42 protein-coding genes are annotated in these 43,511 nt (G+C 60.6%); 16 read left to right on the top strand and 26 right to left on the bottom strand.

Features of this window, described 5'->3' with window-relative positions:
• Positions 1-219 precede the first annotated feature (219 nt).
• Genes RUH75_RS14175 through RUH75_RS14195 form a run of 5 tightly spaced genes read right to left on the bottom strand, consistent with a single transcriptional unit; the run spans position 220 to position 4,518 of the window.
• Complete coding sequence (locus tag RUH75_RS14175) at positions 220-1,041, bottom strand: fumarylacetoacetate hydrolase family protein (protein WP_313807036.1); 822 nt, start codon at positions 1,039-1,041, stop codon at positions 220-222.
• A gap of 51 nt (positions 1,042-1,092) precedes the next feature.
• Entirely contained in the window at positions 1,093-1,602 is a 510-nt protein-coding gene (locus RUH75_RS14180) for an aromatic-ring-hydroxylating dioxygenase subunit beta (protein WP_313807038.1), read from the bottom strand.
• Entirely contained in the window at positions 1,599-2,852 is a 1,254-nt protein-coding gene (locus tag RUH75_RS14185; protein WP_313807040.1) for an aromatic ring-hydroxylating dioxygenase subunit alpha, read from the bottom strand. The genes RUH75_RS14180 and RUH75_RS14185 overlap by 4 nt, the downstream gene beginning before the upstream one ends.
• On the bottom strand, positions 2,849-3,385 hold the full coding sequence (locus RUH75_RS14190) for a nuclear transport factor 2 family protein (RefSeq protein WP_313807042.1): 537 nt from the start codon (positions 3,383-3,385) through the stop codon (positions 2,849-2,851). Before RUH75_RS14190 ends, RUH75_RS14185 begins: the two co-directional genes overlap by 4 nt.
• Positions 3,382-4,518, bottom strand: a complete 1,137-nt coding sequence (locus RUH75_RS14195) for an amidase (RefSeq protein WP_313807044.1) — start codon at positions 4,516-4,518, stop codon at positions 3,382-3,384. Before RUH75_RS14195 ends, RUH75_RS14190 begins: the two co-directional genes overlap by 4 nt.
• 129 nt (positions 4,519-4,647) lie before the next feature.
• Here RUH75_RS14195 and RUH75_RS14200 point away from each other — a divergent pair, with 129 nt between their 5' ends.
• The 3 genes from RUH75_RS14200 to RUH75_RS14210 all read left to right on the top strand — a co-directional run bounded on the left by RUH75_RS14200 (position 4,648) and on the right by RUH75_RS14210 (position 7,652).
• A complete protein-coding gene (locus RUH75_RS14200; RefSeq protein ID WP_313807046.1) occupies positions 4,648-5,106 on the top strand; it encodes a MarR family transcriptional regulator in 459 nt (152 codons plus the stop codon).
• 228 nt (positions 5,107-5,334) lie between these two features.
• Entirely contained in the window at positions 5,335-5,952 is a 618-nt protein-coding gene (locus tag RUH75_RS14205) for a gluconate 2-dehydrogenase subunit 3 family protein (RefSeq protein WP_313807048.1), read from the top strand.
• On the top strand, positions 5,949-7,652 hold the full coding sequence (locus RUH75_RS14210; protein ID WP_313807050.1) for a GMC family oxidoreductase: 1,704 nt from the start codon (positions 5,949-5,951) through the stop codon (positions 7,650-7,652). The genes RUH75_RS14205 and RUH75_RS14210 overlap by 4 nt, the downstream gene beginning before the upstream one ends.
• Positions 7,653-7,768: 116 nt before the next feature.
• Here RUH75_RS14210 and RUH75_RS14215 read toward each other — a convergent pair whose 3' ends face one another.
• Together RUH75_RS14215 and RUH75_RS14220 are read right to left on the bottom strand one after the other, a co-directional pair.
• Entirely contained in the window at positions 7,769-8,380 is a 612-nt protein-coding gene (locus RUH75_RS14215; RefSeq protein WP_313807053.1) for a hypothetical protein, read from the bottom strand.
• Between the two features lie 83 nt (positions 8,381-8,463).
• A complete protein-coding gene (locus RUH75_RS14220; RefSeq protein WP_313807055.1) occupies positions 8,464-9,618 on the bottom strand; it encodes an acyl-CoA dehydrogenase family protein in 1,155 nt (384 codons plus the stop codon).
• A gap of 87 nt (positions 9,619-9,705) precedes the next feature.
• On the opposite strand from RUH75_RS14220, the gene RUH75_RS14225 reads away from it, so the two are divergent.
• On the top strand, positions 9,706-10,614 hold the full coding sequence (locus RUH75_RS14225) for a LysR family transcriptional regulator (RefSeq protein ID WP_313807057.1): 909 nt from the start codon (positions 9,706-9,708) through the stop codon (positions 10,612-10,614).
• A gap of 7 nt (positions 10,615-10,621) precedes the next feature.
• Here RUH75_RS14225 and RUH75_RS14230 read toward each other — a convergent pair whose 3' ends face one another.
• The 7 genes from RUH75_RS14230 to RUH75_RS14260 form a co-directional block, all read right to left on the bottom strand.
• Positions 10,622-11,686: a sugar phosphate isomerase/epimerase gene (locus RUH75_RS14230; protein ID WP_313807059.1), complete on the bottom strand. Its 1,065-nt coding sequence runs from the start codon at positions 11,684-11,686 to the stop codon at positions 10,622-10,624.
• On the bottom strand, positions 11,683-12,801 hold the full coding sequence (locus tag RUH75_RS14235; protein ID WP_313807061.1) for a Gfo/Idh/MocA family oxidoreductase: 1,119 nt from the start codon (positions 12,799-12,801) through the stop codon (positions 11,683-11,685). The genes RUH75_RS14230 and RUH75_RS14235 overlap by 4 nt, the downstream gene beginning before the upstream one ends.
• A complete protein-coding gene (locus tag RUH75_RS14240; RefSeq protein ID WP_313807063.1) occupies positions 12,798-14,312 on the bottom strand; it encodes an MFS transporter in 1,515 nt (504 codons plus the stop codon). The genes RUH75_RS14235 and RUH75_RS14240 overlap by 4 nt, the downstream gene beginning before the upstream one ends.
• 54 nt (positions 14,313-14,366) lie before the next feature.
• Positions 14,367-15,350 (bottom strand): sugar phosphate isomerase/epimerase family protein, encoded by a 984-nt coding sequence (locus RUH75_RS14245; RefSeq protein ID WP_313807065.1) that lies wholly within the window; start codon positions 15,348-15,350, stop codon positions 14,367-14,369.
• Positions 15,351-15,380: 30 nt separating this feature from the next.
• Entirely contained in the window at positions 15,381-16,709 is a 1,329-nt protein-coding gene (locus RUH75_RS14250; RefSeq protein WP_313807067.1) for an MFS transporter, read from the bottom strand.
• 36 nt (positions 16,710-16,745) lie between these two features.
• Positions 16,746-17,363 (bottom strand): flavin reductase family protein, encoded by a 618-nt coding sequence (locus tag RUH75_RS14255; RefSeq protein ID WP_313807069.1) that lies wholly within the window; start codon positions 17,361-17,363, stop codon positions 16,746-16,748.
• A gap of 99 nt (positions 17,364-17,462) precedes the next feature.
• Positions 17,463-19,742 (bottom strand): TonB-dependent receptor domain-containing protein, encoded by a 2,280-nt coding sequence (locus RUH75_RS14260; RefSeq protein WP_313807071.1) that lies wholly within the window; start codon positions 19,740-19,742, stop codon positions 17,463-17,465.
• On the opposite strand from RUH75_RS14260, the gene RUH75_RS14265 reads away from it, so the two are divergent.
• Both RUH75_RS14265 and RUH75_RS14270 read left to right on the top strand, forming a co-directional pair.
• Positions 19,741-19,899, top strand: a complete 159-nt coding sequence (locus RUH75_RS14265; RefSeq protein WP_313807073.1) for a hypothetical protein — start codon at positions 19,741-19,743, stop codon at positions 19,897-19,899. The genes RUH75_RS14260 and RUH75_RS14265 overlap by 2 nt on opposite strands.
• A gap of 168 nt (positions 19,900-20,067) precedes the next feature.
• Positions 20,068-20,832 (top strand): FadR/GntR family transcriptional regulator, encoded by a 765-nt coding sequence (locus RUH75_RS14270; RefSeq protein ID WP_313807075.1) that lies wholly within the window; start codon positions 20,068-20,070, stop codon positions 20,830-20,832.
• 109 nt (positions 20,833-20,941) lie between these two features.
• Here the strand turns inward: RUH75_RS14270 and manD are convergent, their stop codons facing one another.
• The gene (gene manD / locus RUH75_RS14275; protein WP_313807077.1) at positions 20,942-22,150 is read right to left on the bottom strand and encodes a D-mannonate dehydratase ManD; all 1,209 of its coding nucleotides are present in this window, start codon (positions 22,148-22,150) and stop codon (positions 20,942-20,944) included.
• Here manD and RUH75_RS14280 point away from each other — a divergent pair.
• The 10 genes from RUH75_RS14280 (at position 22,125) to RUH75_RS14325 (ending at position 32,364) form a co-directional block, all read left to right on the top strand.
• Complete coding sequence (locus RUH75_RS14280) at positions 22,125-22,364, top strand: hypothetical protein (RefSeq protein ID WP_313807121.1); 240 nt, start codon at positions 22,125-22,127, stop codon at positions 22,362-22,364. The two genes, manD and RUH75_RS14280, sit on opposite strands and share 26 nt — an antisense overlap.
• 48 nt (positions 22,365-22,412) lie before the next feature.
• Positions 22,413-23,777 (top strand): MFS transporter, encoded by a 1,365-nt coding sequence (locus RUH75_RS14285; protein WP_313807079.1) that lies wholly within the window; start codon positions 22,413-22,415, stop codon positions 23,775-23,777.
• A gap of 4 nt (positions 23,778-23,781) precedes the next feature.
• The gene (locus tag RUH75_RS14290; protein ID WP_313807081.1) at positions 23,782-25,023 is read left to right on the top strand and encodes a Gfo/Idh/MocA family oxidoreductase; all 1,242 of its coding nucleotides are present in this window, start codon (positions 23,782-23,784) and stop codon (positions 25,021-25,023) included.
• 105 nt (positions 25,024-25,128) lie between these two features.
• The gene (locus RUH75_RS14295; protein ID WP_313807083.1) at positions 25,129-26,814 is read left to right on the top strand and encodes a GMC family oxidoreductase; all 1,686 of its coding nucleotides are present in this window, start codon (positions 25,129-25,131) and stop codon (positions 26,812-26,814) included.
• Between the two features lie 53 nt (positions 26,815-26,867).
• A complete protein-coding gene (locus RUH75_RS14300; RefSeq protein ID WP_313807085.1) occupies positions 26,868-27,890 on the top strand; it encodes a sugar phosphate isomerase/epimerase in 1,023 nt (340 codons plus the stop codon).
• Positions 27,891-27,925: 35 nt separating this feature from the next.
• Positions 27,926-28,306 (top strand): c-type cytochrome, encoded by a 381-nt coding sequence (locus tag RUH75_RS14305; protein ID WP_313807087.1) that lies wholly within the window; start codon positions 27,926-27,928, stop codon positions 28,304-28,306.
• A gap of 42 nt (positions 28,307-28,348) precedes the next feature.
• Positions 28,349-28,915 (top strand): gluconate 2-dehydrogenase subunit 3 family protein, encoded by a 567-nt coding sequence (locus tag RUH75_RS14310; protein WP_313807089.1) that lies wholly within the window; start codon positions 28,349-28,351, stop codon positions 28,913-28,915.
• Positions 28,916-29,024: 109 nt separating this feature from the next.
• On the top strand, positions 29,025-29,954 hold the full coding sequence (locus RUH75_RS14315) for a LysR family transcriptional regulator (protein ID WP_313807091.1): 930 nt from the start codon (positions 29,025-29,027) through the stop codon (positions 29,952-29,954).
• A gap of 391 nt (positions 29,955-30,345) precedes the next feature.
• Positions 30,346-31,605: a nodulation protein NfeD gene (locus RUH75_RS14320; protein WP_313807093.1), complete on the top strand. Its 1,260-nt coding sequence runs from the start codon at positions 30,346-30,348 to the stop codon at positions 31,603-31,605.
• Positions 31,606-32,364 carry a slipin family protein gene (locus RUH75_RS14325; RefSeq protein ID WP_409592365.1) on the top strand — a complete coding sequence of 253 codons (759 nt, stop codon included), beginning with the start codon at positions 31,606-31,608 and terminating at the stop codon, positions 32,362-32,364.
• Positions 32,365-32,434: 70 nt separating this feature from the next.
• Here RUH75_RS14325 and arsB read toward each other — a convergent pair whose 3' ends face one another.
• From arsB to pcaD, 11 genes are all read right to left on the bottom strand, one after another.
• The gene (gene arsB / locus RUH75_RS14330) at positions 32,435-33,463 is read right to left on the bottom strand and encodes an ACR3 family arsenite efflux transporter (RefSeq protein WP_313807095.1); all 1,029 of its coding nucleotides are present in this window, start codon (positions 33,461-33,463) and stop codon (positions 32,435-32,437) included.
• Between the two features lie 13 nt (positions 33,464-33,476).
• On the bottom strand, positions 33,477-34,004 hold the full coding sequence (locus RUH75_RS14335) for an N-acetyltransferase family protein (RefSeq protein ID WP_313807097.1): 528 nt from the start codon (positions 34,002-34,004) through the stop codon (positions 33,477-33,479).
• A complete protein-coding gene (arsC, locus tag RUH75_RS14340; protein ID WP_313807099.1) occupies positions 34,001-34,414 on the bottom strand; it encodes an arsenate reductase (glutaredoxin) in 414 nt (137 codons plus the stop codon). Before arsC ends, RUH75_RS14335 begins: the two co-directional genes overlap by 4 nt.
• A gap of 13 nt (positions 34,415-34,427) precedes the next feature.
• Positions 34,428-34,757, bottom strand: coding sequence for a metalloregulator ArsR/SmtB family transcription factor (locus tag RUH75_RS14345; protein ID WP_313807101.1), 330 nt, complete (start codon positions 34,755-34,757; stop codon positions 34,428-34,430).
• Positions 34,758-34,970: 213 nt separating this feature from the next.
• Positions 34,971-35,330 carry a copper-binding protein gene (locus tag RUH75_RS14350; protein WP_313807102.1) on the bottom strand — a complete coding sequence of 120 codons (360 nt, stop codon included), beginning with the start codon at positions 35,328-35,330 and terminating at the stop codon, positions 34,971-34,973.
• 17 nt (positions 35,331-35,347) lie between these two features.
• Positions 35,348-38,485, bottom strand: a complete 3,138-nt coding sequence (locus RUH75_RS14355; protein ID WP_313807105.1) for an efflux RND transporter permease subunit — start codon at positions 38,483-38,485, stop codon at positions 35,348-35,350.
• Positions 38,482-39,960 carry an efflux RND transporter periplasmic adaptor subunit gene (locus RUH75_RS14360; RefSeq protein WP_313807107.1) on the bottom strand — a complete coding sequence of 493 codons (1,479 nt, stop codon included), beginning with the start codon at positions 39,958-39,960 and terminating at the stop codon, positions 38,482-38,484. The genes RUH75_RS14355 and RUH75_RS14360 overlap by 4 nt, the downstream gene beginning before the upstream one ends.
• Positions 39,957-41,186, bottom strand: a complete 1,230-nt coding sequence (locus RUH75_RS14365; protein WP_313807109.1) for a TolC family protein — start codon at positions 41,184-41,186, stop codon at positions 39,957-39,959. The genes RUH75_RS14360 and RUH75_RS14365 overlap by 4 nt, the downstream gene beginning before the upstream one ends.
• Before the next feature lie 133 nt (positions 41,187-41,319).
• Positions 41,320-41,532: a hypothetical protein gene (locus tag RUH75_RS14370; RefSeq protein WP_313807111.1), complete on the bottom strand. Its 213-nt coding sequence runs from the start codon at positions 41,530-41,532 to the stop codon at positions 41,320-41,322.
• A 91-nt stretch (positions 41,533-41,623) separates the two neighbouring features.
• Positions 41,624-42,214 (bottom strand): hypothetical protein, encoded by a 591-nt coding sequence (locus tag RUH75_RS14375; protein WP_313807115.1) that lies wholly within the window; start codon positions 42,212-42,214, stop codon positions 41,624-41,626.
• A 457-nt stretch (positions 42,215-42,671) separates the two neighbouring features.
• On the bottom strand, positions 42,672-43,457 hold the full coding sequence (gene pcaD, locus RUH75_RS14380) for a 3-oxoadipate enol-lactonase (RefSeq protein ID WP_313807119.1): 786 nt from the start codon (positions 43,455-43,457) through the stop codon (positions 42,672-42,674).
• Positions 43,458-43,511 lie beyond the last annotated feature (54 nt).

The following is a 43,511-nucleotide window of genomic DNA, read 5'->3' on the forward strand; positions in this document are numbered from 1 at the left end:
ACCCCCGCCAACAGACGTGCAAGCCATCAACAGCCCCACATCATCCATGCGATGGGAGATCCGCCGATGCTTGCAAGAACGAAATCCGGGCACCACCTGTTTGCATGCGAAATGCGTCATGATGTGGCGCGCGCCAGACTCTTCCAAACTTGGCGAGCCCGGCGGAGGGAGTCCCTGCCCCGCAATAACGGGCGGGACGGAGCCGATCGCAAGCCAATGTCAGGCGCGGCCGATCGGCACCGACAGGCATCTTATCCTGCCCCATGGACCGAAATCCGCGACGCAACGCTGCCCGATGCCGATCCAGTGCATCCCGGTGACAGCCCCGGTCGAAATAAATTGGCCGGCACGAAGCGGTCTTCCAAGCTTTGCTGCCTGCGACAGGGCGAAGGCAATCGCTTCCAGTGGCCCTCCAGGCAAATCCGCCGCGTTTCCAGCGCGGACCAGACTCCCATCGATGCTCGTGGCGCACGTCATCAAAGTGGGTTGGTCCAACAAATCCACTGGAACCGCGGGACCAATAATCTGACCATTATTGTTGCCGAGGTCGGCTATGGATGCCAGTGAATCCAGATCAGGCATCGCTGCAAGCGGGCTTCCGGCAATCTCTATGCCAATTCTCAGATCACCTATGATCATCCTTGCAGATTGAGGCGTGAATTCACGAGTAACTGCGGGTTGATCATCGCCCAGGATCGCGACATACTCTGCTTCAAAGGCGGCTGAACCGCCGGGATATACAGGGAAGTCATTTTCGACCCTGCCATCGACATTCTCGACAAGTGTACTGAAAACTGGACCTATGAACCGATCGGTGCCGAATCGGTCAGCCAACGCAGGCGTGAGGCGGCCAACTTTCCAGCCAGCGATATCGTATTGCATGAGTTCGATCGCCTGCGCCTGTATTGCATAGGCATCCTCCAGGCCGACGGGCAACAAGCCAGGGAACAGCCGCAAATTCCGACCTTGCGCCCGGGCGGCTACCAAGCTGTCAGCGATGCCGCGAAAGGATGAAGGACGATGCTTCGATAATTTCGTCATGTCAGGTCAACACTGATTGCTGCATCACGTGATCTTTGGAGACAGCGGAACTCACAGGAGATAACCAATGCCGAATTGAAAATCGTCGGCGTTGATGAGGGTGACTATCTTCTCTTCGAAGCGCAATGTGCCATCATCCGCCCGAACGATGCGATAACGCGTGTCGGCCGGCAAAAAGCGCATATGCTCATATTTATACTCCGCGAGCATTTGCGCACCGCGCAAAGTGACCCCTCTATCGTCTCGGGCCTCAACGATGAAACGCGAAACGGTTCGCACCGTGCGCGCTGGCGGCGCAGCGGACATGGAGAACCCAGACAGCAGCCGTTTCACGCGCGCATGGCGCATTTCCTGATCGTCATACACAATGTTGAGCGTATCGACATAATTCGATGTTCGTTCAACCGGTACGATATATTTGCCCGTTTCGGTCCAGAGTTCAAGCCAGCTTTTGTAATCAACCCGATCAAGCATATCGGCTTCGGCCCAGATAAAGGCGATCGCTTCGTCAAATGTCGGTGCTCCACTCACTTCGCTCTTCTCCTGAAGGCCAATGCTCATGCCGTCATCGTCCTCTTCCACATCTGATAGGCAGCACGCATGCCAGTTTCGGCGCTGACGTCACCGGCATTGTGTCCAGCCTCCGCCACGCCTTCCGGTGCTTCCACGCCACGATTGAGCATGATCCACAGATCATCGCCGGCCCGCGCACCACGCTGCACGCGTTCCCAGCCTTCCGCATCGTCCGGCGTACCAAAGCCCATCGGTCCCTGAAAATGCTCGTGGAGACGCAGGCGCATGCGGTTAGCCGCTACCGGACCACCGTCCATGCCGATCGCGACATGCGTTATTTCCGTTTCGTCGACGGATATCGGCCGCAGCACGCGAAAAAATGCCATGGAGCAAGCGACATTGGGGAAGAGGTTGAGGTTGAAGCCCGAACCGCCAACGGCGCGCACGATTCGACGGACCTGACCGTCCGGATAACCTTCCGCCGCCAGTTCCCGAGCCAAATCCGCGAACCGGTCCGGGATGGGCGCGTCGAGATTTTCCTCCAGATCGATCAGATCAGGGATCATGACCATCACGCTATGGCCATTGCCCAGGTCTTCGACCCAGCCCCCCTGCCCCAGCACGTCGAAGATATTTTCCGTTTCTTCGTCGAGAGAATCGAGAAATGTCTTGTGCACGATCGGGAAGTGATAGGCATCAGTAGTGTTTTCGAGCTGGATTTTCCAGTTTCCGGGAAACCGGAACTTGTGCTCGCCCAAGGTTTTTACACCAAAACCCGCCCCCTGCTTCATGAACAGGTCGATCCACTTTTTGGCGGGACCAAGGAACGTTTCGAGAGGTTCAATGTCTTTATTGAACGTAGCGAAGATCAGGCCATTATATTCCTCAGTCCGCAACGATATCAAGGGAAGTTCCGAAGTATCGAAGCCTTCTTCATAACCCTTGGCATGCGGCACCTTGCGCAAGCGGCCGTCCATATCATAGCTCCAGCCATGATAGGGGCAGACGAACACGCTGGTCTTGCCCTTTTTCTTTTCGCACACGCTGGCCGCACGGTGCCGACACCGATTCAGAAGAACGTGGACGGCGCCTTCCTTGTCACGGGTCACGATGACGGGCTGGCGACCCACATGACTGGTCTTGAATGTGTTCCTGGCGGGCACATCGCTGGCGTGGGCCACCCAGACCCATATATTATTGAAAATCCGCTCCATCTCTTCCTCGAAGATAGCCGGATCCTTGTAAAGCGCGGTGTGGACGCGGTCGTCCTTCACCAGGCTTGCAAAATTTGTGCTCATGCGCCCTCCTCGGCGGTTGATAGGGGAACGGAAATGTCGGCCTCGTCATTCCACGGGCCGACATCCCGGGAGAAAATATTCTCGGTCACGAAGCGGGACATGCGCCACATCCCGTCCTCGATCACGCAATCGATGGTGAGTTGCGCGCTGCGAAAGTCCGATCGGCCGTCGCGATAAGTCGACGCCTGCAACATCATCCAGCGGCCCGTGGCACGCTTCTCCTCGTGCACCTCTATGATTTCGGACGAAAGATAATGGCCGTTGAGGTCAAAATGGGCCGGTTGCGTGTAGCTGGCAAGCATGGAAGCGATGGCATTGCGTCCCACGTGCCGGCCAAAGGCTTCACGGTAACGCCCGCGGCCTTCCCATATGGCGTCACATGTGAACAACCCCGCCAATTCGTCCATGGGAGTTAACGGCCCCAGCGTATCGCACAGACGGAAATAACGCATGACAAGGCGGCGCACTTCGTCCTGGGCCTCAAGCACTGCAAGCCTGCGAGCCAGGTTTTCAAGCATAGTCTCGCTGCTCATTGGGCCAGCTTCCCGTGCATCCGCTCCTCGATGACACGACCGATCGAGCAGAGACGCTCATCATCTCCCATCCTGCCCACCAGCTGACAGGCAAATGGTCGCCCACCGATCGTCCCGACAGGGATCGTCAGGGCCGGGTGCCCCGTCAGATTGAACGGCCTTACCAGCGCGGTCAGTCGCAGGGTCATGGAGGGATCGGACAACTCTTCGATCGTGGGTGGAGCATTCGGAAGCGTGGGCATGACAAGTGCGTCAACCCCGGCGAGGGCAGAATCCACAACAGCCCGGAATGCCTTTCGGACTGCCTCGGCCTGGTTGACCTGCCCTTCAGTCACCTGACTTGCGCTCAGCAGGCGCTGGCGGACATCGTCGCCCATGCGCGGGTCCTCGACAAGCGAATGGTAAGCGGACCAGCTTTCCGCCGCGATAATGGCCATGCCGGCGCCAAACGCTTCTTCCATGCCCTCAAGCGTCACCGGGACAAGTTCTACGCCCGCTTTTTTCAGCTGTTGCTCCAGCGCGTTCAGGATCGCCGCATCCGCTTCGACGTCAACCGCCATGCCAAGGCGCAGCGTATCCGGTGCCTCGACCGGGAACCAGCCGGAGTCAATGAGAGCCATGCCCCGTTCCAGCATCTGCATGTCGCGGGCAAAAGGGCCCACACAGTCAAGACTGCTATGTTCCGGGTAGCAGCCTGTACGACTGATTCGCCCAAAGCTCGGCTTGAATCCGAAAACGCCGCAGCATGCCGCGGGCATGCGCACCGAACCGCCGGTATCGGTCCCCAGCGCCAGATCGACCAGACCCGCCGCGACGGCAGCCGCCGATCCGCTGGACGAACCGCCGCTGATCAGGTCAGGGAACAGCGGGTTTGGCGTTGTCCCGAACCACATATTGATCCCGGTGATACCATAGGCGAGTTCGTGCATGGCGGCCTTGCCCACAATGCGTGCCCCGCGCTCCAGCAGGTGGCGCACAACCTCGGCATGTGTCGTAGCGGGCGGCCTGTCGGCCAGGGCACCGCTGCCGCAGGCCGTGCGGTGGCCCGCGATGTCGATGCAGTCCTTGACCGCAACGGTCACATTTCCTTCGCCCAAAGAGAATTGCTCTGCGAAGATTCGGGTGCGTTTCATGGATACCGCGCATTTTTCAGGTTACGAGCTGGCTTTAAGTGATGTAGGTTGAATATTCAACATATAATTGTCCAAAGGGGGCGGTGGCGTTACAGCCGGGCTTCGGGGGACCCTAACTGAGGCATCGGGATGAAGACGAAGACCAAGCCTGCCAACTTCAGCTACCGCACCTGGCCGTTCTACTGGCTGTCACGGGCGAGCGGTCGGTACAAGGAACGCATGGAACAACTTTTGCGTCCCACCGGACTCGATATGCCCCGCTGGCGCGTGCTCATGACATTGCATCAGGACCGTGTCGCGATCGTCAGCGAGATCGCCGCCCATTCCGGCGCGAAATTACCGACCATGACCAAGATCATCCAGCGCATGGAGGCCGACGGGCTCGTCAAGCGTCAGCCGCGTGCCGGCAAGGAATGGATCATGGAAGTGGTCCTGACCGATCGGGGCGCGGCTGCCGGCAAGGAGGCCTGGCAACGGGCCGATCGATTGTATGGCGAGGCCTTTGCCGGGATGTCGGAAAAGGAGATAGAAACTCTCAGCGGCCTGCTTAACAAGGTGGCAGACAATCTGCACGCCGTGTCCGAATGAGCATGCGACCCTGAACTGTTGACGGGCAATCCGTGCCTGCGGGTGGACCAGCCCAGCCCTCCGATTTTGAACTTGAATTTTCAACCCATCATCGTGTAACCATGCTTCATGGTCCTGCGCCGTTTTGAAAAGCGATCAGGCCTGTGGTGATCCGCCGACAGTGAGACTGCCGGAGTTGCTATGTCGGCTCGTCACCGGACAGATCAATAAATGCGTACGGGACGCCGCTTGAAGCTGGTCATGACAGATATAATCGAAAATATGCCCATGGCCGGCACCCGGCTCGACCGCCGCGCCGCGCTGACGATGGGCCTGATGGTCAGCGGAGCGCTTGCGCTCGTGCCTGCCGCGTCCCTGCTGAGCGGCTGCGGTGCCAGGCCGCTGATTTCCGGTGACCACAGCACGCTTGTCCTCATCTTATTGGGTCTTGTGGTGCCGGACACCAACAGCCCGGGCGCGGGCACGATGGACAACATGGCCTTCGTGCTCAAGGCCGTGAACAGTGGCCTGATGAACGCGCCCGTCGACACGCTTGCACGGCTTGAAGAAGAACTGGATTGGCGTGCCGGCGCCCGATTTGTTGACCTGCCGCCTGATCGGCGGGAACAGATCGTCGTGGCCCACGACAAAGCCGTGTTCGACCGGCCAATTGCGTTTCCTTGCCCCTGGTTCACGACCAAGGCGCTCATCCTGATGAGCTATTATACATCGGAAGCCGGCGCCTCGCAGGAGCTTGCTTATGAATTGGCGCCAGGTCGCTATGATCCCGACGTGCCCGTCAACGCCAGCTGGAAACCACTGGTCAACGATTGGGCAGGAAACTCCATCAAGAAGGCGATTGCATGACGCAGCATGCTGATTCCGCCATGGCCGATTTTGACGCCATCGTCGTGGGCTCCGGCATCACCGGGGGCTGGGCGGCAAAGGAATTGACGGAGCGAGGCCTGAAGGTCCTTCTGGTTGAACGCGGTCCGCTGATTGAGCATCAATCGGGCTATACCAATGAGGTCACGCCCCCTTGGGACATGCCGTTCCGGGGATTTGGGGACCCGCGTCTCAATGCTTCGGACTATCCGGTGCAGAGCAAGGGCATGCACTTTACCGAATGGTCGCGGGATCATTTCGTCAATGACCGGGAAAATCCCTACCAGACCACGAAGGATAATCCTTTTCAGTGGCGACGCGGCTACCAGCTGGGCGGCAGGTCGCTCACCTGGGGACGTCAATGCTATCGCTGGAGCGACCTCGACTTCAGCGCCAATGCCAAAGACGGCCATGGGGTCGACTGGCCCATTCGCTACGCCGATCTGAAGCCATGGTATGATCATGTTGAAAACTTCATCGGTGTTTCGGGTTCTCTGGAAGGGCTGCCGCAGCTACCAGACGGAATCTTCCAGCCGGCCATGAAACTGAATGTCGTCGAACAGGCGTTCAAGGACAGGATCGCCGCAACCTATGACGATCGCCGGCTCATCATCGGCCGCAGCTCCAACATGACGCAGGACAAGCCGGGCCGGACCAAATGCCAGTACCGGAACATTTGCGCGCGCGGCTGTTCTTTCGGCGGCTATTTCAGTACGCAAAGCTCCACGCTGCCCGCGGCGCGCGCGACCGGGCGGCTGACGCTCGTGACCGACGCGCTGGTGGAAAGCCTGGAATATGATCCCGCCCGGCGTCGCGTCACCGGGGTCAGGGTGATCGACACAAAGAATCGCGCGCCCCGCGTTTACCGCAGCCAAATCGTGTTTTTATGCGCAGGCAGCGTCAACAGCATCAGCCTTCTGCTACGGTCCGCCAACGATGCCATGCCACGGGGTCTTGCCAACAGCAGCGGCGTTCTGGGCCGATATTTCATGGACCACGCGCTGGCCTTGTCAGTGACCGCGAAGGTGCCGGGTTTCGAAGGTCATGCCTATTTCGGCAACCGGCCCTGTTCGCTCGTCATTCCCCGCTTCATCAATGTCGCCGGCGCGACCGATGGCCTGCTGCGCGGCTATTCGTATCAGGGCAATGCAACCCGGCGGGGCTGGGCGGACGGCATAGGCTTGCCCGGCATGGGCAAGGCGCTCAAACATGATGTCGGCCACGCCGGCGACTGGACCATCCTTCTGGGTGCCTTTGCCGAATGCCTGCCGGTCGCCTCCAACCGGGTCACGCTTGACCACATGAACCGCGACCCATTCGGCCTACCACAGACGAAAATCGAATTTGCCTATGGCGATAATGAACGCAAGCTGCTGGCGCACGCTCTTCAGGAAGCGAAGGCCATGCTCGCTCTGATGAACGCGGAAATACTCTCCGAGACGGCCGAGCCTGGCCCTCCAGGTGGCGCGGTTCATGAAATGGGTGGCGCGCGCATGGGCCGCGATCCCACTACCTCGGTACTCAACGCGCACAACCAGACGCATGATATTGAGAACCTGTTTGTGACGGATGGCGCTGCAATGGCGTCCAGTGCGTGCCAAAACCCCTCGTTGACCTATATGGCCTTGACCGCACGGGCTGCCGCCTTTGCCGCCAATCAACTGAAGACCGGAGCCTTGTGAGCGCTCCCGCCGTTTAGAGCATCGTGCGCAAAAGTGGGAACAGGACTTGCGCTTAAAACGATGCGATAACAAAGAACTAGAGCGCGCGTCCTGCGTCCGATCAAGCGCAGCGCGCTCTAGCCAAGGATCACCTCGCAAGCCATGGGCACATGAACCGACCCGCCGGTAAAGGCCGGGAAGGCGTCAAAATCCTGCTTCATGAGATCACGCACCGGAGAATTGAGCGCTGCCTCAAGCGCCCCGGCATGATCGAAGACGATCTTGTTGCGCTGGAAGTGCGTCACGCGTTCCCAAGGCGCAGCATCAACCCAGTCCATGCGCGTGCAGACTTCAATCTCCCTGATCGCCGGGAAAGTCGCCATGATGGGCGGATGATGCGCCAGATAATGACTGAGCCAGTCGTTGAGGTTTTCGGGCCGGCCAGGATAGTGCACCAGAAATGCACATGACCGCGCGCCCGGCGCACCATTGGCGGGCGGCACCGGAAAGGGGCGCGCGAGCATCAACTGGTGTGTGGCGTGGCTTCCGTACAGGCTGGCGAAATTTGCCGGAACGATCGCAGTCAATATGCCGCCACGCCCGATCGCAGCTTCGGCCATGGCCAGCGCGTCGAAATAGAGCTGGGCTGAAAACATGGGCGCAGTCATCGGCGCATGATAGCGGTCGTGCGCGGACGCGGGCGTCATCAGCAGGGCGCGGCCTGCGCCCGGCACCTGGCGCAGGAGCATCGCTAACTGCTCCCCGTCTTCCCGCGACATCCGTGCCGCTGGATCAGCGTGCAGGAAGTTGATGAAAAGGCAGAACACGCGCTCTAAATACCCTTGCTCACCCCGGCGAAGAAGCCGCCGATATCCTCGAAGGTCCCATCATTCAGCGAGGCATGCTGCGTCACCACCATCGCGTCGCGCATGATCTGCTGTAGCCTGTGCGTCTTGTGAATCGCCGTCATGCCGGCCGAGCGCCACGCCGACTGGATGACTTCGAAACAGGCGAGCGCCGCCCAGGATGCTCCAAGACGCAGGAGATTATGCTTCTCGGCAGTCACAGCCTCTCCCGCCTCGATGGCACGCCAGGTTTCTTCGATCGTCTCATAGAAGAAGGCCCTCGCGCTCCGCCATTTCGCTTCGCCCATGGCCAGCGTGGTGCGAAAATACGCCCTGTCGCCAAGACGCGCGGCGCCCGGCATTATCTTGGCTCCCGCCGACATCTCCCGAACGATGTCCAGTGCCGCGCGCGCCAGGCCAATATTGCAGGCGGCATGGGCCTGAGCCTGATAGGCGAGCGGAGGATAATGATAAAGCGGCTCGTCGATCGTGCTGCGCGCGCCACGGACGCAGGTCCACTCTTGCGAATAGAATTTGTTCGCCACGCGCGTGTCGTGGCTCCCGGTTCCCTGCATGCCCACAACCTGCCAATTGTCTATGATCTCGATCTCGGCGGCGGGGGCAATGGCCATGCGAACCTCCGGAGGGTCGTTCTCCCCTGCCCAATCCGGGCGAGTGGCGATGCCGACGCCGATCCAGTCCGCGCCCTTGCAACCGCTGGCAAAACGCCACCGCCCCGAAACATGCCAACCGCCGTGGACCGCAGTCGCGGGCTGAAGCGGATATAGCCCGCCTGCAAAGACCTGATCCGGACCTTCGGCATAAATCGCGGCCTGCGTTTCGACCGGCAATGCGGCGAGATAGCTATTGGCCGAACCAAAGGCCGCGACCCAGCCGGCCGACCCATCGGCCGTCGCGATCGCCTCGACCAGAGGAAGGAATTCGGCAGGCGACAGCGCGTCGCCACCAAATCGCGCCGGCGTGCTTGCCCGGAAGATGCCGGCCTGTTTCATCAGATCGACCAGATCGCGCGGGACATGGCCCAGCTGGTCGATTTCCTCACGCCTCTCGGCAATGGTGGCGACCAGCCTGTCGACGCAGCCCTGCCTGCTGTTCGCTTCAATCCTGTCAGTCCTGATCAACTGCCTTGTCCTTCATGTCCGAAAAAGCTGACCGGAAGCTACATCGGACGTGACACATCCATCAAATTCATTATTATAATTCAAATCATGCACGATATTTATGCACGAGCCTTCGACGCCAATCTCATGCGCGTATTCCTGGCGATCTGGGATGCGCGTAGCCTTACCATCGCTGCCGACCGCCTTGGCCTGACCCAACCTGCGATCAGTCACGCATTGAAGCGACTTCGGGAGCGATTTGACGACCCGCTGTTTGTACGCGGCCCCCAGGGCATGGTGCCGACAAGGGCGGCCATCCACCTGCACGATCCCTTCCTCACCGCCCAGAGCGCGATCATCGCGGCATTGCACGACAGCCGCGCATTCGATCCGGGACGGTGCGACAGGAGCTTTCGGATTGCCATGTCCGATATTTCCGAAGTCTTCTTCATGCCCCGGCTTTTGAGCTGGCTCGCCGCCACTGCTCCGGCGGTCAGAATCGAGAGTGTACCGTTTGAAGCGAATTCCGCGTCCGCGCTCCTGCGCCCGGGCGATGTGGATTTGGTGATCGGCCACGCTCCTGAGCTTGAAGATGAATGCATGAGCGCGCTATTGTTCGAGGATCGGCTGATCTGCCTCCTGCGCGGGGATCATCCCCAGGCAGGGACGGCGCTCACGCCGGAAACGTTCGCGAATCTTCAACATATCGACGCTGGCAACCATGCGCCCGGCCACGCCATGGTGGATCTTCAGTTGGATGCGATGGGCCTGCGGCGGACAGTAGCAATCAAAGTCCGCCACCTGATGACTGCGCCCCGCCTCGTACGGGAGACGGATCTCGCCGTGATCTATCCCCGGAGCCTCGCGATGGAGCTCGACTGCGAGCGCGAATATTGCGCGATGGACCTGCCTGTCGCCATCCCCCGGATCGAGGTCAAGGCGTACGTCCATCGCAGCAGCGCGAAGCAAGCGGACATCGCCTGGCTGACTGGTGGCATCCGGTCGCTTTTCACATGACGCCCCTTTAACCAATCGGCGGTTCAAGGCCAAGCAGTCGGCGGTTGCCGGCGCGGTCGATGCCGCTCGCTGCAAAACCATCAAAGGCATGGGGCGTGACGCGGATGATATGTTCCGCGATGAAAGCCGCGCCTTCGCGCGCGCCATCTTCCGGATGCTTGAGCGCGCATTCCCATTCCAGCACCGCCCAGCCGGCAAAATCATATTGCGCCAGCTTCGAGAAGATCGCCGGAAAATCGACTTGGCCGTCGCCCAGGCTACGGAAGCGACCGGGACGTTCCACCCAGTCCGAATAACCGCCATAGACCCCCGAACGGCTGTTCGGACGAAATTCGGCGTCCTTCACGTGAAAACAGCGAATCCGCTCATGATAGGCGTCGATATAGCCAAGATAATCGATTTGCTGCAGCACAAGATGGCTGGGATCATAGAGCAGGGTCGCCCGCGGGTGGTCATCGACCAACGCCAGAAACCGCTCGAACGTCGTACCATCGAACAGGTCCTCGCCGGGATGAATTTCATAGGCACAATCGACGCCCGCCTCGTCAAACACGTTGAGAATGGGAAGCCAGCGACGCGCAAGCTCGGCAAATGCTTCTTCGATCAGGCCTGCGGGCCGTTGTGGCCAGGGATAGAAATAGGGCCAGGCGAGCGATCCGGAAAAGGTTGCCTGCGCCGCCAGACCGAGATTCGCGCTTGCCTGCGCGGCTAGCTTCAGCTGGCCCACCGCCCATTCCTGCCGGGCGGCAGGCCGCCCGCGCAGCTCCGCAGGGGCAAAGGCATCGAACAGATTGTCATAGGCCGGGTGGACCGCGACAAGCTGCCCCTGAAGGTGCGTCGACAGCTCTGTGGGTTCAATTCCATATTCTACAAGGCGCCCGCGAAAATCATCGCAATACTCTTTGCTGGTCGCGGCGGTTTCAAGGTCGATCAGCCGGGGGTCACATGGTATTTGAATCCCCTTGTAGCCCAGGTCCGCCGCCCAGCCGGCCAGCCCCTCCAGCGTGGCGAAGGGAGCGTCCGGTCCCATGAACTGGGCAAGGAAGATGCCCGGACCCTTGATGGTCTTCATGACAGCAATTCCTTCCATCCGGCGCCATTGCCGGCCACCGCCGTTTCCACAAACGCCATCGAACGCAGTCCTTCGGCGCTTCCCGGTAGCAACCCAGTTGTCTCGCCCCGCAGGCTGCGAGCAAAATCACGATAGAGATTGGCGAAGGCTTCGAAATAGCCTTCGGGATGTCCCGCAGGCAGGCGGGAGGCCATCCGACAATGCTCGCCAACATCGGCGCTGCCCGCCCAGATCGTCCAGTCGCATGAGTCCGCGCCGGTTATCACGAGGCGGTCGCAGGCCTCATGACTCCAGGCGATCGAACCCTTCTCGCCATAGACACGCAGGCGCAAATTGTTGCGTTCACCCGTTGCGATCTGCGACGCCGCCAGCAATCCGCGCGCGCCGCCGGCAAAGCGCAGCAATACCGTCGCATCGTCGTCAAGTTGCCGATCGGCGACAACAGCGGCAAGGTCGGCATTGATGGCCGCGATCGTGTCGCCGACCACGAATTCGGCAAGGTTGAAGGCATGTACGCCGATGTCGCCAATGCAACCACCGACGCCCGCCTTCGCGGGATCGACGCGCCAGGCAGCCTGTTTGTTGCCGGCGGCCTCCACCGGCTGAGCCAGCCAGCCCTGGAGATATTCGACCATCACTTTTCGCACGCGCCCGATTTCACCCGCAGCTATTCGTGCGCGCGCCTCGCGGATCATGGGATAACCGGTATAGGTGAAGGTCAGGCCATAATGCCCGCCGGTGCGCTCTATCACCTCGGCGAGAGCGCGGGCCTCCGCCAATGTCGCGGTCGCCGGCTTGTCGCTCATCACGCCGAGTCCAGCCTCCAGCGCCGCGCGGGCCTGGGCGAAGTGCAGATGATTGGGGGTGGCGATCGCAACCATCTCGATGCCGTCCGGGCGCATCGCTTCGGCCTTCAACATCGCTTCCATAGTGGGATAGGCACGATCGGAAGCAATCCCGAAACGCTCCCCAGCCTCGCGCGATCGGCTGGCATCGGATGAAAAGGCGCCAGCAACCAGGGAAAGCTCCCGGTCCAGCTCCGCGGCCAGTCGGTGGACCGGGCCGATGAAGGCGCCGGGGCCCCCGCCCACCAGGGCAAATCGAACAGGCTTCAATGGCTGGTTCCTTGTGAAAGCGGACCGACAGGCGCAGCGTCGCGCCGACGGCGATAGATCAGCGCAAGCGCGAGATAAGCGCACATGGTCAACACCGGCAACAGCGCCACATCGCGCAGGGCAGCCAGCTTGCTATTCTCGACAATGGTGGTGACGGTAGCGCGCTCGCTTGCCGGCGCCGCCGCCAATGCGGCCTCGTCCAGCGCGCGATACCGGCCAAGGATGCTTGCCGGACGCTCCTCGGTATAGCGCTGGTGCAGGCTCGTCGCATTGCGGCTGTCATAAACGGAGAGCGCCGCGGTCGTGCTGCGATCCTGAACGGCGCCCAGCAGGACCGATCCGACTATGCCCGCTGCGAGCATCCCGACCCCCGCAGTCACGTTGATGGTCACCGCGCCCCCGCGTGGAAAGCGATCCGAGACGATCGCCAAGCTGGTTCCCCAGAAGAAGCTCTTGCCGATGCCATAAAGGATCGCGGCGCCAACAATGCCTGCCCCATGCGCGCCCGCCAGCGTATAGAGGCCAGCGGCGCTCGCGCCCGAGGCCAGCGCGAGCGTGAGGAATGGTCCGAAGATGGCGATGACGCTGCCCGCAAGAAGACGCACAAGGAAGACCACCGCCGCAGTCAACACCAGCACCCAGCCGGAATGGAAGCCGATACGGCCAAGTTCCGGTGCAAGCAGCGAGGAAATCCAGCTGTCGGTGGACAATTCGGTGATAGCGAGCGGGATCATCAGAAGAACCAGGACGATATAAAGTGGGCGACCGGCCGATCGCGACCACAGACCGAAAGCACAGGTTGCCACCGCAACCATGATCCCCTGTGCCAAAGGAGAAAGCCCCAGCACTCGTCCAATTTCAAGCGTCATCAGCCCAGTGACGATGAAGGCGCTCATCCAGCCCGCCTCAGCAATCATGGCGTGATAGGGAATGCCCGCTGCCACACGCTCGCTCATCGGAAATCTCTGGCGAAGGAGCAGAATGGCATAGATCAGGACTGGAACGAACATCAGCGCGGTTTTCGCGCGCCAGCCGAACTGATCGCCCATCGCTATGGCCAGCAGTCCGCCTAATATCATGCCGCCGGGCCATGCCGCGTGGAGACGGTTGAGCCATCGGGGCCTGTCCTCCGAAAAGAGCGTCGCGATCAAGGGATTGGCGACCACTTCCACCGCGCCGTTGCCCAGGGCCATCAGGAAAGTGCCCAAATAGAGCATCCAGTAACTGGCAGCCGTCACCAGAACAGCAAGCCCCGCAAAATGCATCAGCGCCGCAAAGACAAGGCCGGCGCGAAAGCCGATCCGGTCGATGAACAGGCTGAGGATCACGATGGCAAGCGCAAACGGCCAAAGACCGGCACCGAGCAATTCCCCCTTCTGGGTTGCGCTCAGAGCGAATTCCTCGCCCCAGCTATCAACGACCAGCGCACGCAGGACAAAGCAGAAAGAGGTCGCGGTGATCGCCGCAAAACTGAGCGTAAACAGGCTTATCCGGTCTTGTGAAGCGGTCATTTTCCTCTCCTGGTGGGTCCGCGGCCCAACGGCGGCGTCATCGACTGCTTGGATTCATGCCTTGGCTGCGCATGTTCTGACATATTGGATAATGCGCGCGAGTTCGGGAACGGAAGCACCACCGGCATATTCATATTCGACCAGCATCGGAATTGGCCAACGGTTCCCGGTTATGGTGCGCACGACGTTGCAGACCGGCGTATCGCCCTCACCGAAGGGCATGTTCATGCCGTCATGCGCCTTGCGATCCTTCAGATGGACGCTGATGATTTTTTTGTGGTGCCGATGCAGAAAACCCAAAGTATCAAAGCCTCCAGCCGCGAAATGCCCGATGTCGAAGTTCAGCCGATACCAGGGAGACATTTTCAGAGCCTGCTCGAAGCTCTCCGGGGTTGCCAACTGGTTGGGATCGCGCAGGTTGGAATGACCGTGCAAACCGACGATCGTGCGATGGCGCGCCGCGAAGGGCGCGCTGCGCGCAGCCATGCGCAGCGTCGTCGACGCCGTCATGGCGCGGGCACGCAGCGCCTTCGTGACTGCAAAACCCCATTCCACCTCGGCATCGGTGCAATCTTCCTTCAGGCCGAAGTTGAAAGCCTGGACTTCGATTCCGGCGCGCGCGAACCGCCGCCCGATCTCGCGAAAGTGGGATAGTGGCGTAGACAGGCGCCATTCGCGTATCCGCTGGCGAGTTTCCAGCACATTGGCAGGCGGTGGACCTTCGGGCGGGCGGCCATAAAGCGAAGCCTGCGTCAGCTTTCCATCCTTCACCGCCCAGGGGGCGTTTTCGGAAAAGGCGGGCGGTTGGATGGTCGGCTCGAAAAGTTCGAGCATATCGACGCCCAGCCTGCGGCAGCCGTCGATCATCTTATCGACCATGTCGCCCGGAAGGGGCAGCATGTCGCGAAAACTGTAAGTCTGCACGCCAATGCGAGTGGGCGCAGGCGAAACCGCGCCGCGGGCGAATGCCACACCGCTCCCCATTGACAGAAGCGTGCCGCCGATGATTGCCGAACGCCGGGTGAAATCCATGCTCATCTCCGAATTCTTTTGTGAAAGGCTGCCTGCTCAATGGATCGGCGAAGGTTCGCCCTTGAATGTCGCTCCCTTGGTGCCACGATCGGGGACGAGGAGGATGCTGGCGGCCGCGCCAACCGCCGCAAGCGCGAAAACCACGAAGTTCCATGTGATTGGCATATTTCTCTGCGCGATGGCGCCCCCCAGCAGCGGGCCGCAAACGGCTCCGAACCGGGAAAAGCTGATGCACACGCCCACAGCCGTCGCTCTGTAACGGGCAGGAAAATATGCGGCGAGGTAGCTGGTCACCATCACTGCGGCCGATACGGACCCGATGCCAGCAATGGCGACCAGAATATAGGTCAACGGCAGTGGCCAGGCGTGCGACAAAGTCAGAATCGCAACAGCTCCCACCAGGAATGCCGCCATGATCGTGCGCCCACGCCCCACGCGGTCGGCAATGGCGCCCAGCATGATCCCGCCTACCGAGGAAGCAAGAGCGAACACCCCCAGGAACATGATGCTCGATCCCAGTTCGTATCCCGCACTTCGCATGATCTGGGGCAGCCAGGTGTTCAGGCCATAGACCAGGATCATCCCGCTGAAAGTAGCGAACCAGAAGCCCAGAGTAGCGCTCACCCAGCCCGGCTGGAAAAGGGCACGAACCCCCGGCTTGGGCAGGTCGTCGGCTGGAAGCGAGCGCTCGGGGAACGCCAGACCAAGCCTGGCCGCCAGAGCGCGCGCGCCTTCGACCCGGCCCTGCGAAAGCAGGAAATCGATCGATTCCGGCAGCATGAGGATGATCAGTGGCAGAAGCAGCAATGCGGTCACGCCGATTCCGACGACGAAGCGCCATCCCAGCCACTCGACCGTGAAGAAGGAACATAAGGCAGCCGCAAAAATGCCAACCGAATAGCCCGAATACATGATCGCATATTGGCGATTGGCCTTGCCTGGCGGCGCATATTCGCAGGTCAGCGCGGACGCAATCGGGACAATACCCGCAACACCTGCGCCCGCAAAAAACCGGCATATCGCAAAGATCATGGGCGAAGGAGCCAGCGCGGCAAGGCCGCTCGCCACCGAGAAAAGGCTGAAACAGACGAGATAGGCCGGTTTGCGACCGAAACGATCGGCAAAGGTGCCAAAGATATATCCGCCAAAGAACATGCCTACCAGTGCCGCGCTGGCCATCATGCCGGCCATAGCCGCGTCAAGATGCCAATCGGGATCAGCCATCATCGAAGGCAGCACGGCCCCAAGCGCGCCCATGTCGTACCCTTCGGAAAACAGGGCAATCCAGCAGAGCGCCGTGACCAGCAAAGACGTTTTCCGGACATTCCCGTCCTGAAGCGACTGGACCGGACTTTCAGCATGCATGTTGCAGGGCCTCACAAAGATCGGAATTTTCACGCCTTACACTGTCGCATCGCCGCCGGGGATGCTCAAGCGTCCCTCGCACGTGGTATACCATCCCGGCCCCTCCATCCGCCCGATCAGCCCCAGACCGGGGGTATCGAGCGTGGGTCGCCGTGCATCCAGCACCAGATCGTCCCGCACATGAACGGCCAGGACTTCGCCCAGCACAATGGTCAAGGCTTCTCCGGGCTGAACGATCTGGAAGGTTCGACATTCAAGACTGCAAGGAGCACTTGCGATGCGTGGCGGAACGACCCTTGCGGATGGCATCGTCGCCAGGCCCACAAGTTGCGCCTCATCCACGTCTGGCTCGTGGTCCTGCGCTGTCATGAACATCGCATCGCCATCTCTGCGCGTCACCAAATTCACGACGAACTCACCCGTCTGCCGTATATTGGCGCAACTGTCCTTGGATCGCCCGTCAGGATGGGACTGTATGCCGATCGCCACCATCGCGGGCGACGATCCCATGACGTTGAAGCAACTGAACGGAGCGAGGTTGACGCGCCCATCCCTGTCGCTTGTCGAAAGCCAAGCGATCGGCCGTGGCACCACGGTTGACATCAGAAGGCGATACCGGCTTGCGCCGTCCATGTCCTGCAAATCGAATATCATGGCCCTACCTCACAACATGACGTCATTCCGCAGGCATGCTGCCGATCCCCGGCAAAGACACCGGCGCGCCCGATCGGCGCGCCGGTGAAGATGGAAGGATCACCAGTTATGCGTGAAGCTCAGTCCGTAGGTGCGCGGCGCCTGATATTGCTCGCGATACGTCCCAAAGGTCGTATTCGGCGGCGATTGCACATTGGCAAGAATGAGCTTGTTCTCGATATTGCGTACAAAAGCAGAAATCTGCCACTTCTTGCCCTCGGGCTCAAAGGTCAACACCGCGTCAGAGCGATGATAGCCGTCCTGCTTGTCAAGACCCAGATTATAGAATGAGAAGTAAGACTTCGATTCATAATGAGTCTGGAACTTTGGCGTGAGTGTTCCACCAAACACGTCGAAGTCATGCTCATAACCAAAGTTCACCGTCCAGTCGGGCGACTGGGGCGGAGTCTTGCCGGCGAGCTGGTAATTATAGCCGGCAACGCTTCCATTGGGAGCCAGCACGGGGATAGCAGCTCCTTCGATTTGCGCGAGACGCAGGAGTTGACCGCTGACCGATGTTGCAAAGTTGCGATAGCGGCCATGGTTGTAGCCGACATAGGCATTGATGCGATCCCGGCCGGTCGGCTGCCATGTCACATCCATCTCGACACCCTTATAGCGCGAGCTGCCCGCGTTCACGATCAGCGACCCGACGCCGGCGCTGGTGACGACAGCCTGGCCAACCTGCTGGTTCGAATAATCGTAAAGATAGGCCGACAGATTGACCTGCAAGGTGTTGCCGAAGAAGCGGTTCTTGGACCCGATCTCATAGGCCTTGATCGTTTCAGGATCATAGGATCCCAAGGTGCTGAATCCACCGGCCTTGTAGCCGGTGTCGAACTTGGCATAGACCATGTTCCGCGGCGTTATCTGGTAATTCGCGGCAGCATGATAGGTTGTCTTCGAACTGATCGCCTTCTGCGGGGTGATCGAAGTCGAATAGACGCAGCTATTGGTCAGGTAACAACGCGTACTCAGATAAGTCGGTAGGCTCGTCGAGGTAACGATCGCGGTGCGGCTCTTCCTGTCCTTCGAATAGCGCGCGCCCAATTCGAACGTCAGGCCCGGAAGAACCTCATAGGAAGCCTGTCCAAAGACCGCCTTTGCACGGGCGAGAATGTCCGGATAGCGGAAAAGCGTCAGCCTCTCCGCTTTCCCCGAAAGCGAAGGCGAATAGGGGAAGTCGATGAAGTCATTGGTGAAGTCGTTCTTCTCCTGGAAGTAGAAGCCACCAAATTGCCATTTGAACGGGCCATTGCCGTTCGACGACAGGCGCAGTTCGTGGTTCCAGGAAGGCAATTTTTCCGTCTGGAGGAAGCTCCAGTTCTGCGTCGCCGTACCATAACCGCCGCCCAATATGCCAAGGCGCTCGAAATCATTGTGACGATAGCCACCCTGATAGGTCAGCGTCGCGAAATCGAGATCATAGTCGATCTCGCCCCGGATGCTCCAGATCTTGTATTTGAGATAGCTTCCGGCGGGCATGGCGAAAGACTTGGCATTGCCGCGCGGCGGCTCGGAATAGTCGACGTCACCCACCAGGAAACCAGCGGGTACGTTGGCTGCGGTATAATATTCCAACGGAATGCCGCGGACTGCGGGGCCGTTATTGTGGTCCTGCGCATATTCGCCGGTCAGCAGAATCTTGAGACGGGAGGTCGGCTCGATCAGCAGGTGGAGGCGAGCCGCGCGGGCCTGCTGGTCATCCGCGTCCGAACCAGGCGCGTTGTCACGGTAGCCATCGTGGTCGCGCGTCTGAAACGAGGCACGAAGCTTCAGCCAATCATTGACCGGAATATTCACCATGCCCTTGGTCGCAAAGGTCGAATAATTGCCGACCTCCCCTCCAACGTAGGCGGCAAATTCATCCTTGGGCTTGGCCGTGATGATGTTGAGGGCGCCGCCGGTCGCATTCCGCCCCAGCAGGGTGCCTTGCGGCCCGCGCAGGACTTCGACGCGTTCGAGATCGAACATGGCGGTATTAAGGCCAACCGCGCGCTGCAGGTTGAAGCCGTCAATGCTGACCGACACGGCCGGATCGCCCGATTCCGTGGCATCGCGGCTGGAGATGCCCCGAACCGAAACGATGGTTGCAACATTGTTTTGCGCAAAGGACACGCTGGGGGCAACGGATGCAAGGTCAGCAAGGTTGGCAACGCCAGCTTTGGCCAGCGTCTCGGAATCCACCACCGAAATCGAGATCGCAGTCTTCTGCGCGACACTGGGGCGCTTTTCGGCTGTAACAACGATTTCCGCAAGACCCTCGCCCGCGCCCTGCTCGGCCGACGGGGCGTCCTGTGCAATGGCGGGGGTTGCAGACAATATGAGCGCAACCGCCATGAGCGACGGAACGTTAGAAACCACCTTTTCCCTCATTTCCCTTAACCCTTTCGATCTGTCGCTGAAGCAACTTTTTTTCCGCCTCGGTATCGAATCACTTGCACTCCGGCAGGTTGAATATTCAATGTTAAGGTTGAATTTTCAAGCCCAAATTTGATCGCGATCAAAAGGCGCCGGCCGCGAACCCCCATATAGGCGCGAAAAGATGATCTTCGCTTTGATTTGTTTTGGTATTTTCGGTTCAGACATCCGCCCCGCCCATTGCCGGCCCTGTCAATCGGCAACTTGTCTTGCGAGCAACGCAGCCTTGTGACATGGCGAGCGAATGTCAGACCGCGTCAAGCTTTATCAGCGCGTAGCCCATCAAATCGAGCAGGGCATCAGAACCGGGCAGTATCTGGTCGGAACCCGCTTGCCGCCTGAACGGGATTTGGCCGATACGTTCCAGGTCAGTCGCCCTACCATCCGCGAAGCCATGATTGCGCTGGAGATTCGAAACTTTGTCGAGGTGCGCCACGGTTCAGGCATCTATGTATCGAACAGTCGTCCGGTCGACCGCGCGCCCGCAGAGCTGGACGTTGGCGCCTTCGAACTCATCGAAGCCCGGCTGATGTTCGAAGGCGAAGCGGCAGCGCTGGCCGCTAAGGTCATGACAGACGAGGAATTGGCGCAGGTCGGCAAAATCCTGCTGCGCATGGAAGCCCTCGACGCGACTTTCGATGAAGAAATGAAGCTTGATCGGGATTTTCACATGGCGATTGCCGAAGGTACGCGGAGTTCGCTGGTCGCGCAGACTATCGAGCATCTTTGGGACCTGCGTGAACAATCTCCGCTATGCCGCCACATGTTCGACCAGGCCCGCAGCTCGGGTATCATTCCGCGGCCGCACGAGCATCGTCGCATCTATGAAGCGCTGATGGCCCGGGATGCAGATCGGGCCCGCGCGGCTATGCGCGCGCATCTCGCCCGAGTTTCAGAAGACCTTCTGGCGATGACGGAACTTGAGTTGATCGAAAAGGCCAAGCGGGAAATCGATGAAAAGCGGCGGCGGATCGTCGACGAGCGCCCCTGTCCCGATCCAATAGCATGATGCAAGTCCGGTAGGCCGGTTGCAGGCGGAAAGCCGGGCACCAATCCCCGGCGTCGCAAGATCATGCCACATTCGACTATGTGAACTCTTTGGAAACCCGCAGGCAACCTCACCAGTTCCACATTGTCCCGTCTTCCAGCCTTGCGACCGGAAGGTAAGCAGGCTTGTAGGGATATTTTGCCGCGAGAACCTCATCAATGTCGACTCCGTGACCTGGTGCCTCGCCGCAAAACAGCTCGCCCTTCTGGAAATAATAGTCGTGGGGAAAGACCGCGTCTGTCTCATCAGAGTGGCGCATATATTCCTGTATGCCAAAGTTGGGCACCCAGGTGTCGAAATGCAACGCCGTGCCCATGGTAACCGGAGAGAGGTCAGTTGCGCCATGGCTCCCCGTACGGATCTGATAGAGGCTTGCAAGATCAGCGATGCGGCGCAGATGCGTGACACCGCCCGCACTGACGATCGTACAGCGGATATAGTCGATCAACTGGTTCTGGATCAGGTCCTTCGCGTCCCAGATCGTGTTGAAGATTTCGCCGACGGCGAGAGGCGTTACAGTATGTTGGCGGATCAGCCTGAATGCCTCCTGATTTTCGGCCGGCGTCGCATCCTCCAGCCAGAACAGTTGGAATGGCTCAAGCAGCTTGCCCAGATTCGCGGCCTCCTGCGGAGTGTAGCGATGATGGCCGTCGTGCAGCAGATGATATTCGAACCCATAGGTGTCCCGCAACTTTTCGAAAAGCTTGGGCACATAGTTCAGCGCCTTTCGGGTATCCCAGCCGGTGAGGGAAGGCAGTGAAGCATCGGCAGGTTCATAATAGAGCTTGCCGCGGCCGACCCCATAGGCGTCCTTGATGCCCGGCACGCCCGTCTGCGCCCGGATCGCCTTGTAACCCATGTCGATATAATGACCGACAGCCTCTACCGTCTCGCCAATATCATTGCCATTGGCATGGCCATATACCATCACCCCCTCGCGGGAGCGCCCGCCGAGCAACTGGTGGAGCGGCATGCCCGCCATCTTCGCCTTGATGTCCCAAAGGGCCACATCGACCGCCGCGATGGCGCGCATTGTCACCGGTCCTCGCCGCCAATATGCTCCCCGGTACAGATATTGCCAGATATCCTCGATCCTGCGCGGGTCCATTCCGATCAGGCAAGGGACGACATGATCCTCAAGATAGGACACGACGGCCTTCTCCCGGCCGTTCATGGTCGCATCGCCGATGCCATGGACACCCTGATCGGTCAGGATCTTCAGGGTCACGAAGTTGCGCCCAGGGCAGGTCACGATGACCTTCGCCGAAATGATTTTCACCTTAATGATCTCCAAGAAGCGCGGGGCAAGTGCCCCCATGCTGAATCGCGCGCGCCACCGTCATATTGGCCTTACCACTTCAGTGCAATATACCAGAAGAATAATCCCATCTCTCTTTCCCGCATGCAGAGATCTCGCCAAAACCCTCTCCGACTGGCTGAAATCGGCCGTTCCCGGAAAGCGCGAGCGCCGCGACGGAAACATAGTTGACTGACCACTATACATTGAATATTCAATCTTATCCTCACAGGAGAGAAGACAAGTGGAGTCTCTGCCAGAGTCCCCGGCAACACCATGGTGGCGCGGCGTCAGCCGCTATCAATGGTTCATGTTCATGGTTGTCGCTGCCGCCTGGCTGTTTGACACCATGGATCAGCGCCTGTTTTCGCTTGCACGGGTGCCGACCCTCACTGATCTGATGCAGCTTCCGGCCAATGATGTCCAGCTTCAGGCTTTTGCCAAGGTTGTGACCGCCTTGTTCCTGATAGGCTGGGGCGCAGGTGGCCTGACCTTCGGAGCTTTGGGTGATCGCTTCGGACGCGTGCGGTTACTGACCATCTCCATATTGCTCTATTCGATCTGCACCGGGCTTACCGCCATGTGCCGGACGCATATTGAATTTGCCGTGCTTCGCGTGGCGACAGGCGTTGGTATCGGCGGAATTTTTGGGCTCGCGGTCGCGATAATAGCTGAATCCGTGACGGGACCTGCGCGATTGGCGATGCTGGCGGGGCTTCAGCTCCTGTCGACCATTGGCAATGTCGGCGCCGCCTTCGTGAAGATGGCGGTCGATGCGCTGGCCACAAACGGCACGATCTCAGCAGAACATAGCTGGCGCTGGTTGTTCGCGATCGGAGCGCTGCCCGCTTTGCTGGGGATAGTATCTGCCTTTGGCCTGCGCGAATCCGATCCCTGGCTGAAGCTGAAGCAATCGGGCGCCTTACCCCCCAGCATGTTCGGCTCATACGGTCAGTTGCTGCGCGACGGCGAACAGCGCGCCAACCTTGTCATCGGCAGCCTTATTTCGATTGCAGGCGTTATGGGTCTGTGGGCCATCGGCGAATATGCTGTCGACCTGCAACATGCCGTATTCAGCACCTATTACGCCGCCCGGCATCCGTCCGAGCATGTGCCCATGCTGGTCGCGCAAGCCAAGAACTGGGCCTATCTGCTACAGATGTCCGGCGGCGCGGTCGGCATGCTGGCCTTCGCCTGGCTGGCTGACAGACAGGGACGTCGCCCCGCCTTCGCGGCAAGCTTCACCGCTGCCTTCATAATCACCATTCTGGTCTATTGGCGGCTGGATTCCCCTGTTTCGGCCTATTGGATGATGCCGCTCATGGGCGCGGCCCAATTCAGTGCCTTTGCCGGATTCTCCATCTACCTGCCCGAACTCTTTCCGGCGCGCACGCGCGGCACCGGGGTTTCCATCGCATATAATCTCGGGCGGTTCGGCGCCGCGGCCGGCAGTTTTGGTTCCGCTTTCCTCACCAGCGTGTTGTTTGGCGCCCTGCCCGCCCCCGAGCCCCTGCGCTATTCGGCCATGGTGATGTGCCTGATATTCCTGCTGGGCCTGTTCGCGACCATCGCCGCTCCTGAAACCAAGGGCCGCGATCTGCTGGACTGAATTATTGCTGCCTCTTCTTTATCGAACCCAAAAAAGGACGTCGAGCACAATGACCCGAATTGGTATCGTTGGAGCCGGATTTTCCGCCCGCTTCCATCTGGAAAGTTATCGCAAAGTTTATGGATACCAGTTCGAGGTAGCAGGGATTGCCTCGCGTGACCGATCTCGCGCGGAACAACTGGCCAAACATGCGGGCATTCCGCACGTATACGAGGACCCGCAGGAACTTTTGCGCGACAAGACAATCGATATCGTCGATATCTGCCTGCCCAACCATCTTCACGTTCCATTCATTCTTGAAGCAGCGGCTCACGGAAAGCACATCATTTGCGAAAAGCCATTGGGGGGCTATTTCGGACCGGAGAATGCCGGGGGCGACTGGTCGGCCAAAGGATGGTCCCGCAAAGCGATGCTCGACGCGATCGTGGAGCAGATCGGCGTGGTCGAAACCGCGATCAGCCGAGCCGGCGTCACTTTCTGCTATGCCGAAAACTGGGTCTATGCGCCGCCGATCGTCAAGCTGGACAAATTGATGGCAGCAAGCCAATCGACGATCCTCCGGATCGAAGGCGAGGAATCGCATTCAGGATCGCACGCGCCTTATTCGCGGCGGTGGCAGACCGCAGGTGGCGGATCGCTGCTCCGCCTTTGCGTCCATCCGATCGGCGCCGCCCTGCACCTGAAATATGCAGAAGGACGCCGCCGGACTGGCGTGCCGATCCGCCCTGTCACGGTGCGGGCCCATGTCGCAAACCTCAGCGAAATCGGCTCATTCCGGCAGGAAGAGCCGAAACATATCGTCACCGGCTGGGAGGATGTCGAAGATTTCGCAACGCTGATCGTGACCTTCGAAGATGGTTCTGTGGCGCAACTGACCTCAACGGATACGCGCATGGGCGGCATTCGCAATTTCCTGAGCGCTTACGGGTCGCGAGCGGTCGTGACCGCGAACATCAACCCCAATACGACCTGCCAGGCCTATACCCCCGACAGCCGCTATTTCGACACGGAATATATCGTGGAGAAAACAGAGACAAAAGGTGGCTGGTCTTTCCCAGCGCCCGATGAGGACGCGGTGACCGGCTATCCTGAAGAACTTCGCGACTTCATAGGAGCTGTTCAGGAAGACCGGGCGCCGCGGAGCGATCTGCTGCTCGCCATGGATGTGCTACTGCTTGTTTATGCAGGATATCAAAGCGCCGCTGAGGGTAGAGAGGTAGATTTGCGGCCTTATCTCAATCGATAAGGAACGTTTCGGCTTCGACAAAGCTCCAATATCGACGGAGCTTTGCCTGTCTGTTGCAATCCGATGCTGCGGGATTCGTCCATGACTTTACCACAAGGGCCTATCATGAAAGATTCTCCATTTGACGTGATTGTCATTGGTTCTGGCATTTCCGGAGGTTGGGCCGCGAAGGAATTGACCGAACGCGGTCTGCGCACATTGTTGATCGAACGCGGACCAAAGATCGTTCCGGGTGACGATTATCCCTTCGAACATAAAGCTCCTTGGGAAATGCCCTTCCGGGGGCTCGGCGACCGCCGCCGCTATGAACGCGATCAACCCGTCCAACAGCGGAGCCGCAACTTCGATGAAGGAAGCGCACACTTCTTCGTCAACGACCGGGAGAATCCGTATCAGACCGAAGCCGGGACGGAATTTTCCTGGTTGAGAGGCTATCAACTGGGCGGACGGTCGCTCACCTGGGGACGCGCGGCGCTTCGTTTCAGCGATTTCGATTTCGAGGAAAACAAACGCGACGGGCATGGGATAGATTGGCCGATCCGCTATGCGGACCTTGCCCCCTGGTATGATCATGTGGAGCGGTTCATCGGGGTATCGGGTGCACGGGAAGGCATTGACACATTGCCCGACGGCGAGTTTCTGCCCCCCTTCCCCATGAATTGCATCGAGGAACAAGCCAAGGCGCGGATCGAAAGCCATTTCCCGGGCCGCAAGTTCATCCACACGCGATCGGCGGTGTTGACCCGCGATCACAACGGTCGCGCGGCCTGTCATTTATGCGGTCCCTGCCATCGCGGCTGTTCGACCGGCTCCTTCTTCAGCTCGCAAAGTTCAACACTGCCTGCGGCGGAAGCGACCGGCCGCCTGACGGTCATGACGGACACGATCGTCGCCGGACTCGATGTCGATCCTGCGACGCGCCGGATCGTTGGCGTACGCACCGTCAACAGCCAGACGGGAGCGCATGCAACACTGCCGGCTCGGTTGGTCTTCCTGAATGCCTCGACATTGGGTTCATTGCACATCCTGCTCAATTCGAGGAACGACACGTTTCCCCACGGCCTCGCGAACAGCAGCGGTTTCCTGGGGCGCGGATTGATGGATACCGTGAAAGGGCCGGTCATCACGGGCACTTTCAGCGGCCATGAAGATTTTCAGATGCTCGGCAATCGACCCACCGGCATCTATATCCCGCGATTCCGCAACATTGGAAGAACCGACACCGACTTCCTGCGTGGCTATGGGTATCAGGGCAGCGGTTCGCGCGAGTTATGGACGCGGGGGACGCAATCTGCGGCCTTTGGCGCGGCCCTGAAAGCAGAATTGCGCAAACCTGGCCCATGGACGCTGACCCTCGGCGCCATGGGCGAACCCCTTCCCAATGACGATAATCAGGCGCGCCTCGATACCGGAAAGGTCGACAAATGGGGACTGCCCCAGTTGCGCATCGCATTTCGTTGGGGGACGAATGAGGAGCGGATGGCGCAGGATATGGCGGATCAGGGTGAGGCGATGATCCGCGCTGCCGGCGCGGTGGCCGTCCAGACCATCCGGGAAATCAAACCGGGCGGCGAGACAAATCACGAAATGGGCGGCGCGCGCATGGGCAATGATCCCAGGACATCGGTGCTTAACCGGTTCAACCAGGCCCATGACGTGCCCAATCTATTCATAACAGACGGCGCCTGCATGACGTCCTCGCCATGTCAGAACCCTTCATTGACCTACATGGCATTAACTGCACGAGCGGTGGACCATGCTGTTGCAAGAATGAAAGCGGGATCGCTTTAGGGAGAAATCCAGCGACCTCACGATATTGACGTTTGATCAGGGAGTAAGGCCAAATGGAATGTTCGCGACGCGATACCGTCAAATTATTGGTTGCTTCTACCGCAGCGTTCGTCGGCGGTACAGGTATGGCAGCGTCACTTAAGCACAATCGACCCAATTCAAAATGGGCAGGCGTTCAGGTCGGTCTGAACGTGCCTTACAGCTTCGGCACACGCACCGCGATGAGCGCGGAGGAGGTTTTGCGGCGAACGGTCGAGCTTGGGATTTCCGCTGTCGAACTGCGCCTGCAACCGATCGAGATTTCGATGGGCCTTCCCCGGGAGCTGGTGCTGGGCCCTGCCCCATCAGATTATAGTGCTGTATATTATCCGCTGGGCGATGCGCCTGCGGTCATTCCGCCTGCCCCCGGACGGACCGTGCTGACACCTGCCGACATCGCCACATATCAGGCCGGCGCAGCGCCCCGCCGCGAGTGGCGAGTAAGGCAATCGATGCACGCCGCCCAAGCCCTGCGCCGGAAATATGCGGCAGCAGGCGTCAAGATCGACATCGTCAAGATCGATGGAATCAGCGACCTGGAGGGCGATGAACTGGACTATGCCTTCCGTCTTGCCAAGACGCTGGGAGCCCGCGCGATTTCCGGCGAGATGCTGGTGCCCGCCGTGCCGCGATTGGCCGCGGCCGCCAACAGGCACCGGTTCATGGTGGCCCTCCACAATCATTTGCCGATTACGCCAGCCTTATGGGAAGACGCCTTCCAATATAGCCCCTATATCGGCGCCAATGTCGATCTCGGTCATTTCGTGGCTGGCAACAGGACGTCACCCATAGCATTTATTGAGAAACATCATCGCCGTATCCCCCATATTCACGTCAAAGATAAAACATTGGACAATATCAATGTGGAGTTTGGCACAGGAGATACGCCGATCAAGGACGTGTTACGCCTTTTGCGTGATAAGAATTGGCCGATCACGGCAGTTATCGAATATGAGCTTAAACTGCCGGTAACTGCCGATCGTACGGCCGAGGTTCGCAAGGCAATTGAATTTTGCCACAATTGCTTGATCAGCTGAAAAATTAAAATGGATGAACAGTCAAAGGGCAAACCATGAAGTCTATTGCCAAATTCACCTTCTTCGCGAGCGTGATATCAATCACATCCGTTTACTCCAGCGCCTTATCGGCTTCAGATCCTGCCAGCGGCGCCGCCACTTTCGCGCAGCGTTGTCAGGCTTGCCACAGCCTTACGCCCGGCCAAAAAGGAACAATAGGTCCCAATCTGTCCAACATCGCCAACAGGGCGGCGGCATCGACGGCTTTCAGCTATTCAGCGGCGCTCAAGGCTGCGCGCCTCAGATGGGATGCCAATACTCTCAATCTGTTTTTGGCGGCACCCAACAAAGTGGTTCCTGGGACGCGAATGAATCTATCAGTCACGGACGTGAAAAAGCGGGCAGATCTGATTGCATATCTCATGACGTTTAAATGAAATGATAAAATTCAAGGCAATTTCACGATGATTGAACGTAGGATGCTATTCAAGGCGGTGAGCGCAGCAACCCTTGTGACGATTTTCGGTTCAGCTATCAGCCATCCGTCTCTCGCGCTGATACAGAAACCCGACCGATCAGCGTTGTCCGACGACGAACGGGCATTGATTACCGACATCGCAGATACAATCATTCCCGACACAGATACGCCGGGAGCCAAATCGGTCGGGGTTCCGGACTTTATACAGCATATTCTCTTTGCCTGGCTGGACAATGTTCAGCGAGATGAATTCATGGCAGGCTTGAATGAATTTTCCCAATCCGCAATTCGCTCCACCGGTAAATTCTTTGGATCTCTTTCACCGGCAGACAGGCTTTCCACGATCATAAGATTATCGCAATCCAATGGTGAGATCGCATCCACCCGTTGCAAAAACTTCATCGATCGGATGAAGATGCTCACCGTCTATGGATATTATACATCCGAGATCGGCGCGACCCAGGAGTTGAGCTTCAATTTGATCACCCCAGACTATGTGCCTTGCGTTCATATTGGCGCCGATGATCATGCTCCATCGATCAGCGGTACCGGTCTTCACTTTCATTGAATATGCTCTCTGCCTGAAAACGGAATCCGCCTTGTTTTGTCGACAATCGCATGGGAGAGATTGGCGGATAATGCCCATATGTCGTTAGAGCGAAGAGAGAATGCCGGCCATGACCGCGAACAGCGATGCATTTCACCGCGTCCCGTGGATGGGTGTGGACGTGCGTCGGTTACGCTATTTCCTGGCGGTGGCGGAAGAATTGCATTTTGGACGCGCGGCGGAACGGCTACACATCGCCCAGCCTGCTCTCAGCCGCCAGATTGCAAGCCTGGAAGCGGCCATCGGCGTACTTCTGTTTGACAGAACGCGCAGCAACATTCACCTGACCGCAGCCGGCGAAGCTCTGCTTCCTCGCGCCCGCGATATTCTGGCGCGCGTGGCCGACGCCGCGAGGGTGGCGAAACGCGCGTCCGAAGGTACGATCGGCGTCATCCAGATCGGCTTCGTGGGCTCAGCATCCTTCTCGATCCTGCCTGGCATCCTCAATGCCTTCCGTACCAGTCATCGGGAGGTTGAGCTGGTGCTGCACGCGATGAACACGGCGGAACTGCGCGCCGCACTGATTGACCGCTCGATCGACGTCGCCTTTGCCCGGCCGGGGATACAAGACCCGGAGATCGTCAATGATGTCGTGTTCGAGGAACCATTGATTGTCGCCCTGTCGGAAGGTGATCCGCTTGCAGCGCAGGAGCATATCGCGCTCGCCGACCTATCGACACGCCCCTTCATCCTCTATCCGCGCCATCCCCGGCCGAGCTTTGCCGACACCATCCTGCAAATTTGCCGGGCGGAGGGCTTTTCTCCCGACATCGTACAGGAAACAATGGAGATTCAGACTGCGCTGTCGTTGGTATCCGTGGGCGCGGGCGTCTCGCTGGTGCCGGAATCGACATCGGAAGCGCGTCTCAACGGTGTCGCCTATCGTCCGATTCCGGGCAATGCACCGCAGACCCAGCTCAGTCTCGCCTATCGCCGCGACAATCGCTCAGCCGTGGTAGCGGCCTTCTGCGCCTTGGTCCGCTCCCGCAAGGGGCCGTGAGATAGAAGAGTGGGCCATTATCGCCGCCCTAGTCGGCCCGGTGCCGCCATTTGGTGGCCATATGTGGTGTCCGTGGAGCACAGCCTGCGCTTTGGCCAGCCGGCAGATTTCGCCGAGCAGCTGAACCGCACCAGTTGCACCGGCATTTTTCTGGCAGACTACTGCTTTCTTATCAGGCGCATGGTATAAGGCAAATCGACCATTCAAACCTGCGCCGGAAGTCCCGCCGTCATGGGAGGCGGCAGGCATCGCAGGACCCGATCGGAAGGTGGAAATGCCCGCGCGGCATTTGATCTTCAGTTGCCACGGCCTTGGCCATGTTCTCGCATTGTTGATCGGTGCGATCCTGCTGAGCCTTGCGTCAGCGCCAGCCCGGACAGCGCCTGCCCCTGTGCCGACCCCCATCATCGTTCTTCGCCTTGAGGGCGCGGTGGGACCGGCCACCGCCGATTATGTGGCAAAGGCGCTGCGCAAGGCGGCTGAGCGCAAGGCCCCGCTCGTCATATTGCGGATCGATACGCCGGGCGGGCTCGACACCTCGATGCGCGCCATCATCCGCGCCATACTCGGCTCGCCTGTTCCAGTCGCCAGCTATGTCGCGCCGAGCGGTGCGCGCGCGGCGAGTGCAGGAACCTTCATCCTCTATGCCAGCCATGTCGCGGCTATGGCGCCCGGCACCAACACCGGCGCGGCAACGCCCGTTCAGATCGGCGGCGTTACCCCGAACCCGGACGGGAAACAGCAGAAGAAGACAAGCGATCCGATGGAGGCGAAGGCCGTCAATGATGCGGTCGCCTTCATTCGCTCCCTGGCGGAGCTGCGCGGCCGCAATGCCGCCTGGGCGGAAAAGGCCGTTCGCGAAGCCGCCAGCCTGTCTGCTTCGGCGGCGCTCAAAGCCCATGTCATCGATATCGAGGCGCGGGACATGGCCGACCTGTTGCGTCAGCTACAGGGCCACACCGTCAGGCTGGGCGAGTCGGCGGTAAAGCTCGATCTGGCGGGTCGCTCCACCGCGGAGATCGCGCCGGACTGGCGGACGCGCCTCCTCGCAACGGTCACCGATCCCAATGTCGCGCTGATCCTGATGATGATCGGGGTCTATGGCATGTTCTTCGAATTCATGAATCCCGGCTCCTTCCTCCCCGGGACGCTGGGCGCCATCTGCCTCCTCACCGGCCTCTATGCCTTCGCGGCGTTGCCGGTGAATTTCGCCGGTTTCGCCCTGATCCTGCTCGGCATCGGCCTGCTGGTCGCCGAAGCCCTCCTTTTCTCGCACGGTGTTCTGGGCATAGGCGGGGTGGTAGCATTTGCTCTGGGCGCTGCGATGCTGATCGATACCGACACCCCCGACTTCCGCATCTCATGGTCACTGATCGCGGGCCTCGCGATAGCGACATCCGCCTTCATGCTGCTCGTCGTTCGCACCGCCATGGGAGCCAGGAAGCGCAGGATCGTCAGCGGTCCGGAGGAAATGACCGGCGCCAGAGGCATCGTGCAGGATTGGAGCGGTGGCAAAGGCCATGTATTCGTCCATGGCGAACGTTGGTCCGCAATCGGCCAGGAGGATCTCGACCAAGGCCAGCCGATCCGGATCATTGGTCTTTCCGGTCTTACGGTCGAGGTCGAGAGCGACGCTACGAAGGAGGTTTAAGTGCTTCTGGATCTTGCTTTCTACATCCCTCCACTCATCCTGTTGCTGGTTTTCCTGTCGGCGGCGATACGAATCCTGCGGGAATATGAGCGGGGTGTCATATTCACGCTCGGCCGTTTTACCGGCGTCAAGGGTCCGGGGCTCATCATCCTGGTTCCCTTCATTCAGCAGATGGTCCGCACCGACCTGCGCATGACGGTGCTCGATGTGCCGCCGCAGGACGTGATTTCCCGCGACAATGTTTCGGTCCGCGTCAATGCCGTGATCTATTTCCGGATCATCGATCCCGAGCGTGCAATCATCCAGGTCGAGGACTTCCTGGCCGCCACGAGCCAGCTCGCCCAGACCACGCTGCGATCTGTGCTTGGCAAGCATGAACTGGACGAAATGCTGGCCGAACGGGACAAGCTCAACAATGATGTTCAGGAAATTCTCGACAGCCAGATTGCCGCCTGGGGTATCAAGGTGGCCAATGTCGAGATCAAGCAGGTCGACATCACCGAAACCATGATCCGCGCCATCGCCCGACAGGCCGAAGCCGAACGCGAGCGTCGGGCCAAGATCATCAATGCCGAGGGCGAGCGCCAGGCCGCGCAGCAATTGCTGGAAGCGGCGGAAATCCTGGCCCAGCGTCCCGAGGCGATGCAACTACGCTATCTCGCTTCGCTCAACTTCATCGCTGGCGACAAAAGCTCGACCATCGTCTTCCCCTTCCCGGTCGAATTTGCCCAATGGCTGAAAAACCAGCCTACGCCCTGAGCCACATCTACCCCTGCACGAACCCTTCGCCGGCCGGCGCGATCATCCGGCGCAGAAAGCGTGCGCAGTCTCATGCAGCAATGCCTTTCTCATACCATGGCCGTGTCCGGCCCACGAGGGCAACGATCGACAGCATCACCGGCACTTCGACGAGTACACCGACGACCGTCGCCAGCGCCGCGCCGGAATGCAGGCCAAAAAGACTGATGGCCGCCGCAACGGCCAGTTCGAAGAAGTTCGACGCGCCGATCAGCGCCGCCGGCCCCGCCACGCACCAAGCGACACCGAGGCGGCGGCTCAGCCAATAGGCGACGCCTGCATTCAAATAGACCTGGAACAGGATCGGCACGGCAATCAGCGCGATGACAAGCGGCTGCCGAACGATTTGCTCGCCCTGAAAACCGAAGAGCAGGACGAGCGTGACCAGCAAGCTGACGAGGCTGATCGGCCCCATGACCGCCAGCAAAGCGTCGAGGGACTGTCGACCGCGATGGAGCAGGGTCCAGCGGATCGCCTGTGCCAGCAGCACCGGGACGACGATGTAAAGTCCCACTGACAACGCCAGCGTATCCCATGGCACCGTGATCGACGCGACGCCCAGCAACAGACCGACGATCGGGGCAAAGGCAAACACCATGATGAGGTCGTTCAGCGCCACTTGGCTCAACGTGTAAGTCGGCTCGCCATCGACCAGATTGGACCAGACGAACACCATCGCCGTACAGGGAGCCGCCGCCAGCAGGATAAGCCCCGCGATATAGGAGGAGGAAGCCCCCGCCGGCAGGATCGGCGCGAACAGATAGCCCAGAAAGAATGTGCCCAGCAGCGCCATCGAGAAGGGCTTGATCATCCAGTTGACGATCAGGGTCACGCCAATGCCCCGCCAATGGCGTCCGACACTGCCCAGAGCCCCGAAATCGACCTTGAGCAGCATCGGCACGATCATCAGCCAGATCAGCACCGCTACGACCAGATTGACGCGCGCGATCTCCATCGCCGCTATGGCCGAGAAAAGATCAGGCAGCAGATGGCCCAGGGCAATGCCCGTCAGGATACACAGCGCGACCCACAGGGTCAGATAGCGTTCAAACAATGTCATGACAGGGTCGCCTTCAGAAAAGTTCGGGTGGGGTCGTCGCGCCCGCGCCCAGTGCGATTTGCATATAGACGCTGTCGAGCCAGCGCCCCGCTTTCCAGCCGACGGCGACAAGCCTGCCGGTTTCGACGAAGCCGCAAGCGGCGTGGAGTGCAACCGAAGCGGGTTCGCCGCCGCCAATGACAGCCACCATCTGCCGGAAGCCCGCCTCCCTGGCCGCGACGAGCAAAGCGGTCAGAAGCTTTCGTCCAATGCCTTCGCCGCGACGCTCCTGCGCAATGTAGATGCTGTTCTCGCAGGCATAGGCATAAGCCGGACGATCCCGAAACTGGGTCGCGTAACAATAGCCAAGAAGCTGATCTCCCGCGCATGCGACAAGGAACGGCCAGTTCCGCCCGCTTATATGCCGGATCTTATCCTCTGTTTCGGCCAAGCCGGGCGGAACGACTTCATAGGTCGCGGTGCCATGCAGTACATGATGCGCGTAGATCGCGGCGATAACCCCGGCGTCCGCGACGCTCACCGGGCGGACGATAACAGTCACGATATAGCCGCTTCGACTACTTCACCGTCCTCCTTGATGAACGGCACGTCCCAGGTCGTGGGCAAGAGGTCTAGCACAGCCTCGGACGGGCGGCACAGCTTCACGCCCAGCGGCGATACGACCAGCGGGCGGTTGATGAGGATGGGATGAACCATCATGGCATCAACCAGCGCCTCGTCGCTCAGGCTTTCATCCGCCAGTCCCAGATCGGCATAGGGCGCTCCCTTCTCGCGCAGCAGGGCGCGGACGCTGATCCCGGCACGCGCGATCAGCTGCACCAGCAAAGCCCGGCTGGGCGGCATTTTCAGATATTCGATGACATGCGGTTCGATCCCGGCATGGCGGATCATCGCCAGCGTATTGCGCGACGTGCCGCAGTCCGGATTGTGATAGATGATGATGTCGGTCACGCCTTCATCCTTTTCAGCAACAGCTCAGTTCCGCGAGCAACGGCTCGCACAGTTCCGCACGTCCGCCGCAGCAGTCCCTGGCCAGGAACAGCATGAGGGCGCGCAACTGATCGATATTGGCGCGCTGAATCTGTTGCCGCCCCCGCTTTTTGGCGGAGACGAGGCCGGCCTTGCCCAGCACGGCCAGATGCGTCGAGAAGGTGCTTTGCGACAGGCCCGAAGCCTCCACCAACGCGCCGGTCGTCAGGCCCTCGGGCTCATGCCGCACCAGCAGCCGGAAGGCATCCAGCCGGGTTGAATGGGAAAGGGCCGCCAGCGCCCCCAATGCTTGCTCGGAATCCATGGATCGGGAATATCCGATCCATCAAAGGCCGTCAATCATTCATCGGTAATAGCCGATGATTCTCCCCCGACCCTCCCCTGCCCCCCTATCGTCACGCGCAAACGAGATGCAGCGAACCCGTCATTCGTCGCGCAAGTACGGACTGAATGCCTCGATGATCCGACAAGTCTATCTGGACAGACGGCGGCATCAGGCCGCCGCCTGTCATTTTGATTACTTCTTGCCAATCGCCGTGACTTCGCCGCCATCATCCTTGAGCGCGAGAGCGAAGTTGACCTTGTCACCCACCTTCACGCTGTCGAGCAGCGCGGGCGCAGCCTTGAACGCCATCGTCATGGCCGGCCACTGCGCTTCGGCGATCGGACCGTGATCAAGGGTGATCGTTCCAGCCGCCTTGTCGATGGCCTTTACCACGCCGCTGCCCTTTGCCGTCCTGGCGGCTTCGGGCATCGCCATATTGCCCATGTCACTCGACATATTGCCAGCCATGGTAGCATCGTTCGTTGCAGCTTTCTGGCCGCATGCGGCAAGCAATGTGGCAAAGCCAAGCATCGTCATGGGGAGCAGTTTCATGTCTCTTTCCTTCGCTGTTAAATGAACTGAGGGATGTGGGCGATGCTCCGCCGCCGCATGAGCAGATAGGCGGCGGGGATCACGAACATGGAGAGGAGCGGGGCCGTCAGCATTCCGCCGATCATTGGCGCGGCGATGCGGCTCATCACCTCCGATCCCGCGCCCGATCCGATGAGGATGGGCAGCAAGCCGGCAATGATCACGGCGACCGTCATTGCCTTGGGCCGGACCCGGAGCAGCGCACCTTCGCGCACGGCCTGAAGGATTTCGCCATCTGAAGGCCGGTCGCCGCGCTCCTCCAGCGCGTCTTTCAGGTAGATGAGCATCACCACGCCGAATTCGGCAGCCACACCGGCCAGCGCGATGAACCCGACTCCGGTCGCGACCGACTGGTGATAACCCAGCAGATAAAGCATCCAGAAGCCACCGGTCAGTGCGAAGGGCAAGGTGCCCATGATCAGCGCCGCCTCATCAAGCCGCCCGAAGATCAGGAACAGCAGCACGAAAATGATCGCCAGCGTTGCCGGGATGACGATCTTCAGTCGCTCCAGCGCTCGCGCCAGATATTCGAACTGGCCGGAATAGGCGATACTGACGCCCGGCGGGAGGCTGACCTTCGCGCCGACCGCATGCCGCAAATCGTCAACCACCGACGCCAGATCGCGCCCGCGCACATCGACATAGATCCAGGTGGAGGGGCGGCCATTCTCGGTCTTGAGCATGGGTGGGCCGTCGGTAACCCCGATCCGCGCGACCATGCCAAGCGTGATCTGCTGCCGCGCGGGAGTCAGGATGGGCAAAGCCCGCAAGGCATCGGGGCTGTCCCGAAGCTCACGCGGATAACGGACATTGATGGGGTAGCGGGCCAGCCCCTCTACCGTTTGGCCGACAGTCTCGCCACCGATGGCGCCGGACACAATCTCCTGCACATCGGCGATATTGAGGCCATAGCGCGCCGCCGCGGCCCGATCGACGGCGACATCGACATAGCGGCCACCCATCAGCCGTTCAGCCAAAGCGGAACTCACTCCCGGCACAGTCTTTACCACCGCCTCGATCTGACGCGCGATGCGGTCCATCTCAGCAGGGTCGCTGCCGGACAGCTTGATCCCGATCGGACTCTTGATGCCGGTCGCCAGCATGTCGATGCGGTTGCGGATCGGCGGTACCCAGATATTGGCAAGGCCGGGCACCTTCACCGTGCGGTCCAGTTCATCGACCAGCTTTTCCGCAGTCATCCCCGGTCGCCACTGGTCGCGGGGCCTGAAGCGGATCGTCGTCTCGAACATCTCCAGCGGCGCCGGGTCGGTCGCGGTTTCAGCCCGGCCCGCCTTGCCGAACACGCTCTGCACCTCCGGCACGGACTTTATCATCCGGTCGGTCTGCTGGAGCAGTTCCGACGCCTTGGCCGCCGACAGGCCGGGCAGGGCCGAAGGCATGTAGAGCAGATCGCCCTCGTTCATCGCGGGCAGGAACTCGCCGCCCAGACGAGAGAGCGGCCAGGCGGTGGTCGCGAAGACCAGCGCGGCAACGAGGAGCGTCAACCTTGGCCACTCCAGAACCCAGTTTATTGCGGGTCGGTAGGCCGCCGTCAGTACCCGGTTGATCGGATTGGCCTGTTCTGACGGGATTTTCCCCCGGATCAGCCCGCCCATCAGCACCGGCACCAGCGTGACCGACAGGATCGCGGCAGCGGCCATGGTATAGGTTTTGGTGAAGGCGAGCGGCGCGAACAACCGCCCCTCCTGCGCCTGCAAGGTGAACACCGGTGCGAAAGACAGGGTGATGATCAGCAGGCTGAAGAACAGGGCCGGTCCCACCTCCATCGCGGCCTCGGTGATGACGATCCATCGCGTCGTGCCATGCAGTTCTTCATCGGGATGCCGATGCGACCATTGCTCGATCCGCTTGTGGGCATTTTCGATCATGACGATGGCGGCATCGACCATGGCGCCAATGGCAATGGCGATCCCGCCCAGCGACATGATGTTCGCGTTCACCCCCTGCGCATGCATGACGAGGAAGGCAGTGAGAACACCCAGCGGCAAGGTCACGATAGCAACCAGCGCGGAGCGGACATGCCAGAGGAACAGCGCGCAGACAATGGCGACAACGATGAACTCCTCGACCAGCTTGTGGGTCAGGTTCTCCACTGCCTGATCGATAAGCTGCGAACGATCATAGGTGGGGACGACCGCGACGCCGGGCGGCAGGCCTTTCTTCAATTCCTCCAGCTGGGTCTTGACGGCCTCGATGGTGCTGCGGGCATCCGCGCCCTGGCGCAGAATGACGACGCCGCCTGCGACTTCGCCATCGCCGTCCAGTTCGGCTATGCCGCGCCGCATCTCCGGGCCAACCTGCACGATGGCAACATCGCCCAAAGTGACAGGCACGCCTCCCGCGGCAGTCCGCAAAGGAATGGCGCGAAAATCGTCGAGATTTTTGAGATAGCCTGAGGCGCGAACCATATATTCGGCTTCGCCCATCTCCAGCACCGATCCACCGGCTTCTTGATTGGCCCGGCCGATGGCGGCAACGGCCTCGGCATGGGTGACGCCATAGGCTGCAAGCTTCACCGGGTCGAGCACGACCTGATATTGCTTCACCATCCCGCCGATACTGGCGACCTCCGCGACGCCCGGCAGGCTTTTGAGTTCATAACGCAGAAACCAGTCCTGCAATCCGCGCAGCTGGGCGAGGTCATGGCCGCCAGTGCGGTCCACCAGCGCATATTCATAGATCCATCCGACCCCGGTAGCATCCGGACCGATGGCGCTTTTCGCCTGTTCGGGAAGCTTACCCTGCACCTGATTGAGATATTCCAGCACCCGGCTGCGTGCCCAATAGAGGTCCGTGCCATCCTCAAAGATCACATAGACAAAGCTGTCGCCGAAGAAGCTGTAGGCCCGCACCGTCTTGGCTCCGGGAACCGAGAGCATGGTGGTGGCGAGCGGATAGGTCACCTGGTTTTCGACGATCTGGGGCGCCTGCCCCGGCCAGCTGGTGCGGATAATGACCTGCGTGTCGGACAGGTCCGGCAGCGCATCGATCGGGGTCGACCGCACCGCCCAGAGCCCGGCGAACATCAGGGCGAGCACGCCCAGAACCACGAAGAAGCGGTTCTGAACGGACCAGCGGATCAACCGCCCGATCATCGTGCGCCCTCCCGCGCCATGGTTCGGACGATCGGTCCGGACGATAACCGGTCGAAGCTGAAGCGCACCCGGTCGCCGACCCTGAAGCCGCGTGCCGAATCCGGCCTCCCTAATCGGAAGGTCATCGTCATGGCCGGCCAGTGCAGAGCAGGCACCGGCTGGTGGCTGAACGTCACGCTGCTTGTATCGAGCTTGTCGATGCGGCCGACCGTTGCATAGGCGCCCGCATTAGCGGCAGCGGGCGGCGGCGTCGGGCGGACCGCAACCGGCCGCGCTTCAATACCGGATAGGCTCGCCTCGGAATCAATCAGAAACTGACCCGATGCGATCACCTTTTCGCCTTCGGCAAGGCCCGCAAGGATTTCGGTCTGACCACCGCTTTGGCTGCCCGTGCGAACCTCTGCGGGCCGGTAACGCCCCTTGTCCAGCGCGAGCATGACCAGCGACCGCGTCCCAGTGCGGATCACCGCTTCGGACGGCACCAGCAGCGCCGACCGCTGGCTCCCGCCGAAATCGACATGGGCGAACATGCCCGGCTTCAGGCGTCCGCCGTGATTGGGTAGTTCGATACGAACGGTCAGCGTCCGGCTGTCGGCCTGGACGGCCGGGAGGATCGCCGACACCCTGCCGTCAAAGACTTCGCCGGGAAAAGCGGCGATCCTCGCTCTCCCGCTCTGCCCCGGCCGCAGTTGTCCGGCCATGGCTTCGGGCACGGCCGCGTTGAGCCAGACCGTGCCGAGGGCGTTGACCTCCGCCAGTGTTTCACCCGCCGCAACGGTCATGCCCCGCCGCACAGCAAGCGTCTTGATGGTCCCGCCGATGGGCGAGCTGATGGTGAAGATATTGTGCGGCTTTCCGCTGCGCTCGGCGGCAGCGATGGTTCCCGCGGGCATGCCCAACAGCGTCAGACGCTGGCGTGCCGCGCGGGCAAGTCCCGCATCGCCTGCGCGCCTGACCGCGAGATATTCCGCCTGTGCGCCCGCCCATTCGGGGATCAGGACATCGGCCAGCGGCGCGCCCCTGCCAACGACATCGCCTGGCGCGCGGGCATAGACGCGCTGGACGAACCCTGCCGCGCGGCTCTGAATCACCGCGACGTCCCGCTGGTTGAAATCGACCGACCCGGCTGCCATCAGGCTCGACCCCAGGCTGCCCCGATGCGCGGTCACGACCCGCATGCCGAGATTCTGGGTCCGCGCCGGGTCGATGGCGATGCCTGCTTCGTCCGCAGCCTCATCGGCATATCTGGGCATCAGCGGCATGTCCATAAAGGGCGATTTGCCCGGCTGGTCGAAATGCTGGCTGGGGACCATCGGGTCGTACCAGTAGAGAATCTTTCGGCCCGAATCTGCGCCTTGGGGTGGAGCCTGTTCCCCGCGCCTGAACAAGGCGATGCCATAGCCCGCACTCCCGGCCACGATCGCAAGGGCGGCGGCGGCAAGGCCCAGTTGCGCCCGTGAAAAACCCCCGCTCATGGCCTGTCCTCCCCATAGGTCAACACGAGCCGGGCGGCGTCGCGCGCCACCAGCGCCTCCCGGTCGAGCGTCTGCAATTCGCTATCGGCCAGCATCGATTGGGCCTGGATCACGTCGAGCAGTCCGGCGCGGCCCGCGCCATAGCTGGCCGTTTCCAGATCCGCCTTCCGGCGTGCCAGTGGCAGCAGGCTGTCGCGCGCCCGCATCCACTGTTCATGATGCATGACATGATCGGCAAGGCCGCTTTCCAGATCCGCGGCGAGGCTCCGGCGCATATCCTCCAGTTCTGCTTCCGCCGCTCCCGCGCTGGCGACACTGGCGGCGATCAGCGGGTCCTGCCGCTTGCCCGTAAACAGCGGCAGGCTGACCGTGACCCCCGCCGACACCATGTCGCCATAGCGGTCCGCGCGGCGCTGATAGGCAAGGTCGAACGCCCAGTCGGGCCGCTTTTCCGCGCGGGCGAGAGCTATATTGGCCTTGGCCTGCTGCGTTCGCGCCCGCGCGGAGCCAAGGTCAGGATGCCGGTCGACGGCAGCCCGCAACGCATCAGGGTCGATCAGCAACTGTGGCGTGTCGCCGGTCGCGACAGCTTCGCCTTGCCCGGTCCAGCGCATGAGCATGGCCCGCGCTCGTTCGGCTTCCGCCGTGACCTCGTTCCGCCGGTCTTCCAGCAATGCGAGCGCCTGCTGAATGTCCAGCGCCTGCGCCGGGCGCGCACTGCCCGACGCGACGCCGGATCGCGACGCCTCCGTCAGCGGCCGCAGCCGGACCAGCACGGCGTCAACCGCCACCAGCCTGCGCTGCGCATAGGCAAGGTCGATCCAGGCAAGTGCCGATGCCACCCTGATCCGCCGCGCCTCCGCCAGCGTACTCGCCTCAGCCGCCGAAATGTCAGCCTGCGCGCGCCCCGATTGGGCGTGCCGCTTGGCAAGATTGGGAACATCCTGGCTGATCCCGACCCGGCCCATGGCCATGCTGTCGCCCGCAAAGCTACCGGCGGGAGGGCCGGAGACGGGGAAATTGTCGATCCCCATGCCAAGTTTCGGGTCGGGCAACCGGCCCGCCGCCGTCGCGGCCGACCGGCGCGCATCGACTTCGAGCACCCGCGCCCGCAAGAGCGGCGCGTCCCGCGCTGCGCGATCCAGCGCCTGGTCGAAGGTCATCGGCTCCGCCGACAGGGAGGTGGATGCCGCCAGAATGAGCGGCGCCAAGAAGAGCAATCGCATGGACATGTCCTGATCAGGGCCTATCCGGCCGACGATGAAAGAGGCTGGCAACGGACGCCGGCGAAGCGCGATCAGGCTTCGCCGGCGCCACGCGCCCGGCCGTCATCTTCTGTTTATCGACCGGGAATGGCTATCAACCGGCCGAAGACGGGCTGTGCTTGTCCTGCATCGGCATCATGCAGTCGGCGGCGCTCCGACGCGGTGCCGTCAAAGGCGCCCGCGGCCCCACTTGCTGCGATGCGCGCCATGCATAATGGCCAGCGGACGGAGCGGCGAAGGCGACTGTCGAAGTGACGCCAACCGTCAAAGCGGCCAGCATCGCGCCGCGAAACAGAAAACTGTTCATGGAAATTCTCCTGATCTGAATGAGGCAAGCCCATGGCAGGCAGGAGCGGATGCAAGCGCATCGCTACCGGCTCATGCCATCGGCAGGACAGTCAGATCAGGCGCGTGGGAGGATCGGGTTCCGGCTCCAGCGCCTGCCCGGCCAGAATGTCGATGCGCGCAGGGAAATGCTGAATCCGTTCATAGACGAACTTGCCCGCGAGTAGAGGTTCAGGTGTCGACGCGAGTGGAATGACGCAGCCCATGGACGCGATGCAATCAAGGGTCAGCCCTTTGCACGGTTTTTGCGCGGGCTGCGGCGCTTGCTGCATCATCGCCATGCAATCGGACGACATCTGCGCCATCCCCACGGTCATCTTGGCTGCCGGCGCGGACAGATGGGCGGGACCAGATGCAAAAGCAGCCTCCTGACCCAACAGGCCGACCAGCGCTCCTACGAGCATCAGGAAGGAGAAGAACCGTTTCACCGCTATACCACTATCCCAACCGTCCTGCCGCATCAATATGCCGACCAAAATTGCTGAGGTTGACGCCCGCCGTTTCACGCCAATGTCGCGCAAATAGGAGGGTCTTGCCTTGCCCAACGCGACTCCTTCCGCCGCGGCCCGTGGCACCGTTGATAACATGCACGCGATGAACCGCGCTTCCCGCACCCCCTGCTCGAAGAACATGAGGCCGGCCATTCTTGACTACCTGTCAGGCTCTCCGCCATCGCAATGCCCCCACTGCGGATGCCCGCTCGGTACAAGATCAATTACAATTCTGCCAAAGTAGTGCTAGTGACTTTTCAGAGCCCATCAAGGTCGTCGCCGGTCCGCTGCGCTGCATTGGCGATGGCATCATCCGAAAGATGGGCATATTTTGCGGTGGTTTCCGGTACCCCATGGCCAAGCAACGCACCGATCGTCCCCACGAGTCCAATGCTAAAGCCAGCATCCGATTGAAGTCGGGAGTTCAGCCTTCAAATGGACTATAAAACATTGGTATCTAAGTATTTATTCTATAAATGTGCCATATGGAGCGTTCGGTGTGCGTTACAAATTACGCCTTATGGAATGCAGCGAGCGAACAACATCCCCCTCCCCCCTCATTCATTAGCACCCGGCTTCCCCCATCCAAGGGAGAAGGAATAACAGGGCGTCAGGCCAGAAAATTCAACACAGCCGCCCCAAACAGCTCGGCACATTCCACATTCGCCAAATGCGCCGCCTCCAGCGTCACCAGTTGTGCCCCACCAATAGCCCGAACCAGCACATCGCTATGCGGCGGCGGCGTAGCAGGGTCCTGCGCCCCGGCGATCACCAGCGTCGGCACCTCGATCAGTGCGATGGTCCGCCGCATATCCATATCACGGATCGCCGCACAGCATCCCGCATAGCCTTGCGGATCGGTCGCCTGGAGCATCGCCGTGATGGGCGCGATGGCGTCCCGACCCGTCGCGGCGAAGCTGTTGGTGAACCAACGCTCCACCGAAGCCCGCGCCAGCGGCCCCATGCCCTGTTCCCGCACCAGATCGATGCGCGCATCCCAGGCGGAGGGAGGCCCCATGAAACTCGACGTATTGGCCAGCACCAGCCGCCGAAGCCTGCGCGCTTCCCGGATGCCCAGCCACTGCCCGGTCATGCCGCCCAGCGACAGCCCGCAAAAATCGACGGCCTCGATCTTAAGGGCATCAAGCAGTTCGACCACATCCCGCCCCAACCGGTCGATCGAATAGCCGCCCGCAGGTGCATCCGCAGCCCCATGCCCCCGCTGATCATAGCGCAACACGCGGAAAGCCTGGGTCCACGCCGCCATTTGCGGCGCCCACATGCCCATGTCCGTGCCGAGCGAATTGGACAGCAGCAGCACCGGCGCCTCATCCGGCCCGTCGAACCGGTAGGCGATCCGGCACCCGTCGCCGGTGGTGACAAACAGCTTTTCCATCACACCCGTTCTATTGCGATAGCGCTGCCTTGTCCCACGCCGATGCAGAGTGTT

The organism is Sphingobium sp., assembly GCF_032153725.1.
Classification (GTDB): Bacteria; Pseudomonadota; Alphaproteobacteria; order Sphingomonadales; family Sphingomonadaceae; genus Sphingobium.

Coding starts and splice junctions, on each gene's coding strand:
- RUH75_RS14175 (WP_313807036.1), bottom strand. CDS start 1,041: ATGACGAAATTATCGAAGCATCGTCCTTCATCCTTTCGCGGCATCGCT.
- RUH75_RS14180 (WP_313807038.1), bottom strand. CDS start 1,602: ATGAGCATTGGCCTTCAGGAGAAGAGCGAAGTGAGTGGAGCACCGACA.
- RUH75_RS14185 (WP_313807040.1), bottom strand. CDS start 2,852: ATGAGCACAAATTTTGCAAGCCTGGTGAAGGACGACCGCGTCCACACC.
- RUH75_RS14190 (WP_313807042.1), bottom strand. CDS start 3,385: ATGAGCAGCGAGACTATGCTTGAAAACCTGGCTCGCAGGCTTGCAGTG.
- RUH75_RS14195 (WP_313807044.1), bottom strand. CDS start 4,518: ATGAAACGCACCCGAATCTTCGCAGAGCAATTCTCTTTGGGCGAAGGA.
- RUH75_RS14200 (WP_313807046.1), top strand. CDS start 4,648: ATGAAGACGAAGACCAAGCCTGCCAACTTCAGCTACCGCACCTGGCCG.
- RUH75_RS14210 (WP_313807050.1), top strand. CDS start 5,949: ATGACGCAGCATGCTGATTCCGCCATGGCCGATTTTGACGCCATCGTC.
- RUH75_RS14215 (WP_313807053.1), bottom strand. CDS start 8,380: ATGCTCCTGCGCCAGGTGCCGGGCGCAGGCCGCGCCCTGCTGATGACG.
- RUH75_RS14225 (WP_313807057.1), top strand. CDS start 9,706: ATGCACGATATTTATGCACGAGCCTTCGACGCCAATCTCATGCGCGTA.
- RUH75_RS14230 (WP_313807059.1), bottom strand. CDS start 11,686: ATGAAGACCATCAAGGGTCCGGGCATCTTCCTTGCCCAGTTCATGGGA.
- RUH75_RS14240 (WP_313807063.1), bottom strand. CDS start 14,312: ATGACCGCTTCACAAGACCGGATAAGCCTGTTTACGCTCAGTTTTGCG.
- RUH75_RS14245 (WP_313807065.1), bottom strand. CDS start 15,350: ATGAGCATGGATTTCACCCGGCGTTCGGCAATCATCGGCGGCACGCTT.
- RUH75_RS14250 (WP_313807067.1), bottom strand. CDS start 16,709: ATGCATGCTGAAAGTCCGGTCCAGTCGCTTCAGGACGGGAATGTCCGG.
- RUH75_RS14255 (WP_313807069.1), bottom strand. CDS start 17,363: ATGATATTCGATTTGCAGGACATGGACGGCGCAAGCCGGTATCGCCTT.
- RUH75_RS14265 (WP_313807073.1), top strand. CDS start 19,741: ATGAGCGACGGAACGTTAGAAACCACCTTTTCCCTCATTTCCCTTAAC.
- RUH75_RS14260 (WP_313807071.1), bottom strand. CDS start 19,742: ATGGCGGTTGCGCTCATATTGTCTGCAACCCCCGCCATTGCACAGGAC.
- RUH75_RS14270 (WP_313807075.1), top strand. CDS start 20,068: ATGTCAGACCGCGTCAAGCTTTATCAGCGCGTAGCCCATCAAATCGAG.
- RUH75_RS14280 (WP_313807121.1), top strand. CDS start 22,125: ATGACCTTCGCCGAAATGATTTTCACCTTAATGATCTCCAAGAAGCGC.
- RUH75_RS14295 (WP_313807083.1), top strand. CDS start 25,129: ATGAAAGATTCTCCATTTGACGTGATTGTCATTGGTTCTGGCATTTCC.
- RUH75_RS14300 (WP_313807085.1), top strand. CDS start 26,868: ATGGAATGTTCGCGACGCGATACCGTCAAATTATTGGTTGCTTCTACC.
- RUH75_RS14305 (WP_313807087.1), top strand. CDS start 27,926: ATGAAGTCTATTGCCAAATTCACCTTCTTCGCGAGCGTGATATCAATC.
- RUH75_RS14310 (WP_313807089.1), top strand. CDS start 28,349: ATGCTATTCAAGGCGGTGAGCGCAGCAACCCTTGTGACGATTTTCGGT.
- RUH75_RS14315 (WP_313807091.1), top strand. CDS start 29,025: ATGACCGCGAACAGCGATGCATTTCACCGCGTCCCGTGGATGGGTGTG.
- arsB (WP_313807095.1), bottom strand. CDS start 33,463: ATGACATTGTTTGAACGCTATCTGACCCTGTGGGTCGCGCTGTGTATC.
- RUH75_RS14345 (WP_313807101.1), bottom strand. CDS start 34,757: ATGGATTCCGAGCAAGCATTGGGGGCGCTGGCGGCCCTTTCCCATTCA.
- RUH75_RS14350 (WP_313807102.1), bottom strand. CDS start 35,330: ATGAAACTGCTCCCCATGACGATGCTTGGCTTTGCCACATTGCTTGCC.
- RUH75_RS14355 (WP_313807105.1), bottom strand. CDS start 38,485: ATGATCGGGCGGTTGATCCGCTGGTCCGTTCAGAACCGCTTCTTCGTG.
- RUH75_RS14360 (WP_313807107.1), bottom strand. CDS start 39,960: ATGAGCGGGGGTTTTTCACGGGCGCAACTGGGCCTTGCCGCCGCCGCC.
- RUH75_RS14365 (WP_313807109.1), bottom strand. CDS start 41,186: ATGCGATTGCTCTTCTTGGCGCCGCTCATTCTGGCGGCATCCACCTCC.
- RUH75_RS14370 (WP_313807111.1), bottom strand. CDS start 41,532: ATGAACAGTTTTCTGTTTCGCGGCGCGATGCTGGCCGCTTTGACGGTT.
- RUH75_RS14375 (WP_313807115.1), bottom strand. CDS start 42,214: ATGGCCGGCCTCATGTTCTTCGAGCAGGGGGTGCGGGAAGCGCGGTTC.
- pcaD (WP_313807119.1), bottom strand. CDS start 43,457: ATGGAAAAGCTGTTTGTCACCACCGGCGACGGGTGCCGGATCGCCTAC.